Source organism: Caballeronia calidae (genome assembly GCF_900044055.2).
Taxonomy (GTDB): domain Bacteria; phylum Pseudomonadota; class Gammaproteobacteria; order Burkholderiales; family Burkholderiaceae; genus Caballeronia; species Caballeronia calidae.
The window spans coordinates 1-55797 of record NZ_FCOX02000018.1 but is presented as its reverse complement, the minus strand read 5'-3'; the positions used below and the strand labels follow the sequence as shown (position 1 = coordinate 55797).

At 64.1% G+C, this 55797-nt stretch carries 59 protein-coding genes, 2 tRNA genes and 1 pseudogene (1 of these 62 only partly in view); 33 read left to right on the top strand and 29 right to left on the bottom strand.

Annotation, left to right across the window (positions count from 1 at the left end; translation table 11 throughout):
* The 3 genes in view from AWB78_RS18190 to AWB78_RS18180 are tightly spaced (at most 52 nt apart) and all read left to right on the top strand, a layout consistent with a single transcriptional unit that may run on beyond the window.
* Positions 1-420, top strand: the 3' end of a protein-coding gene (locus AWB78_RS18190; protein WP_062606692.1) for an FAD-binding oxidoreductase. It extends 1035 nt beyond the left edge of the window; the window shows 420 of its 1455 coding nt (coding positions 1036-1455); the start codon falls outside the window, past its left edge; the stop codon is at positions 418-420.
* Positions 417-1220: a metallophosphoesterase gene (locus AWB78_RS18185; protein ID WP_062606690.1), complete on the top strand. Its 804-nt coding sequence runs from the start codon at positions 417-419 to the stop codon at positions 1218-1220. Before AWB78_RS18190 ends, AWB78_RS18185 begins: the two co-directional genes overlap by 4 nt.
* 52 nt (positions 1221-1272) lie before the next feature.
* The gene (locus AWB78_RS18180) at positions 1273-1983 is read left to right on the top strand and encodes an SOS response-associated peptidase (RefSeq protein WP_062606688.1); all 711 of its coding nucleotides are present in this window, start codon (positions 1273-1275) and stop codon (positions 1981-1983) included.
* A gap of 18 nt (positions 1984-2001) precedes the next feature.
* On the opposite strand, the gene AWB78_RS18175 is transcribed toward AWB78_RS18180, so the two are convergent.
* Both AWB78_RS18175 and AWB78_RS18170 read right to left on the bottom strand, forming a co-directional pair.
* Positions 2002-2190 carry a hypothetical protein gene (locus tag AWB78_RS18175; RefSeq protein ID WP_062606685.1) on the bottom strand — a complete coding sequence of 63 codons (189 nt, stop codon included), beginning with the start codon at positions 2188-2190 and terminating at the stop codon, positions 2002-2004.
* A gap of 125 nt (positions 2191-2315) precedes the next feature.
* Entirely contained in the window at positions 2316-3254 is a 939-nt protein-coding gene (locus AWB78_RS18170; RefSeq protein WP_062606683.1) for a LysR family transcriptional regulator, read from the bottom strand.
* A gap of 168 nt (positions 3255-3422) precedes the next feature.
* On the opposite strand from AWB78_RS18170, the gene AWB78_RS18165 reads away from it, so the two are divergent.
* From AWB78_RS18165 to AWB78_RS18150, 4 genes are read left to right on the top strand one after another with little or no spacing between them, the layout of a single operon-like run.
* On the top strand, positions 3423-4937 hold the full coding sequence (locus tag AWB78_RS18165; protein WP_062606681.1) for an efflux transporter outer membrane subunit: 1515 nt from the start codon (positions 3423-3425) through the stop codon (positions 4935-4937).
* 2 nt (positions 4938-4939) lie between these two features.
* Positions 4940-7132 carry an FUSC family protein gene (locus tag AWB78_RS18160; RefSeq protein WP_062606680.1) on the top strand — a complete coding sequence of 731 codons (2193 nt, stop codon included), beginning with the start codon at positions 4940-4942 and terminating at the stop codon, positions 7130-7132.
* Positions 7119-7322, top strand: coding sequence for a DUF1656 domain-containing protein (locus AWB78_RS18155; protein ID WP_062606678.1), 204 nt, complete (start codon positions 7119-7121; stop codon positions 7320-7322). The genes AWB78_RS18160 and AWB78_RS18155 overlap by 14 nt, the downstream gene beginning before the upstream one ends.
* 36 nt (positions 7323-7358) lie before the next feature.
* A complete protein-coding gene (locus AWB78_RS18150; RefSeq protein ID WP_062606675.1) occupies positions 7359-8222 on the top strand; it encodes an efflux RND transporter periplasmic adaptor subunit in 864 nt (287 codons plus the stop codon).
* Between the two features lie 78 nt (positions 8223-8300).
* Here AWB78_RS18150 and AWB78_RS18145 read toward each other — a convergent pair whose 3' ends face one another.
* The 13 genes from AWB78_RS18145 to AWB78_RS18085 all read right to left on the bottom strand — a co-directional run bounded on the left by AWB78_RS18145 (position 8301) and on the right by AWB78_RS18085 (position 22217).
* On the bottom strand, positions 8301-9068 hold the full coding sequence (locus AWB78_RS18145) for an ABC transporter substrate-binding protein (RefSeq protein WP_269768939.1): 768 nt from the start codon (positions 9066-9068) through the stop codon (positions 8301-8303).
* 254 nt (positions 9069-9322) lie between these two features.
* Positions 9323-10339, bottom strand: a complete 1017-nt coding sequence (astE, locus tag AWB78_RS18140) for a succinylglutamate desuccinylase (protein WP_062606673.1) — start codon at positions 10337-10339, stop codon at positions 9323-9325.
* Entirely contained in the window at positions 10323-11663 is a 1341-nt protein-coding gene (gene astB / locus AWB78_RS18135) for an N-succinylarginine dihydrolase (RefSeq protein ID WP_062606851.1), read from the bottom strand. Before astB ends, astE begins: the two co-directional genes overlap by 17 nt.
* A gap of 15 nt (positions 11664-11678) precedes the next feature.
* Positions 11679-13151, bottom strand: coding sequence for a succinylglutamate-semialdehyde dehydrogenase (astD, locus tag AWB78_RS18130; RefSeq protein ID WP_062606670.1), 1473 nt, complete (start codon positions 13149-13151; stop codon positions 11679-11681).
* Between the two features lie 12 nt (positions 13152-13163).
* Positions 13164-14195, bottom strand: a complete 1032-nt coding sequence (gene astA / locus AWB78_RS18125; protein ID WP_062606667.1) for an arginine N-succinyltransferase — start codon at positions 14193-14195, stop codon at positions 13164-13166.
* A complete protein-coding gene (gene aruF, locus AWB78_RS18120) occupies positions 14192-15244 on the bottom strand; it encodes an arginine/ornithine succinyltransferase subunit alpha (protein WP_062606665.1) in 1053 nt (350 codons plus the stop codon). Before aruF ends, astA begins: the two co-directional genes overlap by 4 nt.
* Positions 15245-15260: 16 nt before the next feature.
* The gene (locus AWB78_RS18115; RefSeq protein WP_062606663.1) at positions 15261-16487 is read right to left on the bottom strand and encodes an aspartate aminotransferase family protein; all 1227 of its coding nucleotides are present in this window, start codon (positions 16485-16487) and stop codon (positions 15261-15263) included.
* A 119-nt stretch (positions 16488-16606) separates the two neighbouring features.
* Positions 16607-17575 (bottom strand): GlxA family transcriptional regulator, encoded by a 969-nt coding sequence (locus AWB78_RS18110; RefSeq protein ID WP_232477742.1) that lies wholly within the window; start codon positions 17573-17575, stop codon positions 16607-16609.
* Positions 17576-17618: 43 nt separating this feature from the next.
* The gene (locus tag AWB78_RS18105) at positions 17619-18446 is read right to left on the bottom strand and encodes an ABC transporter ATP-binding protein (protein WP_062606659.1); all 828 of its coding nucleotides are present in this window, start codon (positions 18444-18446) and stop codon (positions 17619-17621) included.
* Positions 18447-18467: 21 nt separating this feature from the next.
* Positions 18468-19199, bottom strand: a complete 732-nt coding sequence (locus tag AWB78_RS18100; RefSeq protein ID WP_062606657.1) for an ABC transporter permease — start codon at positions 19197-19199, stop codon at positions 18468-18470.
* Between the two features lie 22 nt (positions 19200-19221).
* Complete coding sequence (locus tag AWB78_RS18095; protein ID WP_062606655.1) at positions 19222-19911, bottom strand: ABC transporter permease; 690 nt, start codon at positions 19909-19911, stop codon at positions 19222-19224.
* Positions 19912-20182: 271 nt separating this feature from the next.
* Positions 20183-20581, bottom strand: a complete 399-nt coding sequence (locus AWB78_RS18090) for a hypothetical protein (RefSeq protein WP_062606654.1) — start codon at positions 20579-20581, stop codon at positions 20183-20185.
* Between the two features lie 49 nt (positions 20582-20630).
* Complete coding sequence (locus AWB78_RS18085; protein ID WP_062606651.1) at positions 20631-22217, bottom strand: EAL domain-containing protein; 1587 nt, start codon at positions 22215-22217, stop codon at positions 20631-20633.
* A 274-nt stretch (positions 22218-22491) separates the two neighbouring features.
* On the opposite strand from AWB78_RS18085, the gene AWB78_RS18080 reads away from it, so the two are divergent.
* The 4 genes from AWB78_RS18080 to rpsU all read left to right on the top strand — a co-directional run bounded on the left by AWB78_RS18080 (position 22492) and on the right by rpsU (position 24397).
* Positions 22492-23061 carry a GNAT family N-acetyltransferase gene (locus AWB78_RS18080; RefSeq protein WP_062606649.1) on the top strand — a complete coding sequence of 190 codons (570 nt, stop codon included), beginning with the start codon at positions 22492-22494 and terminating at the stop codon, positions 23059-23061.
* Between the two features lie 33 nt (positions 23062-23094).
* Positions 23095-23688, top strand: a complete 594-nt coding sequence (locus AWB78_RS18075; RefSeq protein ID WP_062606647.1) for an IMPACT family protein — start codon at positions 23095-23097, stop codon at positions 23686-23688.
* Positions 23689-23711: 23 nt separating this feature from the next.
* On the top strand, positions 23712-24020 hold the full coding sequence (locus AWB78_RS18070) for a 2Fe-2S iron-sulfur cluster-binding protein (protein ID WP_062606849.1): 309 nt from the start codon (positions 23712-23714) through the stop codon (positions 24018-24020).
* A gap of 164 nt (positions 24021-24184) precedes the next feature.
* Complete coding sequence (gene rpsU, locus AWB78_RS18065; RefSeq protein ID WP_006999077.1) at positions 24185-24397, top strand: 30S ribosomal protein S21; 213 nt, start codon at positions 24185-24187, stop codon at positions 24395-24397.
* A 344-nt stretch (positions 24398-24741) separates the two neighbouring features.
* Here rpsU and AWB78_RS18060 read toward each other — a convergent pair.
* From AWB78_RS18060 to AWB78_RS18045, 4 genes are all read right to left on the bottom strand, one after another.
* Positions 24742-24818 (bottom strand) — tRNA-Met (locus AWB78_RS18060).
* Between the two features lie 38 nt (positions 24819-24856).
* Complete coding sequence (locus AWB78_RS18055; RefSeq protein WP_062606645.1) at positions 24857-26401, bottom strand: peptide MFS transporter; 1545 nt, start codon at positions 26399-26401, stop codon at positions 24857-24859.
* A gap of 553 nt (positions 26402-26954) precedes the next feature.
* Positions 26955-27587: a LysE family translocator gene (locus AWB78_RS18050; protein WP_062606643.1), complete on the bottom strand. Its 633-nt coding sequence runs from the start codon at positions 27585-27587 to the stop codon at positions 26955-26957.
* A 66-nt stretch (positions 27588-27653) separates the two neighbouring features.
* On the bottom strand, positions 27654-28778 hold the full coding sequence (locus AWB78_RS18045; RefSeq protein WP_062606641.1) for a porin: 1125 nt from the start codon (positions 28776-28778) through the stop codon (positions 27654-27656).
* Positions 28779-29026: 248 nt separating this feature from the next.
* On the opposite strand from AWB78_RS18045, the gene AWB78_RS18040 reads away from it, so the two are divergent.
* A complete protein-coding gene (locus AWB78_RS18040) occupies positions 29027-29776 on the top strand; it encodes an SDR family oxidoreductase (RefSeq protein WP_062606638.1) in 750 nt (249 codons plus the stop codon).
* A 39-nt stretch (positions 29777-29815) separates the two neighbouring features.
* Here the strand turns inward: AWB78_RS18040 and AWB78_RS18035 are convergent, their stop codons facing one another.
* A complete protein-coding gene (locus tag AWB78_RS18035; protein ID WP_062606636.1) occupies positions 29816-30496 on the bottom strand; it encodes a ribonuclease HI family protein in 681 nt (226 codons plus the stop codon).
* Positions 30497-30643: 147 nt separating this feature from the next.
* Between AWB78_RS18035 and AWB78_RS18030 the strand changes: the two genes are divergently transcribed.
* Positions 30644-31150 (top strand): PRC-barrel domain-containing protein, encoded by a 507-nt coding sequence (locus tag AWB78_RS18030; protein WP_062606634.1) that lies wholly within the window; start codon positions 30644-30646, stop codon positions 31148-31150.
* Between the two features lie 64 nt (positions 31151-31214).
* Here the strand turns inward: AWB78_RS18030 and AWB78_RS18025 are convergent, their stop codons facing one another.
* Positions 31215-31457, bottom strand: a complete 243-nt coding sequence (locus tag AWB78_RS18025) for a hypothetical protein (protein WP_062606632.1) — start codon at positions 31455-31457, stop codon at positions 31215-31217.
* Between the two features lie 85 nt (positions 31458-31542).
* On the opposite strand from AWB78_RS18025, the gene AWB78_RS18020 reads away from it, so the two are divergent.
* Positions 31543-31767: a response regulator gene (locus AWB78_RS18020; protein WP_062606846.1), complete on the top strand. Its 225-nt coding sequence runs from the start codon at positions 31543-31545 to the stop codon at positions 31765-31767.
* Between the two features lie 63 nt (positions 31768-31830).
* On the opposite strand, the gene AWB78_RS18015 is transcribed toward AWB78_RS18020, so the two are convergent.
* The gene (locus tag AWB78_RS18015) at positions 31831-32544 is read right to left on the bottom strand and encodes a DUF2968 domain-containing protein (protein WP_062606631.1); all 714 of its coding nucleotides are present in this window, start codon (positions 32542-32544) and stop codon (positions 31831-31833) included.
* 496 nt (positions 32545-33040) lie between these two features.
* Here AWB78_RS18015 and AWB78_RS46565 point away from each other — a divergent pair, with 496 nt between their 5' ends.
* Together AWB78_RS46565 and AWB78_RS18005 are read left to right on the top strand one after the other, a co-directional pair.
* Positions 33041-33424 (top strand): hypothetical protein, encoded by a 384-nt coding sequence (locus AWB78_RS46565; RefSeq protein WP_157697545.1) that lies wholly within the window; start codon positions 33041-33043, stop codon positions 33422-33424.
* 258 nt (positions 33425-33682) lie between these two features.
* Entirely contained in the window at positions 33683-33958 is a 276-nt protein-coding gene (locus AWB78_RS18005) for a hypothetical protein (protein WP_062606627.1), read from the top strand.
* A gap of 94 nt (positions 33959-34052) precedes the next feature.
* Here AWB78_RS18005 and AWB78_RS18000 read toward each other — a convergent pair whose 3' ends face one another.
* On the bottom strand, positions 34053-34367 hold the full coding sequence (locus AWB78_RS18000) for a hypothetical protein (protein ID WP_062606625.1): 315 nt from the start codon (positions 34365-34367) through the stop codon (positions 34053-34055).
* Positions 34368-34673: 306 nt separating this feature from the next.
* Between AWB78_RS18000 and AWB78_RS48340 the strand changes: the two genes are divergently transcribed.
* The 3 genes from AWB78_RS48340 to AWB78_RS17985 all read left to right on the top strand — a co-directional run bounded on the left by AWB78_RS48340 (position 34674) and on the right by AWB78_RS17985 (position 36106).
* A complete protein-coding gene (locus tag AWB78_RS48340) occupies positions 34674-35183 on the top strand; it encodes an esterase-like activity of phytase family protein (RefSeq protein ID WP_062606623.1) in 510 nt (169 codons plus the stop codon).
* Complete coding sequence (locus AWB78_RS48335; protein WP_062606620.1) at positions 35180-35422, top strand: hypothetical protein; 243 nt, start codon at positions 35180-35182, stop codon at positions 35420-35422. Before AWB78_RS48340 ends, AWB78_RS48335 begins: the two co-directional genes overlap by 4 nt.
* 126 nt (positions 35423-35548) lie before the next feature.
* Positions 35549-36106: a hypothetical protein gene (locus AWB78_RS17985; RefSeq protein ID WP_062606618.1), complete on the top strand. Its 558-nt coding sequence runs from the start codon at positions 35549-35551 to the stop codon at positions 36104-36106.
* 12 nt (positions 36107-36118) lie between these two features.
* Here the strand turns inward: AWB78_RS17985 and AWB78_RS17980 are convergent, their stop codons facing one another.
* Positions 36119-37705 carry an inorganic phosphate transporter gene (locus AWB78_RS17980; protein WP_062606616.1) on the bottom strand — a complete coding sequence of 529 codons (1587 nt, stop codon included), beginning with the start codon at positions 37703-37705 and terminating at the stop codon, positions 36119-36121.
* Between the two features lie 374 nt (positions 37706-38079).
* On the opposite strand from AWB78_RS17980, the gene AWB78_RS17975 reads away from it, so the two are divergent.
* From AWB78_RS17975 to AWB78_RS17970, 3 genes are all read left to right on the top strand, one after another.
* Positions 38080-38934 (top strand): CHAD domain-containing protein, encoded by an 855-nt coding sequence (locus AWB78_RS17975; protein WP_232477739.1) that lies wholly within the window; start codon positions 38080-38082, stop codon positions 38932-38934.
* Positions 38935-39082: 148 nt separating this feature from the next.
* Entirely contained in the window at positions 39083-39259 is a 177-nt protein-coding gene (locus AWB78_RS46560) for a hypothetical protein (protein WP_157697544.1), read from the top strand.
* A 241-nt stretch (positions 39260-39500) separates the two neighbouring features.
* The gene (locus tag AWB78_RS17970) at positions 39501-39758 is read left to right on the top strand and encodes a hypothetical protein (protein WP_062606614.1); all 258 of its coding nucleotides are present in this window, start codon (positions 39501-39503) and stop codon (positions 39756-39758) included.
* 708 nt (positions 39759-40466) lie between these two features.
* On the opposite strand, the gene AWB78_RS17965 is transcribed toward AWB78_RS17970, so the two are convergent.
* The 4 genes from AWB78_RS17965 to acs all read right to left on the bottom strand — a co-directional run bounded on the left by AWB78_RS17965 (position 40467) and on the right by acs (position 45022).
* A tRNA-Ser gene (locus tag AWB78_RS17965) sits at positions 40467-40556 on the bottom strand.
* 43 nt (positions 40557-40599) lie between these two features.
* Positions 40600-42624 (bottom strand): sodium:solute symporter family protein, encoded by a 2025-nt coding sequence (locus AWB78_RS17960; protein WP_062606612.1) that lies wholly within the window; start codon positions 42622-42624, stop codon positions 40600-40602.
* On the bottom strand, positions 42621-42962 hold the full coding sequence (locus AWB78_RS17955) for a DUF4212 domain-containing protein (protein ID WP_062606610.1): 342 nt from the start codon (positions 42960-42962) through the stop codon (positions 42621-42623). The genes AWB78_RS17960 and AWB78_RS17955 overlap by 4 nt, the downstream gene beginning before the upstream one ends.
* 77 nt (positions 42963-43039) lie before the next feature.
* Positions 43040-45022 carry an acetate--CoA ligase gene (gene acs, locus AWB78_RS17950; RefSeq protein ID WP_062606608.1) on the bottom strand — a complete coding sequence of 661 codons (1983 nt, stop codon included), beginning with the start codon at positions 45020-45022 and terminating at the stop codon, positions 43040-43042.
* 335 nt (positions 45023-45357) lie between these two features.
* Between acs and AWB78_RS17945 the strand changes: the two genes are divergently transcribed.
* The 9 genes from AWB78_RS17945 to AWB78_RS17905 all read left to right on the top strand — a co-directional run bounded on the left by AWB78_RS17945 (position 45358) and on the right by AWB78_RS17905 (position 52849).
* The gene (locus AWB78_RS17945; protein ID WP_062606605.1) at positions 45358-46257 is read left to right on the top strand and encodes a DMT family transporter; all 900 of its coding nucleotides are present in this window, start codon (positions 45358-45360) and stop codon (positions 46255-46257) included.
* A gap of 190 nt (positions 46258-46447) precedes the next feature.
* Positions 46448-47038, top strand: a complete 591-nt coding sequence (locus tag AWB78_RS17940; protein WP_062606843.1) for a TIGR00645 family protein — start codon at positions 46448-46450, stop codon at positions 47036-47038.
* A 50-nt stretch (positions 47039-47088) separates the two neighbouring features.
* Positions 47089-48612, top strand: a complete 1524-nt coding sequence (locus AWB78_RS17935; RefSeq protein WP_062606603.1) for a fumarate hydratase — start codon at positions 47089-47091, stop codon at positions 48610-48612.
* 203 nt (positions 48613-48815) lie between these two features.
* Positions 48816-49292, top strand: coding sequence for a bacterioferritin (gene bfr / locus AWB78_RS17930; RefSeq protein WP_014190999.1), 477 nt, complete (start codon positions 48816-48818; stop codon positions 49290-49292).
* 10 nt (positions 49293-49302) lie between these two features.
* The gene (gene murI / locus AWB78_RS17925) at positions 49303-50178 is read left to right on the top strand and encodes a glutamate racemase (RefSeq protein ID WP_062606601.1); all 876 of its coding nucleotides are present in this window, start codon (positions 49303-49305) and stop codon (positions 50176-50178) included.
* 176 nt (positions 50179-50354) lie between these two features.
* A complete protein-coding gene (locus AWB78_RS17920) occupies positions 50355-50591 on the top strand; it encodes a (2Fe-2S)-binding protein (protein WP_062606598.1) in 237 nt (78 codons plus the stop codon).
* 308 nt (positions 50592-50899) lie between these two features.
* Positions 50900-51631 (top strand): energy transducer TonB, encoded by a 732-nt coding sequence (locus AWB78_RS17915; protein WP_062606596.1) that lies wholly within the window; start codon positions 50900-50902, stop codon positions 51629-51631.
* A gap of 33 nt (positions 51632-51664) precedes the next feature.
* Complete coding sequence (locus AWB78_RS17910; protein ID WP_062606594.1) at positions 51665-52411, top strand: MotA/TolQ/ExbB proton channel family protein; 747 nt, start codon at positions 51665-51667, stop codon at positions 52409-52411.
* Between the two features lie 15 nt (positions 52412-52426).
* Positions 52427-52849 (top strand): ExbD/TolR family protein, encoded by a 423-nt coding sequence (locus AWB78_RS17905; RefSeq protein ID WP_062606591.1) that lies wholly within the window; start codon positions 52427-52429, stop codon positions 52847-52849.
* Between the two features lie 341 nt (positions 52850-53190).
* On the opposite strand, the gene AWB78_RS17900 is transcribed toward AWB78_RS17905, so the two are convergent.
* Positions 53191-54153, bottom strand: coding sequence for a LysR family transcriptional regulator (locus AWB78_RS17900; RefSeq protein WP_062606589.1), 963 nt, complete (start codon positions 54151-54153; stop codon positions 53191-53193).
* Positions 54154-54326: 173 nt separating this feature from the next.
* Here AWB78_RS17900 and AWB78_RS17895 point away from each other — a divergent pair, with 173 nt between their 5' ends.
* Together AWB78_RS17895 and AWB78_RS43555 are read left to right on the top strand one after the other, a co-directional pair.
* Positions 54327-55199: a pirin family protein gene (locus AWB78_RS17895; RefSeq protein ID WP_062606587.1), complete on the top strand. Its 873-nt coding sequence runs from the start codon at positions 54327-54329 to the stop codon at positions 55197-55199.
* 59 nt (positions 55200-55258) lie between these two features.
* Positions 55259-55797: pseudogene (locus tag AWB78_RS43555) on the top strand (transposase); the annotation flags it as partial.

The window sequence follows — 55797 nt, the reverse complement described above, 5'->3', positions numbered from 1 at the left end:
AACATCAAACATGACATCGCCGTGCCCATTTCGAGCATCGGCCGCTTCATCGACGAAACCGATGCGATCATCGCGAAGGCCGTGCCCGGCGCGCGCATGGTGACCTTCGGCCATCTCGGCGACGGCAATCTGCACTACAACGTGCAGGCGCCGGAAGGCGTCGATCAGAAACGCTTTCTCGACGATCATCAGACGCCGATCAATGCGCTCGTGTACGACCAGGTGGCTCGGCATCGCGGCAGCATCAGCGCCGAGCACGGCCTCGGCCAGTTGAAGGTCGATGAAGCGATGCACTACAAGTCGCCGGTGGAAGTGCGCCTCATGCAGGCGATCAAGGCCGCACTCGATCCGGACAACCTGATGAACCCCGGCAAGGTCGTGCGCTCGAACGCGGTCCCTGCCAAGGAGAACGCCGCATGAAGATTCGCGTGCTGTCGGACCTGCATCTCGAATGCGACGAGCCGCTGGCGATTCCCTATGCCGAGGCCGATCTCGTCGTGCTGGCGGGCGACATTCACAACCACGCCGAAGGCCTGCGCTGGGCGGCGGAGAATTTCGATGCCGACGTGCCCGTCATCTACGTGCCAGGCAACCACGAGTACTACGACGCCGAGTTCGGCGCGATGGAAGCGGCCATGCTCGACGCCGCGCGCAGCGTCGACAACGTGCACTATCTGAACAACGCGTCGCTGGTCGATCGCCGGGGCGCGTGGCGCGTGCTCGGCACCACGCTCTGGACCGATTTCGCGCTGTTCGGCTCGGGCGAAGCCGATATCGAGCGCGCCAAGGAAGCGTGCACGAAGGTCATGCTCGACTACAAGGGCCTCATTCAGCTCGCGTGGCCCGAGCCGGACGGCGAGCATCGCGAGTTCGCGCCCGAGGACTCGCTCGCGCTGCACGAGCAGGCGCGCGCGTGGCTCGAAGCCGAACTTGCGAAGCCGTTCGCGGGCCAGACGATCGTCGTCACGCATCACGCGCCGATGCGCGAAAGCCTCGCGCCGCGTTATGCGGAGGATCTCGTATCGGCGGGCTTCGTCAATCATTTGCCGGCACTCGCTCGCGCGCCCGCGTCGCTGTGGATACACGGGCATACGCATACGTCGTTCGATTACGTGGTGAACGGCACGCGTGTCGTGTGCAATCCCCGCGGCTACTTCAGCCGGCGCGAGCAACGGTGGGAAAATCCGGATTTCGCGTGGGACAAGGTCGTCGAAATCTGAGCAGCGACGAAAAAGAAGCACGGAACCGTGTTGGACCTAGCGGAGGAACGCCATGTGCGGCCGAATCAGCCAGTACCGACTGCCGATGCATTACGCGCAACGCCTGCATCTGAGAAATCCGTTCGTGCTCGTGGATGCCGCCGACAGGCGCCCCGGCTATAACCTCTCGCCCGGCACGCATCCGCTCGCCGTTTATCCCGACGAAACCATCCGCGCGGTGCACTGGGGCTATTGTCCGCCGTGGGCCATTCAGAAGAAGCTGCCGCAATGCATCAACGCGCGCGTCGAGACGGCGGCGACGAGCGCGTATTTCAAGCATCTGTGGAAGAAAGCGCGCATTCTCGTGCCGGCCGATGGCTGGTTCGAATGGCGTGTCGAGCCGCGTCCGGGCGATCCGGCCGCGAAGCCCTTCAAGCAACCCTACTTCATTCAGCGCGCGGACGGCGAGCCGATGTATCTCGCCGCGCTCACCAGCATCCTGCGCGACGAGGACGCTGCCGCGCCCGGCGCGGGCTTTGTCATCGTGACGGCCGCCGCCGACGAGGGCCTCGTCGATGTGCACGACCGCCGCCCGCTCGTGTTATCGCCCGCGGTTGCGCATCGCTGGCTCGATCCGGAGGCATCGCCCGACGATCTCGGGGCGCTCGTCAAGTCGGACGGCGTGCCGGCGTCGCACTTCGTGTGGCATCGCGTCTCGACCGATGTGAACCGCGCGACCAACGACGAGCCGCGGCTCATCGAGCCACTGGAAACGCTGCTATGAACGCTGTCGGAGGAAAGCTCAGCGGTCGTACGGATCGCGCATGCGGCGGGCGCGCGCGTCGCGATCGTCGTCGATGCGCACCGGCACGAGACGCCGCTTCGCGTCGCGTTCCGACTGGGCGCGCATGGCGTTGAAGAGATCGCGCGACGCCGGAACGGCGATCAGCACCAGGAGCACGGCGAGTGCAAGCAGGAGTGGCGTACTCATTTGACTTATCCCGGTAAAAAATGCGATTGAACAGTGCTGAAAATAGCAAGCTGCGGACAATTCATGAGTAAGCAAGTGTTGCGCCCCGACTTTTTTCGTAACGGAACGCGCACGCGCACACGTTTTCAGGTGACGACGAATTCCTTCAGCGATTCGGCGTCGGCGGCGAGCGTATCGGGCAGCGCCTCGCGCAAAAACTCCACCCATGTACGGATTTTCGCATCGAGATACTGGCGCGACGGATAGAGCGCGTACACGTTGAGCTCCTGCATCGTGTATTGCGGCAGCACGCGCACGAGCGTGCCCGCGCGCAGCCCCGGCAGCGCGGACGATGTCGGCAGCACGCCGATGCCCATGCTCTCGCGGATCGCCGCGACCATCGCCTCGGCGACATTCACCGTGAACGTCGACGGGCCGAGGCTCACCGTCTCCTGACCGTTCGGGCCGTCGAAGACCCAGCGGTCCGGCGGAAACACCGGCGTCATCAGATGCAGGCAGGTATGGCGCACGAGATCGGACAGCACGTGCGGCGCGCCGTGCTTCTCGATATACGCCGGCGACGCGCACGCGATGCTGAAGATCGAGCCGAGCCGCGCGGAGACGAGCCCGGAATCCGGCAGATCGGAGGCGAGCACGACGGACACGTCGTAGCCTTCGTCGAGCAGGTCCGGCACGCGCTGCGCGAGCGTCAGATCGACCTGCACCGACGGATGACGCTGTTGATAGCGCGAGATCATCGGCACGATGTAGTGCTGGCCGAAGCTCGTCATCGAATGGACCTTCAGCTTGCCGGACGGACGCGCGTGGGCGTCGCTCGCCTCGGCTTCGGCCTGATCGACATAGGCGAGGATCTGCTCGCAGCGCTGCAGATAGCGCTCGCCCGCCTCGGTGAGCGCGATACGCCGCGTCGTGCGATTCAGCAAGCGTGTGCGCAGATGCGCTTCGAGGTCCGACACGGCCCGCGAGGCGTAAGCCGTCGTCGTATTGAGATGCTGCGCGGCCGCGGTGAAGCTGCCCGCTTCGACGACCCGCACGAATACGCGCATGTTTTGGAGCGTGTCCATGGCGTTTTCCCGACTTCAAGAACTATGTGTGTAGAGAATTGTTGCACGATCGGCAACGACGATTATCACATCATCCGTAAGAATGCTTTGCATTCTTACCGGTTATTCGACAATCTTCGCAAAAATATAATCACTTCCTGGAATCTAATTCGAATATGGGAGTGAATCGTGCGAGGGCGAGTATTCAGTAAGACTGCTTCAGCCGCGGTTCTTACAGCAATATTAACAATTGCCGGGTGCGCCAGCACGGGCAAGATCGCGCCGCAGGATACGCTCAAGGATGCCGCCACGCTCGATGCCGGCAGCGCCATTCGCGCGGCCAATGCCGACGCGCAGTGGCCCGACGAGCAATGGTGGCGCGCCTATCGCGACCCGCAACTCGACGCCTGGATCGCGCGTGCGACCAGCGGCAACCCGACGCTTGCCATGGCCGCGGCGCGCGTGCGCGAAGCGCAGCAGCAGGCGGGCGTGGCGCGCTCCGAGCTTTTGCCGCACGTGAACGGCGCGATGAGCGTCTCGCGCAAGAACTGGCCCAACAACGATTTCTACGGCCCCGGCCCGTTCGCCGACACGACGACCTGGGACAACACCGCCGGCCTCACGCTCTCGTACACCCTCGACCTCTGGGGCCGCGACGACAACAACGCCGAGCGCGCGCTCGATGTCGCCCACGTGCGCGCCGCCGATGCCCGCGCCGCCCAGCTCGAGCTGGAAACGAATATCGTGCGCGCGTATATCGGCTTTTCGCAGTCGTTCGCGCTGCTCGATATCGCGCAAGACACGCTCCAGCAGCAGGAACGCATCGCGGATCTCGCGAGACGGCGCCTCAAGGGCGGCCTCGGCACGCAGCTCGAAGTGAGCCAGGCGGAAACGCCACTGCCCGAATACGAGCGTCAGGTCGATGTCTATAAGGAAGAGATCCAGCTCGCACGCCATCGACTGGCCGCGCTCGCGGGCGAAGGTCCGGGCGCGGGCGAAGCGCTGACGCGCCCGGAGTTGTCGCTCGCGACGCCGCTGCCCCTGCCCTCCGCGCTGCCGGCGGAACTCGTCGGTCATCGGCCGGATATCGTCGCGGCGCGCTGGATGGTGGCGGCAGAGGCGCGCGGCATCGATGTCGCGAAGGCCGGTTTCTATCCGAACATCAATCTCGCGGCCTCGCTCACGCAGGCTTTCGCGGGCGGCGCGCTGCTGAGCTTTCTGACCAGCAAGGCATCGGGCTACAGCTTCGGCCCGGCGATCTCGCTGCCGATCTTCGAAGGCGGCCGTCTGCGCGCGCAGCTCGGCGCGGCATCGGCGCAATACGATCAGGCCGTCGATCACTACAACGCGACGCTCGTCGCGGCGCTCAAGGACATCGCCGATCAGGTCGTGCGCGTGCATTCGCTCGACACGCAGCTCGAAGCGTCCGACCGCTCGGTCGCCGCCGCGCGCAAGAGCTACGATCTCGCGAACGAAGGCTACAGGCGCGGTCTCACCGATTATCTGAACGTGCTCATTGCGCAAGCGCAGTTGCTCAAGGCGCAGGACGGACAGGCGCGCGTGCGCGCGCAACGGCTCGCGTCTTACGCCACGCTCACGTCGGCGCTCGGCGGCGGCATCGACGATCCGTCGAACGGGCCGGAACAGACCGCGCTCGCGCCGTCGAAGCACATCGGGCCGTTCGCGAAAGCGAAGGGAGACTGAGCATGTCCACGCCCGCTACTTTCATCGAACGCCCGTCGCTCAGGCATGCCTTGCTCGACTGGGCGCGCACCGACGGCCTCGCGTGGGTCTACATCTTCAAGGCCGTGCTCGCGGCGCTTCTGTCGCTCTGGATCGCGATGCGCCTCGACATGCAGCAGCCGCGCACCGCGATGACCACCGTGTTCGTCGTGATGCAGCCGCAAAGCGGCATGGTGCTCGCGAAGAGCTTCTATCGTTTCTGCGGAACGATGGTCGGCCTCGTCGTGATGATGGTGTTCATCAGCCTGTTCTCGCAGCAGCCGGTGCTGTTCCTCTCGGCGACTGCCCTTTGGGTGGGCGTCTGCACGGCGGGCGCGGCGCGCAATCGCAACTTCCGTTCGTACGGCTTCGTGCTCGCGGGCTACACCGCCGCGCTGATCGGCATTCCGGCGGCGCAGCATCCGGACGGCGCGTATCTGTCCGCGCTCACGCGAGTCGGCGAAGTGACGCTCGGCATCGTGTGCTCCGGCGCGGTCAGCGCGCTCATCTTTCCGCAGCATGCGGGCGAGCAGGTTCGCACCACCGTGCGCCGCCGCTTCTCGCAGTTCGTCGATTACGTGTGCCGCGCGCTGTCGGGCAACATGGAGCGCGCGCAGATCGAGCGGACCAATCTCGCGTTCGTGTCGGACATCGTCGGCTTCGAGGCCGCGCGCAGTGTCGCCGTGTTCGAGAATCCCGAATCGCGCATGCGCGGCGGACGGCTCGCGCGTCTGAACAGCGAATTCATGAGCGCGTCGACGCGCTTTCACGCGCTGCATCAGTTGATGAACCGGCTGCGCGAGAATGCGTCGGCGACGACGATCGCCGCGCTCGAACCGTTCTTTCGCGAAGTGCCGCCGCTCTTTTCCGTATCGGGCGAGCCGGTGCGAAACGCCGCCGACGCCGCGCACGCCGCCGCGCAATTGCGCGAGTACAAGGCGGCGCTGCCGAAGCGCGTGCGCGCGGCGCGCATCGCGCTCGAGGCGAACCCCGACTTCGCGCAACTGGAGTTCGACACCGCGTCCGAACTACTCTACCGCTTCGTCGACGACATGCTCGCGTACGCCGAAACCTATGCGTCGCTGACATCGCCGTCGCACGAGCGCGAGCACTGGATCGCGCGCTACGTGCCGAAGACCAACATGCTCGCGGCGGCGATCTCCGGCTTGCGCGGCGCGGTCGTGATGTTCATTCTCTCCGCGTTCTGGATCGAGACGGCGTGGCCGAGCGGCGGCACGATGGTCCTCAACGCGGCGGCCGTGTGCGCGCTCGCGTCCTCTTCGCCGCGCCCGGCGCTGATGTCCGCGCAGATGGCGATCGGCACGACGCTCGCCGCGATCGCCGGCATGATCGTGGTGTTCGGCGTGTTTCCGCATATCGACGGCTTCGCGATGATGTGCGCCGCGCTCGCGCCCGCGCTCATGTTCGGCGCGTATCTGACCACGCGGCGCGCGCTCGCGGGCGTGGGCATCGGCTTTTGCATCTTCTTCTGCTTTCTCGCGGGGCCGGACAATCTCGTCCACTACGATCCGACCGGCTTCATGAACGATGCGCTCGCGCTCGTCCTGTCGATGATCGTCGCGACGATCGCCTTCGCCGTGCTGCTGCCCACCGATGCGCCGTGGCTGCGCAATCTGCTGCTCGGCGACTTGCGACGCGAAGTGGTGAGCGCGCGCCGCGGACGGCTCGCCAGTCTCACGACGCACTTCGAAAGCCGCACGCGCGATCTGCTCGCGCAGATCAACGCGCTCGCCGAAGGCCGGCCGGATCTGCAACGCGATGCGCTGCAATGGCTCTTCGCGGTGCTCGAGTTCGGCAATGCGGTCATCGACTTGCGGCGCGAGATCGCCGGGTTGCCGAACGAGCCGCACCATGCCGCGTCGATGCCGTGGCGGCGCTCGGTCGATGCGACGCTCGATGCCGTCGCGCGACTTTTCGATCGGCCGAAGGCACGGCGTTTCGACCTCGCGCTCGCATCGACGGAACGCGCGATCGCCGACACGCAAGCCCTGCTCGCGCGGCTCGATCCGCCGCGCGAGGAAAGGCATCGGCTGCAGCGCATCGCGAGTCATCTGCACTTCATTCGCACGGCGCTGCTCGATCACGAATCCCCGTTCGCGCAATGTGCGCCTGTGCGCAAACACACGCCCGAAGGAGCGCCCCATGCTGCCGCGTAACGTCGCGATCCTCGAAGCCTATGTGCCGACGATCCTCCTGCTCTTCATCGCGGGCGCGATGGTCACGTGGATCGTCGACCGCGTGCTCGCGATGACCGGCCTCTATCGCGTGGTCTGGCATCCGGCGCTGTTTCGCGCGAGCCTGCTCGTGTGCATCTGCGGCACGCTCGGGCTCGTCGCGTATCGCTGAACATCACATTCATTCAAGCTGAAAAAGAGTTGCATCATGATTCTCAGGAAAATCATCGGCCTGGTTTTGACGATCGCCATCTTCGCGGTCGCGCTCGTCATCGGGCGCGCGCTGTGGGTGCATTACATGGACGAGCCGTGGACGCGCGATGGCCGCGTACGCGCGGATGTCGTGAACGTGGCGCCGGACGTGTCGGGCGCGGTCGTGCAGTTGCCGGTGCGCGACAACCAGCTCGTGAAGAAAGGCGATCTGCTGATGGAGATCGATCCGTCGCACTATCGGATCGCGGTCGAGCAGGCGCAGGCGAACGTCGCGGCGCGCGCGGCCGAGCTGCGCATGCGCCGCGCGGATGCCGCGCGCCGCGCCGATATGGACAGTCAGGTCGTGTCGAAGGAAGCGCGCGAGAACGCGATGCAAACCGCATCGACCGCCGAAGCGCAGTTGCAGCAGGCGCAGGCCGCGCTCGATGCCGCGAAGCTCAATCTCGAACGCACGAAGGTGTACTCGCCCGTCGATGGCTATGTGACGAACCTGAACGTGTTCCGCGGCGATTATGCGACGGCGGGCGCGGCGAAGCTCGCGATCGTCGATAGTCACTCGTTCTGGGTGTATGGCTACTTCGAGGAAACGAAGCTGCCGCACGTGCGCATCGGCGACAAGGCATCGGTCCGCCTGATGAGCGGCGGCGAGTTGAAGGGGCACGTGGAGAGCATTTCGCGCGGCATCTATGACCGCGACAATCCGCAAAGCCGCGAACTGCTCGCGGATGTGAACCCGACGTTCAACTGGGTGCGGCTCGCGCAGCGCGTGCCGGTGCGCGTGCATATCGATGAGGTGCCGGATGGCGTGCTGCTGAGCGCGGGAACGACATGCACGGTGGTGATTGCGCCGTCGAGTTGAGCGACATGCCGCGCCTCATGGCAAAAAGCCCGCGACGGAATCGCTCCGCGCGGGCTTTTTCGCTTTCAGCACGCCGACTTACTTCAACACCACCTTCACATCGAAATACTTCGCCGCGAAGCGATCGATGGTCCCATCGGCCTTCAGCTCCTTCAGCGCGCGATTCATCGCTTCCTTCAGCGCCTTGTCGTTCTTGCGCACGCCGAAGCCCACGCCCGAGCCGAGCAATTTGTCATCCGACACAGCCGGCCCCGCGAACGCGAAGCCCGCGCCCTGCGGCTGCTTCAGAAAGCCCTTCGACGCCGCCTCGGCATCCTGGAACGCCGCATCCAGACGGCCCGACGCCAGATCCGCATAGACCTGGTCCTGCGCCTGATACGACTCCACATCGATGCCCGCGGGCGCCCACTTCGCCTTCGCGTATGTCTCCTGGATCGAGCCCTGCAGCACGCCGACGCGTTTGCCCTTCAGACCGTCGACGGTCGGCTGGATCGTGCTGCCCTTCTTCGCGACCAGTTGATTGGGGATCGTGTAGATCGGATCGGTGAAGTCGATGGCGAGCTTGCGCTTGTCGGTGATCGTCATGTCCGAGTTGATGCCGTCGAACTTGCGCGCCTGCAACGCGGGAATCAGGCCGTCGAACGAGTTCTCGACCCACACGCACTTCATCTTCAGCTTCGCGCACACCGCATTGCCGATGTCGATATCGAAGCCCTGCAGCTCGCCGGCCGGCGACTTCGACTCGAACGGCGCATACGACGCTTCCACGCCGAAGCGCAATTCCTTCATGTTATCGGCCGCTTGCGCGTTCAACGCCACGACGCCCATGGCGACGGTTGCGCCCAGCGCCGCGACCGCGGCGAGCTTGCGGCTGATCAGATGCGATTTCTTCAACTTCCATCTCCTTCCATTGCGGTTCGAATCCTGTGTATTGATGCCGCCTCGCGCAGCCGATGAAGCATCGCGGCACAAAAATCCACGTTCAAACCCGCACGCGTGGATTGATGCGTCGCATCAGACACGGGGCGCGATTGTAGCGCGCGTGAACCCGCAACGCGCCGGGCGAACGATGCAGCTGATCTGGCAAGCCGATGAGCGGTTCAATCGAGCGATGCGAGCGTCGCCTCGGTCGTGTCGACGACCATCAGGCCCGCGCGCAGTCCCGGCTTGACCTTGGGATTCGGAAACACGATGCGCTCCTCATCGTGCGACACGCGATAGCGATAATCGCCGTCGCGCGCGAGTTCGGTGCCCACGGAGAACGCGGTGAAATTCGGCACATCGCTCGCGACGTTCAACACAAACTGATCGCTGTGCTTGTCGATCTGCGCGACGACGGTGAACACGCGCAAGGGCGCATTTTCTCGTGCCGATTCGCCCGCGATCAGGCGACGCAACGCCGCATCCGATGCGGCAAAACGCGCGAGATCGTTCTGCCCGAACGGCCGCACCTTGCCGAGTTCGAGCGTGCACGCGAGCGCGCCCGCTTCCTGCGCCGTGAAGTGCGTGAACGTGTTGCCCTTCTCGCGATGCAACAGCACCGCCTGCAGACGCGCATCGCGCAGCCAGTCGAACATCGCGCGTGCGAGCGGCGCGCCCGTGTGCGGCAACAACGCGAACTGCTCGAACACCGAGGCGCGAATCGCCGTGTGCATGTCGATGTGCCATTTCGGATGCGCGGCGCCATCGAAGAAATCCAACGCGGCGTTTTCCAGTTCGATCGCGCGCGGCGCCTCGCGGCTCGTCTCGAAACGCGCGTGACGGCCGCTGAAGAGGCGATTCAGATCGTCGTCGATATAGCGCGCGCCTGCGCGCATCGCATCGACGTTGCCGAGAATCACGAGCATGCGCGCGGTGAGCGGCGCGCGGCCGCTGGCGATATCCGCGACCAGTGCGGACAACATTTCGATGGGCGCGGTTTCATCCCCATGCACGCCCGCCGATGCGAGCACGCTGTGCGTCGGCTGCGCCGTGGGTTCGAGCAGCAGCACGCCTGCGCCTCGCCATGTCCAGCGCACGCCCGATGCCGCGTTCCCCGAACCCGCCGCCGGACGCTCGCCCGCCAGCGTGAAAGCAAGAAAGTCTTCGAGCAAGGACGAATCAGCGCTGGAAGTCATAGACGGCACCGAGTCCGAGAAGAGTCGTCAGCTCGTCGAGCGCGGCGCGCGATTCCGCGAGCAGCTTCGGATCGGCGAGATCGGCAGGCGCAAGGCGGTCGCGATAGTGCCTGTCGATCCATGCATCGAGTTGCGCGAAGAGCGCATCGTTCATCCACACGCGCGGGTTGACCGCCGCGCGCTCGGCATCGTTGAGCACGACGCGCAGACGCAAACAGGCCGGACCGCCGCCGTTCTTCATGCTCTCGCGCAGATCGAAGACGAGCACTTCGTCGATCGGCGTCTTGCGCGACGCGAGCGAATCGAGATACGCCGCCACGCGCGGATTCTCGCGGCACTCCTGCGGCACGACGAGCACTTGCCGCCCGTCCGCGCTCGACAACAACTGGCTGTTGAAGAGATACGACGAGACCGCGTCTTCCACGCTCACTTCGCTCGCCGGCACTTCGAGCGCGGTGAACGGCGTGCCCTGCGCGTCGAGCTTCGCACGCAGTTCGTCGTAGACCTTGTGCTGATCGAGGAACGCGCGCTCGTGGCAAAAGAGCGTCGTGCGGTTGCCGACAGCGATCACGTCGTTGTGGAACACGCCGGCGTCGATCACATCAGGCGATTGCTGCGCGAACACGGTGGCATCGTCGGAAAGACCGTGCAGGCGCGCGACCGCGCGGCTCGCTTCGAGCGTCTGGCGCGCGGGATAACGCTGCGGCTGCGGGCCCTGGCCGTACTCGCTGCGTCCGTACACGAAGAACTCGACACCCTTCTCGCCGTACTCGCGTGCGAAACGCGTATGGTTCGCCGCGCCTTCGTCGCCGAGCGCGGGCGTGCCGGGCAATGCGTGATGAATGCGAAAGCGCGCTTCATCGGCGAAGATCGCGGCGAGCGAGCGGCGCGTTTCGCCATGCTCGATCGCGCGATGCAGCTTCGCGGCCAGATTCGCCGGCGTGAAGTGCACGCGGCCGTCTTCCGTATCCGCCGACGGGCTCACGGTCGCGGCATTCGCGGTCCACATCGCCGATGCGGAGCTCGCCGCCGCGAGCAACTCGGGCGCTTCGCGCGCGGCGCGGGCGATCACCGTGGCGTCGTCGCCGGAAAAGCCGACATCGCGCAACAGCCTGACCGACGGACGTTCGAGCGGCGGCAGCACGCCCTGCTGAAAACCGAGATCCGCGAGCTGCTTCATCTTGCGCAAGCCCTGCTTCGCGGCGGCCTTCGGATTGGCCACCGACTTCTCGTTGCTGCGCGACGCGACGTTGCCGAACGAGAGTCCCGCGTAGTTGTGCGTCGGGCCGACCAGCCCGTCGAAATTTGCTTCGGTTGCAAGCATGTTCATTCCCGCTCTTCAGAACGTAAGTCCCGGCGACACGCTCGCCGGCATCTGCAATTGCGCGCTTTCGACCGACGCCATCGCGTATGAGCAATAGTCCGCCGCGTAATACGCACTCGGCCGCTGATTGCCCGAACGCCCGATGCCGCCGAACGGCGCCGCCGACGATGCGCCATTGGTCGGCCGGTTCCAGTTGACGATGCCCGCGCGGATCGTGCGCTGGAAGTGCTTCCATGCGGCTTCGTCGTCGGCGAGAAGGCCGGCGGAAAGGCCGTAGGCGGTGTCGTTGGCGCGCTCGATGGCGTCATCTAACGTCTTGTAGCGCGTGACCTGCACCATCGGGCCGAAGTGCTCTTCATCGGGCACGTCGCGGGCGTTCGTCACGTCGAGAATCGCGGGCGACACGAAGCCGAGATTCGCCGCGCGCTGCGTCATTTCGAGCACCGGCCGCGCGCCGGTTTCGATGAGACGCGCCTGCGCATCGACGAGACGCGCAGCCGCGCGCGCCGAAATCACCGCGCCCATGTACGGCTGCGGTTCGTCGTCGAACTTGCCGAAGCGGATGTTCGCGCTCACGTCGGCAAAGCGCTGCATGAAGCGCTCGCCAAAGGCATCGTCGGGAACGAAGAGACGCCGCGCGCACGTGCAACGCTGCCCCGCCGACAGAAACGCCGACTGAATCGTGTGATGCACGGCGGCGTCGATGTCTTCCACGTTCGCGACGACGAGCGGATTGTTGCCGCCCATCTCCAGCGCGAGCACGATCTCGGGCCGTCCGCCGAACTGCTTGTGCAGCAGCGTGCCGGTGTCCGAACTGCCGGTGAAGAAAAGCCCGTCGATCTGCCGGTGATTCGCGAGCGCGACGCCGGTATCCTTTTCGCCCTGCACGAGATTGAGCACGCCCGCCGGCAAGCCCGCCTGAATCCACAACGCGACGGTCGCCGCCGCGACGCCCGGCGCAAGCTCGGACGGCTTGAACACGACCGCATTGCCCGCGATCAGGGCCGGCACGATATGCCCGTTCGGCAGATGCCCCGGAAAGTTATACGGCCCGAACACGGCGACGACGCCATGCGGACGATGCCGCAGCACCGCGACGCCATCGGCCATCGGCGCGCGCTTCTCGCCGGTGCGCTCGTGATACGCCTGCACGGAGATATCGACCTTCGCGGCCATCGACGCCACTTCGGTGCGCGCTTCCCACAAAGGTTTGCCGGTCTCGCGCCCGATCGCGTGGGCGAGCGCGTCCTTGTTCTCGTTGAGCAGCGCGGCGAAGCGCTTCGCGATCGCGACGCGTTCATCGAACGAAAGCGCGGACCACGAAGCAAACGCGCGCCGCGCCGACGACACCGCGCGATCCACGTCTTCCGCCGATGCGCTCCTGCCTTGCCATGCGGTTTCATCGGTGCCCGGATTGCGCGACGCGAACGCCGCGCCCTTGCCTTCCTGCCAAGCACCGCCGATGTACAAATGGTTCGAGATATCCATGTCGTGTCTCTTTTATTTCGCGCGCGGATAAGAGGTCAGCACGCGCACGTTGTCGCCTTCCTTCACGCGCAATGCAGCCGCTTCGTCTCGCGTCAGTAAAAAGAAGCCGTTTTCCATTGCGCCGTTCGTCGCGCCGCAACGGAAGTCTTCGAGCAGCGTGTTCGATACGAGGCTCTTCGCGCTGCCGTCCGTCTCAGGCCGATCGCCGATCTTCACGCTCGCGATCACGCTCTCGCGCACCGTGCGCAAGTCCGCGATGTGGCATTCGAGCACCGGGCCCGCATCGAAAATATCGACGTGATTCTCGTAACGCAGCCCTTCCGCTTCGAGCATCTTGCGCGCGGGCGCCGTGTCCTTGTGCGTGACGCCGACCGCGTGTTGCGCGGAATCGGGCAACAGGTCGAGATACACCGGATAGCGCGGCATCAGCTCGGCGACGAACGACTTCTTGCCGTGCGAACTGAGGTAATCCGCTTCGTTGAAATCGATCTGATAGAAGTGCGAGCCGACCGCGTTCCAGAAAGGCGACTCGCCGTTCTCGTCGAAATGGCCGCGCAACTCCGCGCACAATCGCTGCGGAAAGCGATCCGTGAACTGTGCGATGAACATGAAGCGCGAACGCGACAGCAAGCCGCCCACGCCGGCCGTGCGATAGCGCGGGCTCAGGAAAAGCGAGCACACTTCCGCATAGCCCGTCAGATCATGCGCGATATTGAGCAGCGACATGCGCGTCCACACGCCCATGTCCTGGCTCGCATGCACGACCGTCGACACGCGATAGTTGTAGAACGGCTGCTCGAGCCCGACTTCCGTTTCGATGCCGCATACGCCCGCGACATCGCCGGTCGCGGTGTCTTCCATCACGAAGAAATAGCCCGCTTCGAAGGCTTGCGCGTCGCCCGCCAGCGTGCGGCGCGCGCGTTCGACGCGTCCCGCGAGCGCGCCGCGATCGGGCTTGAACGTGGTGAGGCCCGGCCCCGTTTCCTGAGCGAGCGCGACGAGCGCGCCGACATCGCCCGGTTGCGTGCAACGCACGACGATCATTGCAATTCTCCCGATGCCTGATGCAACGGCACGCAACGCACCGTGTCCTTGTCGTCAACGCCGAGCGCCTCGCGGGCGGCAGGGTTGAGCGCGGCGCCGTCGGCGCGTGTTCCCGCCAGATCCGTCACGATGCAGCGGAACTCGTGCGCCCCGCCCGCCGCGACGAGATACGGCGCACCGCCCGATGCCGCCGCATTCACCACCTGCACCGCGCGCAACTCGCCCGAACCGGCCGACGCGCTCTTGTCGACGGCGATCGTGAGCACCGGCCCCGCATCGAAGATATCGACGAAGCGGTCCGGCTCGAAGCCTTCTTCCAGATGGATGTCGTAGGCGAGCAGCGTGCTTTCGTTCGGCTCGCCGAGCACGCGCTGCGCTTCGCCCGGCAGCAGCGGCACGTAGAGCGGATAGCTCGGCATCACTTCCGCGATGAACGTGCGGCTGCGTCCGCCCGATTCCGATTCCACCTGCTCGAAGTCGCGGCCGAAGAACTTGCGGCCGACTGCGTCCCAGAACGGCGAGGCGCCGGCATCGTCGGTGACGCCGAGCATCAGCGAGAAGACTTCGCTGGAGAAGCGCTTGCGGTTCGCGGCGATGTAGATCATGCGCGCGCGCGACAGCAGATGCGCGGCCGCTTCGCCATTGCCCGTGCGCAAGGACGGATCGATATAGAAGCCCGTCAGGCGGCTCATGCCGGTGAGCTCGTGCGACATCGTGAGCGCATGGATCTTGCGATTCACCTTGAGCTCGCGCGACGCGTGGATCAGCGCATCGTTGCGAAACGCGTAGAACGGCTCGGAATACCCTGCCGACGCGACGATGCTCGACGTGCCGAGCAGCCGGCCCGTCTGCGAATCTTCGAGCACGAAGAGATAGAACTCCTCGCCGGGGAATTCGACTTCGGCGCGAAACGAGTCTTCCGAGAGCGCGACGCGCATTTCCAGCGCGCGCCGGTCGCGCGGCAGCGAGTGCAGCACGGGCTGCGCGGCGCGCGCCATGCGTTCGAGCTCGTCGAGATCGGAGAGTCTTGCGGGACGAACGAAAAGCATCGTCGGTTCCTGTTCGTTACTTGACGGCTGCCACGCCGACGACCTGCTCGATCGCCTTTTCGATGCGCGCGAAGCCTTCGTCGAGATCGGCTATCGGCATGATGAGCGACGGCGCGAAGCGCAGCACGTTCGGCCCCGCGATCAGCATGATGACGCCGTCTGCCGCGGCCGCATTGAGCACGTCCTTCGCGCGGTCCTTGTAGGTGTCGTTCAGTTCCGCGCCGATCAGCAGGCCGCGTCCGCGAATCTCCTTGAACAGGCCGAAGCGCTGGTTGATGCGTTCGAGATGCGCCTTGATCGCGCGGCTGCGCTCGTTCACGCCTTCGAGCACTTGCGGATCGCTGATCAGTTCGACGACCTTCTCCGCGATCGATGCGCCCAGCGGATTGCCGCCGTAGGTCGTGCCGTGCACGCCGACCTTGAAGTGCGCGGCGATCTCGTTCGTCGTGAGCATCGCGCCGATCGGGAAGCCGTTGCCGAGCGCCTTCGCGCTCGTGAGGATGTCGGGCGTCACGCCGTACTGCATGTACGCGTAGAACGTGCCCGTGCGGCCGACGCCGGTCTGCACTTCGTCGAAGATCAGCAGGGCATCGTGCTTGTCGCACGCTTCGCGCAGGCCCTGGAGGAACGCGGGATCGGCGGGCAGCACGCCGCCTTCGCCCTGCACCGGCTCGACGATCACCGCGCAGGTCTTCGTGCCGATCGCTTCGAGCGCCTTCGGCAAATCGTTGTACGGCAGATGACGGATGCCCTGCGGCTGCGGGCCGAAGCCTTCCGCATACTTCGGCTGGCCGCCGACGCTCACCGTGAAGAAGGTGCGCCCATGAAACGACTGCGTGAACGAGATGATCTCGATCTTGTCTTCGCCGTGATTGTCGATTGCGTAGCGGCGCGCGAGCTTCAAGGCCGCTTCGTTCGCCTCGGCGCCGGAGTTCGCGAAGAACGCGCGATCGGCGAAGGTCAGATCCGTCAGTCGTTTCGCGAGGCGCAACACCGGCGCGTTCGTGTAGCCGTTGCCGATGTGCCAGAGCTTGTCGCCCTGCTCGTGCAGCACCTTGAGCAGTTCCGGATGGCCGTGGCCGAGCGCCGTCACCGCGATGCCGCCGGCGAAATCGACATAATCGCGCCCGTCGGTATCCCATACGCGCGAGCCGCGGCCCCGGTCGGGCACGAAATTGGCCGGTGCGAAGACCGGGACCATTACCTCGTCGAATGTACCGCGATTCACATTGATGTCGGTCATGAGCGACTCCTCGTCAGGTTCGTGCAGCGGTTTCGTGTAATAGGTTCGATATTAGGCAATCGCCCGCGTTCCGTCTTGCGCGTTCGCGACATGCTTCGATGGGGTTTTTGCGACGTTACTCACGCGCCGGGCGGCTCGATCAGCGCGCCGCCGCGCGGCTCGTCGATGGCGCCGCCGCGCTGCTTCTCGATCCAGTTGCGGCGCTCCTCGCGCGGCGTCACGCCGAAGCGGTCGCGGTACGCATTGGAAAAGTGCGCCGCCGACGAAAACCCGCACGCGAGGCTGATCTGCACCACCGATTTGCTCGTGCGCTGCAACTGCGTGCGCGCCTTGGTCAGGCGCAGATTGAGGTAATACTTCGACGGCATCGCGCCGAGATATTGCCGAAAGAGCCGCTCCAGCTGCCGGCGCGAAATGCCGACGAGATTCGCGATCTCATCGGTGGCGAGCGGGTCTTCGATGTTCGCTTCCATCAGTTGAAGCGCATCGTTCAGACGCGGATGGCGCTCGCCCGGCGCGGTGACGAACGGAATGCGCTGACGCTCCGTGCCCGCGCGCAATACACCGATGCCGAGCGAATCCGCGATGCGCTCCGCGAGATCCGGGCCGTGATCGCGCGCGATCATCGCGAGCATGAAATCGATGCTCGCCTGCCCGCCGGAACAGGTGGCGCGGTCGCGATCGATTTCGAAGATCTGCTGGCTGACGATCGCGCGCTCGAACTGCTCGGTGAATTGCTGATACGTTTCCCAGTTCACCGCGACGCGATATTGCGAAAGCTGACCGGCCATCGCGAGCCACCACACGCCGTGATGAATGCCGCTGACGAGCGGCGTGCGCGGCGCGACGCGCGCGAGACTCGCGAGAAAAAGCCGATAGTCCGCGAACTGCTGATAGCGCTCCGACACGACGATCAGCCAGTCGCAGCGCACGGCATCGTTGAACGCGCAATCGGCGGGAAGCTGCGCGCCGCCCGAGAGCGGCACCGGACGGCCGTCCCAGGAACAGATGCGCCATTCGTAGAGACGATGTCCGTCGATCTCGTTGGCGAGCGCAAGACTGTCGATGATCGGCCCGATGCCGCTCATCGACACCGGCGGCAATGCGACGATCGCAACCTGCCGCGTCACGTTATTTCAGGCTGCCCGAAAGAAACTGACGCAGACGCTCGCTCTTCGGCGCGGTCAGCACGTCCGAAGGCGCGCCTTCTTCTTCCGTGCGCCCCTGATGCAGGAACATCACGTGATTCGACACGTTGCGCGCGAAGCCCATCTCGTGCGTGACGACGATCATCGTGCGGCCTTCTTCGGCGAGACGCTGCATCACCTTCAGCACTTCGCCGACGAGTTCGGGATCGAGCGCGGACGTGGGTTCGTCGAAGAGCATGACGTCGGGATGCATCGCGAGCGCGCGCGCAATCGCGACGCGTTGCTGCTGCCCGCCCGACAGATGCGACGGATACTGCTTCTCGACGCGCGGCGGCAGGCCCACTTTCTCCAGATACTCGCGCGCGCGGTCTTCCGCTTCCTTCTTCGACACGCCGAGCACATGAATGGGCGCTTCCATCACGTTCTCGATGGCCGTCATGTGCGACCAGAGGTTGAAGTGCTGGAAGACCATCGCGAGCTTGGTGCGCACGCGCTGCAATTGCTTCTGATCCGCGACTTCGAGACTGCCGGATTTATCGGTTTTCGTGCGTACGGCTTCACCGTCGACGATGATCTGCCCGGCGTTCGGCCGCTCGAGAAAGTTGATGCAGCGCAGGAACGTGCTCTTGCCCGAGCCGCTCGCGCCGATGATGCTGATCACGTCGCCCGCCTTCGCGGCGAGCGAGACGCCCTTCAGCACTTCGTTGTCGCCGTAGCGCTTGTGAATGTCCTCGGCGACGAGCTTGGTCGCGACGTCTTTGGCGGTGGGCTCCAACGCTTTCTCCTCGGGTGATGACACAGTCTCTTCCATGGGTTCGAATTCTACCGCTCGTCAATGGCGTACCGTGCGCGCCGCGCTCGCCGGCCGCAGGTAGGCGAGCCAGCGCCGCTCCGCGCGCCGGAAGGCCGCGACGAGCGCGAACGAGATCGCCACGTACAGCAGCGCCGCGATGCCGAACGATTCGAACGACTGATAGGTCGCCGAGTTGGCGTCGCGCGCGACCTTCAGGATATCCGGCACAGTGGCCGTAAAGGCGACGGTCGTCGCGTGCAGCATCAGGATCACTTCGTTGCTGTACAAAGGCAAGGCGCGGCGCAGCGCGGACGGCAGGATCACGCGGCGGTACATCGTGAACGTGCTCATGCCGTAGGCGCGCGCGGCTTCCACTTCGCCGTGGGGCGTCGCGCGGATCGCGCCGGCGAAGATTTCGGTCGTGTAGGCGCAGGTGTTCAGCGCGAAGGCGAGGATCGCGCAGTTGAAGCCGCTCTTGAAAAACGCTTCCAGCAGCGATTGCGTACGCACGAATTCGAGGCTGTACATGCCCGTGTAAAGCAAGAGCAGTTGCACATAGAGCGGCGTGCCGCGGAACACGTAGGTGTAGAGGCGCACGGGCGTCGACAGCCAGCGGTTGCGCGACACGCGCGCGCAGGCGAGCGGGACCGCCGCGCAGAAGCCGAGCACGATCGATACCGCGAGCAGCCACAACGTGACGACGAGGCCCGATGCGCGCATGCCGTCGGAGTACAGGAAAGGGCGCCAGTATTCGGCGAGGATCTGGATCATGGCTTTCGCTCGCTAGCAGAGGTCAGAGTTCGGCATGCCGCACGCCGATCGAATAGCGCTTTTCGAGCGCCATCAGCACGAGATTCGACGCGCTGGTGATCGCGAGATAGATGAGCGCCGCGATCAGGATGAAGAAGAACATGTTGAACGTGCTCTTGCCCGCGTCCTGCGCGGCCTTCACGACATCGGCGAGACCGATGATCGACACGAGCGCCGTCGCCTTCACGAGCACCTGCCAGTTATTGCCGATGCCCGGCAGCGCGAAACGCATCATCTGCGGAAAGAGAATGCGGCCGAACACGCGCATCCCGCTCATGCCGTAGGCGCTGCCCGCTTCGAGCTGTCCGCGCGGCACGGCGAGAAACGCGCCGCGAAACGTCTCGGTGAAATACGCGCCGTAGATGAAGCCGAGCGTGAGCACGCCGGCCGTGAACGGATCGATGTCGAACTGATCCCAGCCGAATGCGTCGGTCAGATTGTTGACCGCGATCTGGATGCTGTAGAAGAGCAGCAGCATCAGCACGAGATCGGGCACCGAGCGGATGAGCGTCGTGTACGCGGTCGCGATGCCGCGCAACGCCGCGTGTCGAGAGAGTTTTGCCGATGCGCCCGCCAGGCCGAGCAGCACCGATACCGCGAGAGACAGCACCGCGAGCGCGAGCGTCTCTTTGGCACCCGCCCAAAGGAGCGGACCGAAGCCGTGCAAAATCAAGAGGCGCCTCCATCGTCTTTCGTTGAAAGAAGCGGAGCGCGCGGGTCAACGCCGCTCCGTCGATTGGCGGCGATACTCGCAAGCGAAAATCAATCGCTCAATTGTGACGAAGCGTGCTTGTTGCGATGCAGCATGCAACACTGACGAGCGCCGGCGCGGGCGGACGCCCGCCGTGCAACGCTGCCCGCGCGCGACACGCAGGAAAACCCGCATGCGCGCGCCGGGCGAAACTTGCGCTTTTCAGGTCGCATTTTCGATAGACCGTGGCGGCCTACTTTCCCGCGGCGCCGCGCACGAACTGCGCGACCTGCCCGTTCGCCACGGCGATGTCCGGGCTGTCCTGCAGCAAGGGCAGGAACTGCTCCGCGAAGGCGGGATCGCGCGTGCCGGCGCTGAACATGTCGACGACGGCCTGCGCGTGCCCGATGCGGTCATCGGCGGTGGCTTCGTCGTCGTCGAGGACGTCGTCGATGGCGGCGATCAGCGTCGAGAACGGCGTGAGCCAGCGATACGCCGAGCCGTTGATCACGATCTGCAGAAACTCGCCCGGCGACGTCGGCCCGAACTCCGCCTCGTGCCGCGCACGCAGATGCGCGAGCACGCTGCGATGAAGCGCGAGCAGCGGATGCCGCACGTCGCGCAGGAAAACGGTGGCTGTCTGGTCGTTCATGGTCGTGCCTCGTCTGGAAACATCGTAAATGAGGACGATTCGGTGTCGATCAAGCGCCGCGCGTCTTGCCCGCATAACGGATGAATTCGGCCGCCGAAAGCGGCGCGGAAAAGAGCCAGCCCTGCCCGAACTGCGCGCCGCGCGCCTGCAGATACGCCGCCTGCTCCTCGCGCTCGATGCCCTCGGCGATCACCTGAACGTCGAGCGTCGCGGCCATGTCGATGATATGCGACGCGACGCTGCTCGACGCCGCATCCTGCCCGACGGTATCGACGAATGACTTGTCGATCTTCAGGCCGTCGATGCGGAACGTCTGAAGATGCGACAGGCTCGAGTAGCCGGTGCCGAAGTCGTCGAGATAGACGGCGTGGCCCGCTTCGCGAAACGCGCTGATGACTTCCTTCGCGGCATCGGCATCGAGAAAGCTGCGCTCCGTCGCCTCGATGCGGATCTGTTCCGGCCGCACGCCCTGGCGCGCGACCGCGGGGCCGAGCACGTCGAGAAAACGGTGGGTCGTCAGATCGGGCGCGGACAGATTCACCGACACGTAGTACTCCGGGTAGCGCTTAAGAAAGTCGCCGAGTTCGAGCAGAATGGTGTCGAGAACCTGATCGGTGATCGCCTGGATCAGTCCGCGATGCTCCGCCAGCGGGATGAAATGATCGGGCCGCACGATGCGGTCGTGATACTTCCAGCGCACGAGCGCCTCCGCGCCGACGCAGCGGCGCGTGCCGAGATCGACGATCGGCTGATACGCGACGATGAACTGATGGCGCCGCACGGCATCGCTCAGCTGGCCGCGCGCAGACAGCCGGCGCACGAAGAAGAACGCCGCCCAGCTCGCGAGCACGAGCCCCGCCGCGAGACCGCCGAGCAGCCAGCCCCACGGCAGCGTGCGCAGGCGCTGGCGCACCGACTGATGCGGCGCGCTCACGACGACCGCGAGCGGCATCGACGCGGAACGCCGCACGACGTACGGCGAACAGTCGCGCACCGGCGGCGCGGTTCGATAGACGGCGAGGATGGCGGCGGTGTCGGTGGCGGGCGTGGTCGCGATCACGCGGCTCACGTCCGTGTTGATGACGGCGACGCCGCTCGCGGGGTCGCCGGGCGCGTCGAGGCTGTCGAGGTAGAGCGAAGGATCGGCGGCGACATAGAAACCGTCGCGGCCCATTACCAGCGAATCCTTGGCGCCAGGCAGACGCGAGAGGCCGTACCAGGCCATCTCGCCGTCGCGCGAGCGCCAGTCGGGCGCCGGCAGCGTGAGACTGTCGGGCGGCCCGGCCGACACCGCGCCGAGCAGCGACGAGCATTGCCAGCGTCCGTCGTGATCGTAGGCGCCGGCGTCGCGCACCTGCCCGTGCGTGAGCGCGATGCGCCGCAACTCCTGCAGATACGGCGCCGAGCAAGGCGCCGCGGCCACCTTGCCGATTTCCCCGAGCGCGCCCGACAGACGCCGCGTGACGTCCTCGGCGCGATAGAGCGCAGCCTCGGCGAAGGTGTTCAGGCGCTCTGCTTCCTCATGCCGCTGACTGCGCTGTGCGAACAAAAAGCCGATCCCCGCCGGCGCCAGCGCCGCAATCACCACGATAACGATCAGAAGCGCCGCCAGCGCCCCACGTTGAATTTTGTTCATTGCCTGTTATGGTCCGCGGCGCGAGACCTTTCGCGCGCGCGTTTTTTCTCCCTGCTCGACGCCGCCGGCCCTGTTTCAAAGCCGCACTCGCGCAGTCTCGGACAAACGACTTAGTGTAGGGGGCGCGCATCCCCCGATTCAACGATTTCTTTGCCCGAAAACTCACCCTTTTGGTGGGCTTCCGCACGGCCCGGGTTTCCTTTTTTTGCCGTTGACGCGCCGTGAGAAAATCGCCGCTTCACTATCGCGTTTTCTTCTGCCGGATCGACGAACCATGGTCTCACTCAACACCGCCCGTCCGTTCGTGCCGTTCGTGCGCGATGCCGCGCCCGCCGACTTCGACTCGATCGCGCACATCTATTCGCATTACGTAAGGAACGCGCTCGCGACGTTCGAGGAAGTCGCGCCTTCCATCGACGACATGCGCGCGCGCCACGCGGCGATCGTCGCGGCGGGCTTGCCCTATCTCGTCGCCGAACTCGATGGCGTCGTGGCGGGCTACGCGTATGCGTCGACCTATCGGCCGCGCTCGGCCTACCGGCATACGATCGAGGACTCGGTCTATGTCGCCGATGGCAACGGCGGGCGCGGCATCGGTCTCGCGCTGCTCGCCGCGCTCATCGACCGATGCGAGCGCGGGCCGTGGCGGCAGATGATCGCGGTGATTGGCAACAGCGGCAACGCGGGTTCCATCGCGCTGCATGCGCGGCTCGGCTTCGAGCATGTCGGCGTGCTGCGCGATGTCGGCTTCAAGCACGGCCGATGGGTCGATACCGTGCTGATGCAGCGCGCGCTGAACGGTGCATCGAACGTCGCGGACGGTTCCGTCGCGCTGAACGGCTAAGATTCAGCATTTGCATTTCACGCGGTCCACGCCTTGCCCACCTATACCCTCGCCTCTTCCGTCAGCACCGAAATCGACATCCGCAAGAGCCGCTTCATCGCGCTCGCGATCCCCGTCGCGGACCGCGACGAAGCCATGCGCGAACTCGAGCGCCTGCGCGCGGAGCATCCGGGCGCGACGCACGTCTGCTGGGCGCTGCTCGCGGGCGGGCAGTCCGGCATGTCGGACGACGGCGAGCCGTCCGGCACCGCCGGGCGCCCGATTCTCGAAGTGCTGCGGCATCACGAGGTCGATGGCGTGCTGGCCGCGGTCGTGCGCTATTACGGCGGCATCAAGCTCGGCGCGGGCGGGCTCGTGCGCGCCTACACCGATGCGATCGCCAGCGCGATGCAACTGGCCGAGCGCGTCGAGCGCATCGAGCGCGGCTTGCTGCACATCGAAGTCGACTATGCCGACGAGGCACGCGTGCGGCGCTGGATCGAGCAGAACGACGCCGAACTCGTGCAGAGCGAATACGGCATGACCGTGCGGCTCGTGGTGCGGATGGCCGCCGCGGCGCGCGAGCCGGCTGCCGTCGAACTTCGCGATCTCACCAACGGCCGCGCGGGCGTCGAGGTTCAGGCGTGACGGACGAGCCGCGCGCCTTCGCGATGGTCATCGAACCAAACGGCCACTTTGTCGCGGTGAAGGACGGCGAGACATTGCTCGAAGCCGCGTTGCGGGCAGGTTTGACGCTGCCGCGATCGTGCCGCAACGGAACCTGCCGCGCGTGCATGTGCCGGCTCGTCGATGGCGAGATCGCCTATCGCATCGAATGGCCGGGCCTCACCGCGGAGGAAAAGGCCGAAGGCTGGATTTTGCCGTGCGTCGCGCTCGCGCGATCGGACGTGACGATCGACCAGCCGGACGCGCGCGAAGCCGCGCCCGATCCGCGTCCCGCGCGTCCGCGCGGCTTCTGAGCGCGGGTATTTCGGGATTGTCGTCTCGATTCAACGACCTACGATGTGAATCCCGAGTCCGCATGTATATGCTTTCGTACAAAGTACGTGCAGGGTGACTCTCAAAAAGTGTACAATTGCGCTTTGCCCCAAATTCTGGCAGGGCCAGATCAACCGAGATTTCAATGACTAAAGTACTGTTGAAAGAGAACGAGCCTTTCGACGTCGCCATGCGTCGTTTTCGCCGTACCGTCGAACGCACGGGCCTGATTCAAGAGCTCAAGTCGCGCATGGCTTATGAAAAGCCGACCACCGAGCGCAAGCGCAAGAAAGCTGCTGCTGTCGCTCGTCTGCGCAAGCAGATCCGTCGCGCGCAACTGCCGAAGAAATTCTATTGATCGACGCGGGGCGTTCCGCCCTCGTCTGTCCGGATAGAACCGGCATCGCAGCCTGAATCGGCCGGGTCGCGGTTTCGCGCGTAGGTCGCGTGAAAGCTCGCGGAGAAGCGCACACACGGATGTGCCCCGATCGATGAAGGTTGGCAAGATCGCAAAAAGCCTGCATGAGTGAACGCTCATGCAGGCTTTTCGTGCTTATGGGAGCGTTCGGGGATGATGTGATGCTGCCGATTCGGCAGTATCGGCGGCACAGGCCGAACCGAGCTCGATGCTGCCAGACGCGCAAGAAGAAGACGCACAAAAGCAAAGAGCCCGGCTGAACCGGGCTCTTTGCTTGATGAAACTGGTTGCGGGGGTAGGATTTGAACCTACGACCTTCGGGTTATGAGCCCGACGAGCTGCCAGACTGCTCCACCCCGCGTCTGAGAAAGAAATTATAGACCGAAGTATTCTGCAAAGTCAAACGTTCTTTGCGCCCAATGTCGTCGCCGGCTGCATGCGCTCCGCCGCGCCGGTTCGAACCGCCTCCTCCACCGCGCGCTGATGCGCACGCGACAGCTTGCCGAGCAGCGGCAACAGCGCCACGGCGACCGCCGCACCGCCCGCGGCGAGCCAGCCGAGTCCGAAGAAAAGCTGCGTGTAAAGCGGCAGCGACTGCAGCGGCTCCAGATTGCCGGACGGCATGCGCGCGAAATTCGCGACGACACTGCCGAGATACTGCGATACGCCCGTCGCGACGAAATACGCGCCCATCATGAATCCGCTCATGCGAGCCGGAACATAGCGCGCGATCATCGCGAGGCCGAGGCCCGACACGAGCAACTCGCCGAGCGAATAGAGGCCGTAGCCCGCGACCATGAACCACGACGACACACGCCCTTCCACGGCATAACGTCCGCTCAGCCCGAACACGAAGAAGCCCACCGCCACCACGACGAAGCCCAGCGCGTACTTCGCCGCCACGGGAATATCGCGGCCGCGGCGCGCCTGTCGCGCGTAGACGAACGCGAGAATCGGGCTCAGCAGCATGATCCAGATCGGATTGAGCGCCTGGAACTGCGCCGCGCTCCACGTGAACAGCTCGACGCCGCCGATCGAGAACGACGGATCGACGTTGCGTAGCGCGAACAGCGTGAGCGAGGTCGACATCTGCTGATAGAAGACGAAGAACAGGATCACCTGAAGCGTCAGGATCAGTGCGGCGACGAGGCCCGCGCGCTCGCTGCGGTCGCACTTCGTGAGCATGTAGCCGAAGATCGCGAGGATCGCGACGCCCGCCGCGTACACGCACGCGACCGCCACCGTCTTGTGCTGCAGGATGTACATGGTCGCTGCCGCCAGCGCCACGCTGCCCGCCGCGACCGCGAACGCGCGGTTCCAGCGGATCGGTTCATCGTCCGGGGCGGAACCGACGTGCGCGAGCGTCTTGCGCATCAGTGCGAAGTTGAGGAGACCGAGCACCATGCCGCCGCAACAGACGGCGAACGCGGTATGCCAGCCCCAGTGGTCCTTGATCCACGGCGTCGCCAGCATCGACAAGGTCGAGCCGATGTTCACCGCCATGTAATAGATGGTGAACGCGCTGTCGATGCGCGCATCGTCGCCCTCGTAGATGCGGCGCACGAGATTCGCCGCGTTCGACTTGAAGAGCCCGTTGCCGACCACGATCACGCCGAGCGATGCATACATGAAGCCGAGCGTGTCGAACGGCAGCGCGAGCATCAGATACCCGAGCGCGAGCACGATCGCGCCCGCGGTCATCGTGCGGCGCGCGCCGAGCACCTTGTCGCCGATCCAGCCGCCGATCGACGGCGCGGAGAACACGAGCGCCGTGAACGCACCCCAGGTCAGGTTGGCGTGATCGTCGGCGAAACCGATTTTATCGATCATGAACAGCACGAGCAGCGCGGCCATGCCGTAATAGCCGAAGCGCTCCCACATTTCGATCAGGAAGACGGTCGAGAACGAGCGCGTCTGCGAGGGGCCGGACGATTGATTCAGCATCGGAAAGGATCCTTCAAACAGCGGTAAGCGAATCGGCAAACTGCAACGCGCCGATTACACGCGATGAAAATACGAGCGAGTCACTCGAAATTCTCCGCACAATGATCATATGAATATACGGCGATTATCCGTGGCAAAACGCCTGATTATCGCAAATTGCAGCGACACGCCTGTTGACACGCAACAAATTGCGGCGACGGGTTCTGCAGGCGGCGGGCGGGATCAGTGAATGGGCGAGAGACAGGCGCGCGACGCAATGTCAGCGGGCGTGCGGGGAATTGAGCTTTCATCGGGCTTCCGTTTACCGTGATCGGCTTCTCGCGTGTGGCGTGAATTCGATCGTTGCGGATTTACATGCACAGAAGGATCGCTTCCATGCGTGTCAGTTGATTTAAGCAAATCGCAAGCTTATTGCGACTTGCGGGTGACGCATTTTGTTGTAATTTGTGATTCGGGTCACTCGGGGATAGCCCTGAAGACTTAATGCGCCGTTATTCCCAATAACTCAACGTAATAATGCGTGCGATTAACGCGATACCGAAAACGCGGGAATTCAGCTTGCCGGACGACGCACGAAAGCCAGCATCACGCCGAAGCCGATCATGAGCGCGCCGCTCACGCGATTGAACCAGGTGAAGCCGCGCGCGCCGCGCGACAGTGAGCCGAGACGTGCGCCCAGCGCGGCGTAGATGACGATCGCCACCAGTTCGAGCAGCAGGAATGTCGCGCCGAGGATCGCGAAGCTCGTCGCGTACGCGCCGCGATCGACGAACTGCGGGAAGAACGCGGTGAACACGAGTATCGCCTTGGGATTGCCGGCGGCGACCCAGAACTCCTGCTTGGTGAGCCGCGCGAGACTCACGGGGCCGCGCGGCGCGCCCTCGTCTTTCACGACGATCGACGGCCCCGAGCGGATCAGCTTCACGCCGATCCAGACGAGATAGGCGGCGCCCGCGAGCTTGATCGCCGTGAAAAGCGTCTGCGACGCGAGCAGCAGCGCGCCGAGCCCGAGGCCCGCGATGGCGATCATGATCGCAAACGCGACGAGCCGTCCGAACGACGCCAGCACCGATGCGCGCACGCCGTCGCGCGCGCCGTTCGACAGCGACAGCATGTTGTTCGGCCCGAAAGCCATGTTGATGGCGAAACACGCCGGCAGAAAAAGCGAGAAAGTCTGGAGCGACATCGGACACCTGCAGACCAGCGGAAGCGAGACCGCTAAGTTAGCACGCGCGCCACGCGTTCAGAAGCGTCAGAAGCGATGCCGGATGCCCGTGCTCAGCATCAGCTGATTGCGGCCGCTCGACGGATCGTTCGTGTTGATCACCGCCGGCGCGCCCGACGAAGCGCGCTGATAAATCGACTCCAGATAGACATCCGTGCGCTTGGACAGCAGATAGTCGACCTGGAGCGCGCCTTCGTGCCAGTGCGCGCCGCCGCCGTTGGTATAGACATACATGCCCGACAACTGGATGGCCGGCGTCAGCTTGTAAATGCCGTTGATCTCGTAGTTGTTGAGCGCGAGCGACGGCAGCAGGTCACCCGTGTCGGCATCGGTCACGCCGGAGTTGATCGAGCGGGAGAACGCGCCGCCCAGCGTGAATTCGCCGATCTCGTAGCTCATGCCGACGCCGAACGTGTTCTGCCGCTCCACGTTCGCGTTGACGACGGTATTCGCCGAGCCGGGCAGCGCGAGCGAGTCGTAGGCGCCGCCCGTCGTGTTGCCGCGCCCGTTGTTGTGCAGATACGCCGCGCCCGCGTTGAAGGCGCCCGCCGAATAACTGGCGCCGACGCTGTACGCGCGGTTGTTCGCGAACGCGCCCGCCTGATTGGAAAAGGCGTAAAGGCCGCCGAAGCTCAAGCCGCCGTAGTTCCCGCTCGTGTACTTGACGGAGTTCGACGCAAGAAACGAGTTGTTGGCGTTGTCGTTGTCGAGCAGGTGCGCGAACGCGGTGCCGCCCGTGTTGCCGGTCAGCGTGAAGGTCTGGAAATAGTCGTGGATCGAATCGTACTGACGGCCGAAGGTGACGGTGCCGAGCGTATCGGTGCCGATGCCGACGTACATCGGATGATCGTTGAGGCCTTCGCCCGTCGCGACCGAGAGGCCGCGCTCGAGCCGGAAGATCGCGCGCGCGCCGCCGCCCAGATCCTCGGAGCCTTGCAGGCCCCAGTAACTCCCGTCGATCGTGCCGGAAGTCAGGCGATATTGCGCATGCCCGCCCACATTGTTTACATAGGCGACGCCCGTATCCAGCTCGCCGTAGAGCTGCACCGAGCTTTGCGCCCACGCCGCGCCAGGCAGGCCGATGAACGTCGCGCACACCGCCATCGAAATCGCCAGCGAACGCGCGGCGGGATGACCCGCTTCGGAGATCATGGACGCGGCTCGTGGCGCTTTCGGGCGAAGGGGCATGGAAATCTCCGGCGGTTCTCAATTCGAAAAAGATTGTCAGTTGTGTGACGGAGCTTGTCAGTCAAAAAAACGCCGCCGCCCGCTTATGTGTCCAGGAACCAACGAACTTTTGATTTTCACGTTTCTCCGTCTTGCCGGATCGGCGCTCTTGAGCGTAGCCGACGCGCGAACACGCTTGTCGCTAGAATCGAGGCGCCATCAACCATCCGATCATGCCCATGTCTCTTTCGACCCGAGCCATTCTCACCGGCCATACCCGCGGGCTCGGCGCCGCGCTCGCGCAGCTTCTGCTCGCGCAAGGCGTCGAAGTGCTCGCGATCTCACGCACGCGCAACGACGAACTCGCCGCGCGCCATCCCGGCCAACTGCATGAGGTCGACCTGGATCTCGCCGATCTGACGGCAGTCAGCGAATGGCTGTCGGGCGACGCCCTGTCCCGCTTCGTCTCGGGCGCGGGACGCGTGCTGCTCATCAATAACGCGGGGATGCTCGCGCCGGTCGGCGCCCTCGCGGATCAGGAACCGGCCGCCGTCGCGCGCGCGGTCAGCGTGAATGTAGCGGCGCCGATGATGCTCGCGGCGGCCGTCGTGCAGGCGAGCGCGCAGGCGGCGGACACGCGCATCGTTCATATCTCGAGCGGCGCGGCGCGCAATGCCTATCCCGGCTGGAGCGTCTACTGCGCGACCAAGGCGGCGCTCGATCACCACGCGCGCGCGGTCGCGCTCGACAGCAATCGCGCGCTGCGCATCTGCAGCGTCGCGCCCGGCGTCGTGGACACCGACATGCAGGCGGAAATCCGCGGCACGAATCTCGAGCGCTTTCCGATGCGCGAACGCTTCGACGCGCTCAAGCGCGACGGCCAGCTCGCGACGCCCGGGCAGTCGGCGCGCAAGGTGATCGATTATCTGTTGAGCGATGCGTTCGGCGAAATGCCGACGGCGGACGTGCGCGAATTGAAGTGAGTATCGAAGCAGCCGGCTGATGACTCGTTCAGGCCGGCTTCATGCCGCCTTGCCCGACGCGCCCGCCGGATCGAGCGCCTGGCGCGAAAGCGCGTCCGCGCGGCCATTGCGGGCACGTGGAATCCACTGTAGCCGCACATCGCCGATCTGCGCCATGAGCGCGCGAGCGCGCGCCGCGTGATGCGCGAGCGAGCGGATGCCCGCGCCGTCCGGCGCACTCACGTCGTCGATCACGACGCGACTGTCGCCGTAGATCACGGCATCCGCGGCGCCTTCCCGCAGCGCCGCTTCGAGCACCGCGATGAGCGCGAGATATTCCGCCGCGCTGCTGTCGCCCGTGCCTGCGGCGACGCTGATCTCGAAGGTTTCTCCGGCCGGTCCGATCACCACGCCGCCCATGCCCAGCCGCCCGGGATTCGGCAATGCGGAACCGTCGAACCAGCCGCGCCATCCGCTCGTCTCGGCCTCGGTCGTTCGCGCCTTCGCACGGCTCGCCCGCTCGGCGCGTCGCATCTCGCGCGAGCGCTGCGCATCGGCGTTGCGGGTTTGCGCGGCGCGGCGCGCATCGACGAAATCGCGCAAGGATTGCTCGCCCGCCGCCTTCTCCAACGTCCTGACGAGCGCCGCGTGCTCGGCGATCGCAGCGCCCTTCGCGAGCCTGCGGCTCAGCATGCGCTCCTTCTTGTACGCGACGGCGAGCAATTCCTCGAAAGCGATCATGGGCAGCGGGCGGATTGAACGAGCTCCGAGCTTAACAGACGCCGATGAGACGCCCGTGACGCCTCATGGGTACGGCCGTTGCTGATGCGAATGCGCGCAGGGGGACGCCTTTACGCATCCATACAACCGGTCGAAAAGGAGCGGATCATGAGTCAATCGATGGAGCCGTCGTCGGGCGGCGCGAAGATCGTCGGCAAGGGCGCGGCAACGGCCGCGGGCCCCGGCCCCGATGTGATGGCCGCGAGCACACTCGACGGCAATTCGGTGATAAGCAGCGACGGACACGACGTCGGCTCGCTGAAGGAAATCATGCTGGACGTGACGAGCGGGCACATCGCGTATGCGGTGCTGTCGAGCGGCGGCTTTCTCGGTATCGGCGACAAGCTGCTAGCCGTGCCCTGGAGCGCGCTCACACTCGACACCGACAACCGCTGCTTCCGGATCGATGCGACCGGAGAGCAAGTGCGCAACTCGCCGGGATTCGACAAGGACGCGTGGCCGTCGATGGCCGACCGCGTCTGGGCGAGCACCGTGCATCAGCACTATGGGCGCGAGCCATACTGGTCCAACGATCGCGCGAGCAACCTCGGCGCGACCGGCGCGATTCCGCCCGGCGGCGTGGACGCGCCCGAATCAGGCGGCGTAAAGCTGTAACGAATGGATATCGCCGCCGAACGGCGGCCAGGATGTCGCCGGGCGCCGGGCGCGGGGCGCCCGGTCAATCGAGCGGACGCTCTCCGACCTGAATGTCGACACCTTCGGTCTCGTCCATCAGCGCGCGGAGAACGTCGCCCGCGAAGTCTTCGATGGCGAAGTGCCATTCGAGCGAGCCGACCGGAAAGTCGTTCGGATTGCACTTGCCCTGCGCGCGGCGAATCGCACCGACCGAGAGGCTCAGCGCGCGTGCGTGCTGAAAGTGCGGATCGTTCGAGTCGAGGAACGGGAATTGATCTTTATCCATGACACCTTTAACGGTCCCGGCCAACGAAACTTTAGGCCTGCTTCGAGCACGCAATCGTTTGCCTGTGATCGAGCGTGACGACACCATGCAACCCTATCGAAATCTTGCCGGCAATTCGGGCGTCGAAGCATTCGACATCCTGCGCGACGGCATCAAGGTGCGCTTCGTCAACGGCGGGACATACTTGTATGACTATCGCGTGCCGGGTCGCACGCGTGTCGAGGAAATGAAGCGGCTCGCCCACGCCGGACGCGGGCTCAGCACCTACATATCGAAGTTCAGCGCGGAGTATGCCGAACGAATCGACTAGCCGCGCGAAGGGGCGATTTTACGCGATATGGCGGGACTTTCTTCGTATGATTCCCGCAGTGTCTTATCGTGACCGCATAGGCGGCAGGTGCGGCACCTTGTCATTGACAGTTGCGTTCAACTGATGAAGTTGACGCTGCAGCTTGCTCAGTTGCGCCTGGGCCGCCGCGCGCTGCCCTTCCAGCTGCGCCAGCTCCTTTCGAATTTCCTGCTGCTTCAACGCGACTCGCTGATCCTGCCCGCCGCCCCGCTGCAGGTCGACACGCACACGCTCGATGTGTGCCTCCGACTCCGCGATGAGACGCGCGAACTGCTCGTTCTGCGCTTCGAGATGCGCGCGCCGCATCTCGGCGTCCGCGAGACGCATCGCATGTTCGACGAAATGGCGAAAGGCCGGCTCGGCCGACTCTATGTCGCCCGCCTTGAGCACGCGCCAGACGGCATCCTCGTGATACAGCACCGCGTAATAAGTCAGTTCGCGCGGATAAAACAGCAGGCTCGCGGAATAGGCAAAGCTCCGAAACGTGCGAAACGTCGTGAGCGAGTCCTGCTGAACGAGCCATTCGACTTCGGTGATCTGCGTGGCCTGTAACGCCTGCATGCCCGATTGCGGCGTCGGAACGGCGGCCGGCCGCAGCGGCGTCACCCGGGTGGAAGACGATGGAGTTGCAATGCCGTCGTCCGCGGGCACGTCTTCGGCAACGATGTCCGGCGCGGCAAAACGGATTGGACCGTTGGCCCTCTGGCGCGCGAGAAACGATGGCGCATTGTCAAGCAAGCTACCTCTTCTGCTCAGGAGGCTTTTCACGATGGCTCCCTGGCTAATTCCTTTTTTCAAGGATCAGCCGTCATGATGATGAACGAAAAATCCGAACTGCCACACGCGTTATTCGCATTTCGTGAATGCAGTCAGGGATTGCTCCGCATAACGAACAATTCCGCATTGTCGCGGATCGAATAAGCTGGTGATTCAAGTATAGGCGAGACGTTCTGCGTTTCAAACGAAGCGCCAAAAACGTTCGATATGTCTTCCGGATTTTCCGACTAAATCGACGTAAAAATCACGCGGCGCGAAATTGAAAACGCCAGGTGAAATTATCTGAATGTCACGAGTGACGATAAACCGCCTGCGTTCCGCTTATTCTCATTTTCCCGAACCGGGCGGAACGCGCCTGCGACATCAACGCGACCATGCGCATGAGCCTGATTCCCTGAATGCCGCACGCCAGCCCCGGCGTGTTGGACACGCGCGACTCCAGGCTGATCACGAGTCCGTGAAGGTTCGCGAGGCGCGCAGGCAGCGCGTGCGAAACCTGCATGCTGACCGTCATCTGCATCGGGACACGCAACTCGTCGGCCGTGGCTCGCTCATCCGCGAAAAAATCGAAAAGCAAGGCCGGCGCGTCGATGTGCCGCTCACCCGTGCTGCGATTCTGAAAGAAGTCATAAACCGATTCGAGATGCGCAATTCCCGCCTGCTCGACACGCCGCGCAATAGCCGCACAGCGCTGCAATCTCCAGTTTTCGGACTGACTGACCGTCGCAATCAAATCGGCGATACGCGCGCGCAATTCCGCTTCACGGCATGCAATCAACGCGCGCACCATTTTGGCTTCCTCGCCCGATTGTTCCGACAAGCGATCGCGCCATTCCAATAAATCGTTCAGTGAAATCGACATGACATACTCCGTGGCATTCAGCCTGTCGAACCGGATTCGGGCGGTTCAGGATAATCTGGATCGCGACTCACCAGAGACCCGCTCCTCTGATCGCCGGATGGATATGCTATCCGTTTGCGGTCGTTTTGCCGTCGTTTCGACCGTAAATAAGGCCAGTCCTATGAGCTCCGGCGCGGCACGTTCGATGCTGACCAGCCAGCAAGCGGCGCGCGTCGCGTCGCTCTCAAGGAGACGGACATGAGAACCACCACCGTGATCGCTGGCGCGCTCCTCGCGCTCGCCAGCACCGCCGCGTTTTCACAGGAAATCTCGCGCGATCAGTTGATGCAGCGCCAGCAGCAGATGCAACCGGGCAAGAACGAGCCCGTTCCGGCCCCGCGCACGGGTGACTCGTCGCAAGGCGGCGTGCAGTCCGGCACGTCGGGCAGCGGCACGCTGATGCAGCAGCGTGAGCAAGGCATGTCGACGGCGCCGTCGCAAGGTTCGCAATCGACGGGCACGATCAAACAATGACGGGCGCGCGCCTGCGTCGGAAGAGCGCCGGCCATGTGCCGGCGTTCTCGTTTCGGAAAACAGCGCCCCTACAAGTAACGGTTCGTTTCCTTAGTCATACAAACGTCACCAGACGATCGTAATCATGCGCGGGGACAATTCGAAGCGGACGGGAAGCGAAATGAAGCTCGGGCGACAGCATCGCAGCCACCTTAAGGCGCGGGCGTCGTTTTGCTCTTCTCTCTCGGTTCCGCAATAGAAGAAGTCTCTCGCGGCCAGCCATGACGGCGATCCGAACGCCGCGTATCAGACGTTCTTCGGGCTGGGCGTCGACCGCGTGTTCACCGATTTCGCCAACGTCGACATCGCGGCCCGCGCGGCGTATCTGAAAGAACTCGGCCACCAGGCTTTGCATCGCTTCGTCGACCACGGGAGACGTTCATCGTTCGCCCTCGCTCATGTGCCTTGTCCTTTGCGTTATCCGCCCTGACGCTCGCGTGCACGTGGGCGTGGGCGAGCTCGATCTCATCGCGATCGGCCAGTCGCCCCGAACGCGGTCTCGTATAACAAAGCCATCGACGACACCGCGTCGTACATCCACCGCTTTCAGACGCTGATCCTGCGCCTCGAAGCCGGCGGCAGGAACCCTACACGCTCGATCCGAAGCTCGTCGACACGACGCTGTTCCGCGCGCGCACCGCTCGTCTACGGCGAAGGCGCGGCGGCGAAGTCGGCAATGGCGCGCCCGCGCTCAACGCATCGAGTCACATGCACTACCGGCCGCTCGGACAATTTCACGCAGGCCCAACCATCGACTTATCCGCGCGACGCGCGCTTCGATCCTGAGAGCATCTGCGTAGCGCGCGACGGCGCGAGCGTCTTCATCTCCGATGAATACGGCCCCTGCATCTATCGCTTCGACCGGCGCACGGGCGAGCGCATCGCGGTGTATCGCGTGCCGGCGTCGTTCGCGGTGACGACGCTTTCTCCGGACGGCAACGACGAAATCGGCCAGGACGCATCGGGCCGCGTCGCGAACAAGGGCATGGAAGGCCTCGCGATCTCGCCGGACATCGCCAACGCGCAGGACGTGAGCCAGACGAGCAGCGAAAGCGGCCTCGCGCCGTACGCGCTCGCGAAGCAGCCGTTTCTCGATATCGTCAAGGCGCTGTGGACCACGGCATCGCGCCGAACGACATCCCCGCGAAGATCGAAAGCCTCGCGTTCGGTCCGGACGTGCGCATGAACAGCGCGCTCAAGCACACGCTTTTCATGGCGAACGGCAACGACTTCATCGACACCGTGAAGGACACGAAGCACCCGGTCGGCATCGACAATCCGAAACAGTACTTCGTGTTCGCGATCGAAAAGGCTTGCCGCTTGGACCATGCCGACCATCACGAACATGACGATCACGGTCAATGCCATGTAGCGCGGATGCTTCACGCGCTTGTCCACAGTTTCAGTGGACAAGCGTGTAGATAACTCGAGGGCCGTGCGCCTATCCCGTTGAAGCGCAAAGCGTTTCGAGAGGCGACCACGGATCGTGCCGCACGGCCCGCGTACTCATAAACCGTATATACTGTTTTTCAACAGGACAGGAGAGAACGGATGAGCACACCTCGAGTCAAGGCGCCGACGAAGAAGGCGTTCCATTTCCCGACCGGCGCCGCGGACAAGACGCCGCCGCCGGCGAAGCCCGACGGCAAGGCCGGCAAGAAGATGCAGGCCAGCACGACCGCGACCGCGAAGAAGACCAAAGCGAGCGCGACAGCCCCGGCCACGGCGCCGAAGAGCGCGAAGCAGCAAGCCGCGAAAGCGCCGACGGCGAAGCAATCCACGAAGACGCCCGCAATCGAAGCTGCCGCCGCGAAACAGGCCGCGAAACAAGCCGCGAATCAGGTCGCGAAGAGCGAGCCGAAGCCCGACACGAAAGCGAAGCGCGTGAAGAAGGAAAAGGTCGTGCGCGACAGCTTCACGATGCCCAAGTCGGACTACGCGAAGATCGCTACGCTGAAGAAAAAATGCTTGAAAAACGGCGTGCGCGTGAAGAAGAGCGAACTGCTGCGCGCCGCGCTTTCACTGCTCGACGCCGCCACGGAAAAGCGCCTCGTCGAAGCGATCAAGGCGCTCGAAACGGTCAAGACCGGCCGCCCGGCGAACGCCTGAACGTCACTAGGCTCAGAAGAAGTTTCGGAAGGCCCAGTACAACGCGGCGGCCAGCGCGATCGACGCGGGCAGCGTCAGCACCCACGCGAGCACGAGGCTGCGGACCGTGTTCCATTGCAGCCCCGATCCGTTGGCCGCCATCGTTCCGGCGACGCCCGAAGACAGCACGTGCGTCGTCGAGACCGGCAGGCCGTAGAGGTCGGCGGCGCCGATGGTCAGCATCGCGACCATTTCGGCCGAAGCGCCCTGCCCGTACGTCAGATGCTGCTTGCCGATCTTCTCGCCCACGGTCACGACGATCCGCTTCCAACCGACCATCGTGCCGAGGCCTAGCGCGATCGCCACCGCAACCTTCACCCACGTCGGGATGAACTTCGTCGCATGATCGAGCTGCTTCTTGTAGTTGTCGATCACCGCGCGGTCCGCTGGCGCGAAGACGGGCGTGTTCGCCTTCTCCATCAGGCGAATCGCCTCGGAAACGAGGTACATGTTGTTGCGCACGTTATCGACCATGTTCTGCGGCACCGCCGCGAGCGATCCCGACGAGCCGACCTGATTCGCAATGATGTCGGTGAGCTGCTTCACCGCGGGCAAGGTTGCCGTGGAAAGCTGGCGCGTGCGCACATAGGATTGCGTGTCCTCGCGCGCATCGACGGAAGGCGGCGCGCCGTTCAGGTATTTCGCGAAGGTCGCGGATGCCTCGTGCGCCACGGCGACGAAGTTCTGCGTCTCGGCCGGGCTCACCGCCTTGTTGAGCGCGTAGGCCGTCGGCACCGTGCCGATCAGGATCAGCATGATGAGACCCATGCCCTTCTGCCCATCGTTGGAACCGTGCGCGAACGACACGCCCGTGCACGTCAGAATCAGGAGCGCGCGAATCCAGAAAGGCGGCGGATGATTCTTCTTGGGCTCCTTGTAGAGCGCCGGCACGCGCACGAGCGCCTTCAGCAGAAGCAGGAGGAGCGCCGCGCAAATGAAGCCGACGATCGGCGAAAACAGCAACGCCTTGCCGACACCCGCCGCCTGCGACCAGTCGACGCCGCTCGTGCCGTTCGGCCCGCGCAATAGCTGATTCATCAAGCCCACGCCGATGATCGAGCCGATCAGCGTATGCGAGCTCGACGACGGCAGCCCGAAGTACCACGTAGCGAGATTCCAGATGATCGCGGCGATGAGCAGTGCGAAGACCATCGCGAAGCCCGCGCTGCTGCCGACCTGCAGGATCAGCTCGACGGGCAGCAGTTGCAGGATGCCGAACGCGACCGCGCCGCTCGATACCAGCACGCCGAGAAAATTCCACGCGCCCGACCAGACCACCGCGACATTCGGCGTGAGCGAGTGCGTGTATATGACCGTGGCGACCGCGTTCGCGGTGTCGTGAAAGCCGTTGACGAACTCGAATCCGAGCGCGATCAGAAGCGCGATGCCGAGCAGGAAATAAGGAAAGGCGGAACTCAGCCGGACGGATTGGAGATCGGACGCGAGATGCATCCCGACATAACCGACGCCGCCGATGAGTATGAGAAGGAAAACGAGGAGGCTGGTGCGGCGGGCGCGTTCGGACGCGCCGCCTTGCTGAGGAAATGCGATGTCCGGCATGCTCGCCTCGCGCGTTTACCGTAGCGGTGCCAAGCATACGTTCCGCCAGCGCGGCGAATTGTGAATCTTTTGTGTCAACAATTCATGTAAAGCTTTCACCGCGCGCAGCAAAGTCGTCCGATATCGGCGCGAGAACGATTTCATTGCGGATTCCGCTGCGCTGTCATACCGCTGACATTCTGCATCTCTATGTTTTCCGCCCAGCACGCCCATTGGACTGCCGGCGGGACCACCGGCGCACGGCCACGAACGCCAACAAAACGAAATGCCGCGCGACACAAGTGCATACCGAGACGATGACACTGAACTTCGACCCAGCGCCAGCACGATTGAGCCTCAGCCGTTCGCTCAGTTCCCGCCCTGCCGCCGCGCGCGTGTCCGATCCCTTTTCGCTTCGCGATCAACCCGTCGCGGATGCTTTCGTCATGCTGACGGCGCCGCTCGCGAGCGAAGCATTCCGGCAGACCGAGCTGATGGCCGGTCGTGCCGACGCCGCGTTGCTCGATCGATTGCGCTCGACGCTTCGGCGTCTGCGCGCCCTATGGTGGGCGTTCGAGCCGCTGCTCGACGAGAAGGAAGCGCGCGTGGTACGCAAGCGCTTCAAACGTCTCGCGGATATCGCCGGAGAGCCGCATGAATTCGACGCCGCCTGCGATCTGCTCGCGCGCGCGCACGAGAACTGCGCGCGCGTCGGGCCGGTCGTGCGGACGCTGCGGCAGGAGCGGCGCGAAGCATCGGCGATGACTTGCGTGACACTGCGCAAGGCGCACGTCGACGTGCTGTTGCGTCGCGCGCTCGCGGATGCGCGGCGGCGCCTCGAGGCGCGTGCCGAGGATCGAACGCTGGAGGAATTCGCCCGTCAGCGCGTCACACTCGCCGATGATCTGCTCAGCAAGCGGGAACATCGCGCAGCCAGGATGAAGCGTGTCGATGCGAAGACCTTGCGCAGCATCGAGGAAGCGGCGACGAAACTGCAGTGCCTGCTGGAGCTGTTCGCGCCGGTTCTCGAGCGCGGGCATCGGCACACGATGCCGCAGTTGCTCGCGGCGCAAGCGGCGCTCGTGCGGTTCCATGACGTGCTGGCAAGCGCGGCTGTCGTACGGCGCGTCGCGCCGGCGTTGAACGACAAGCAAGCCATCGACGAAGCGGTCCGCTGGCTGAACCGCGCGGCACGCAACGAATCGCGCGCGGCGCTCGAACGGTTGCGCGCGTTGCCTCATTGCCTCTGACGCGCGCGGGAAAGCGCCCTCCTTTCATCCATCTCCTTGCGGCGGTTTCGCTCCCCGCGTTATGTGCCCGCCGTCATCCGGGTTCCGCGCGCGGCGAAGCATCGGCATCCTGAATGCCTTCCATCACCGACATCGGAAGGAGCACGTCATGTACTTCGGGACACTCGTCGCGCAGGCGCGAACGGATCAGGAAAACGCCACCTGGCGGCGCGACATGGATGCATCGCCCGTCGCGACGGAGAGTCGCTGGCATACGTTCTGGCACGGGCTTGCGCGACTCGTCGGTCGAACGCAACAGCCGCTGACCGCGGGCAATCAGAAGTAAAGGTTCGTCGCACGTCGAGGCATTCGGATTCGTCTGAGCCGTTTCTACCGATAAAACCTGCTTCAATGCAGGCCTTTTTTGCGTCTCGCAATGAGCTCGTCGGATGCGAACACGCGACGCTGTTGGGACGTGCGCGCAGTGTTCATGCAGACGCCACGTTCACTGAACGTGGACGCGCTGAATTGTTCGAAGTAGCGCGCGCGTCGCCGCGAGCACGAATTTCAATCCAACCGTAACAAACATGCGAACAGCCAGCGTTCTATTGATCCCGATCGCCATCGCGTTTCTCGTTACCGCGTTTCCCGCCAGCGCGAAATACTCCGAGCAGTGGATGACAAACTCGGAAATAACGCACGCGCAGTCATCGGCTGCCACGGCGCGGTCAGACAATTCGGCCCGAAAGGCGCCGCTGCAGGCTGCAGCCACGACCGCCGACGACGACCCCATTGCGGCGTTCGCCCACGATCAGAAATCGCAGCACAAAGCGGCCCGGCACTGAGAGGCTCTTTGACTAGCGTGTGAAATATCGTGGACATCACGAATATTCTGATTTCTTTCCTTCTGCATCGACTATTCTTCTTACCGTCGTAAGAGGTGGGTTGCATGGTCACTGCGCCCTGCCATGTGCGCGATTTCATCGTGCATTATCAGAGGCACAGTCATACCGTGGCGCCCACTGCTCTTACGACACACTGAATCAATCGCGAGCGGTTTGAATGCGTCCCTCCGTCTATGTCATACAGTCGGGCGGGCCGCTGCGAGGCGGCTAAAGATCGACGAATCGTGGGAGATCTGATTGGACGTCTTGAATGAACCTGCCCAGCAACGCTGCGGGCAAAAAATCCATAACCTTGCGCGCGGTTTCCACCGGGACGTGAGGTCTCGAGAAAATATCAACGCTCCGTATGATCGCAGTGTTGCGGATGGGCCGATTGATGACGAATCAATCGTTACTTGCCACGGCGAACACCCATCCGCGTTCAGCGACGAACCGGAACGTGGACCAAAATAAATAGCGTGCGCAATAACGCTTTACAGTCGATGAAATATTCACGCTCGACGGATTTCGAGCGCAGACTTCGATGTCGCGGTAAGGCGGTGGGGAGATTCGCTGCGGAGGTGCTGCGATTAGCGTGCGATTCAGAAACGAATATGGCTGATTGAATCGCAGCGATGAAATATGAGCGCTTGATGCTCAAAATTATTCTGGCGGAGAGAGGGGGATTCGAACCCCCGATAGGTTTTACCCTATACACGCTTTCCAGGCGTGCGACTTAAACCACTCATCCATCTCTCCGGAAGACGGCGATTATACCAAGTTCCCGCGCCTGCGCCAGCCCCTACGGGTGACGAATGTAATCGACGAGCGCGCGCGTGTACGCATCCGGCTTGCGATCGAAAAGGCTCACCGCGATCGCCACCGCAAATCCGGCCGGCACGCCGAACACGCCCGAGCTGATCGGCTCGATGCCGAACCAGCGCGGCCCCGCGAAGCCCGTCAGTTGCACGAAGAACGGATACGTCGACACGATGTAGTACACGCACACGACGAGCCCCGCGATCATCCCCGCGACGACGCCGCGCTGCGTCGTGCGCTTCCAGAACACGCCGAGCACGAGCGCCGGAAAGAGACTCGACGCCGCGAGCGAGAACGCCGCGCCCACGAGAAACAGAATATTCCCCGCATTGAGCGACGCCACATACGACGCGAGCAAGGCCACACCGAGCAGCAAGATCTTGGAGATGGTCACGCGCCGCTGGCTCGTCGCGCGGCGGTCGACCATGCAGTAATAGACATCGTGCGACAGCGCATTGGCGATCGTGAGCAGCAGCCCGTCCGCCGTCGAAAGCGCCGCCGCCAGCGCGCCCGCCGCGATCAGCCCGGAGATGACATACGGCAGTCCCGCGATCTCCGGCGCCGCGAGCACGACCATGTCCGGCTGCATCTGGATGCCGGACCAGCGCACGATGCCGTCGCCGTTCACATCGCTGATGCGGATCAGATACGGCTCCACGCGCCGCCATTGCGTGACCCATTGCGGCAGATCCGCGAAGCGATGCCCGACGAGCCCCGTCAATATCTCGTGCTTGATCAGCACCGCGAGCACCGGCACCGTCAGATAGAAAAGCGCGACGAAGAACAGCGTCCAGCCGACCGAACGCCGCGCCGACGACACCGACGTCGTCGTGTTATAGCGCGTGAGAATGTGCGGCAGGCTCGCCGTGCCGATCGACAGACACAGAAGCAGCGACAGAAAGTTGATCTGATGCACGCGCGGACTCTCGTCCCCTGCCGAGCCCGGCGCGAACGCCTCGGTCATCGGCACGGGCGCCGCGACGCGCTCGGTCAGCGCGTCGCGTTCGCGCGACCACTTGACCTGCGCGTCGGCGGCATCGCGCGGGAAGGCGGCGAGCTCGCGTTCACGCTCGTTGATCTCACGCAGCGGCCCATTGTGCCGCCGCAGTTCCGCGATCTCGGCGACGAGGCGCGCATGTTCGGCGTGGAACGACTGCGGCAGCGCATCGATGCGCTGCTGCATCTGCACGGCCTGACGCTGATAATCGGCGCGCACGTGCGCTTCGTCCGGCGAGATGGCGACCGCGCGCTCGAGCGCTTCGACGCGCTCCATCACGCGCCCGTAGTTGAATTGCGGAAACCAGCCGAGCCCTTCGCGGTGCGCGATCATCGACACGGGAATCAGCATCGCGCTGATCAGAATGATGTATTGCGCAACCTGCGTCCATGTGACCGCGCGCATGCCGCCGAGAAACGAGCACACGAGAATGCCCGCGAGCCCGCAGAAGATGCCGATAGAAAACTCGATGCCGATGAAGCGCGATGCGATCAGGCCGATGCCCTGAATCTGCGCGACCAGATACACGAACGAGCAGAGAATCGCCGCGATCGCCGCGAGCGCGCGCACCAGGTTGCTGGAGAAGCGCGTGCCGAGAAAATCGGGGATGGTGTAGCGCGCGAGCTTACGAACATACGGCGCGAGCAGAAACGCGACGAGGCAGTAGCCGCCTGTCCAGCCCATCACATAGGCGAGGCCGTCGTAGCCGCTCGCGTAGATCGACCCGGCAAGACCGATGAACGATGCCGCCGAAAGCCAGTCGGCGGCGGTCGCCATGCCGTTGAACGCGGACGGCACGCGCCGCCCTGCCACGTAGTACTCGACGAGATCGGACGTGCGCGACAGGAGCCCGATCACCGCGTACACCGCGATCGGCACGAACAGGAACACATAGCCGATCCACATGCCCGGCCCTGTCGTGCGCTCGATGCGCTCCATCAGAAAGATGAACAGCAGGAAGCCGAGCGTGTAGAGCGCGTAGGAAAGGATCAGCCGGTTGGTGAGCTTCATGACGCGCCGCCCTGCTCCGTCCTGGCGGCCCGAGCGAGACGCGCATCGGCGATCTGCATCAGCACGATATAGACGAGGATCAGCGCGACGTAGACGAGTATCGCGCCCTGCGCGCCGAAGTAGAACGGCAGCGGAAAGCCCGCGACGCGCACATGCTCGAAGCGTTGCGCGAAAAGCGGCAGGCCGAAGGAAACGACGAAGCCGATGGCCATCAGCACGGCGATCAGCGCGACGTTGAAGCGCCAGTACGCGCGATGCGCGCGCGCCATCGCCGCCGAGACGGGCGGCGGTGTGGCAGGCGTCGGATTGGAGGTATCGGCGGGAGGCTGCGTGACCATGCGGTTATTTACCAAAACCGCACAGCATCGGCAATTAGGATCGACCGCTGCTCGCCGGGCAGCGGTCGAAGCGAAGGTCAGCGGGCTTCGCCGAGCTGATCGAGAATCGCCGGATTTTCCAGCGTGGAGACGTCCTGCGTGATCTCTTCGCCCTTCGCGAGCGAACGCAACAGACGGCGCATGATCTTGCCGGAACGCGTCTTCGGCAGGTTCTCGCCGAAGCGGATGTCCTTCGGCTTCGCGATCGGGCCGATTTCCTTGCCGACCCAGTTGCGCAGTTCGATGGCGATCTGCTTCGCTTCATCGCCCTCGGGACGCGGCCGCTTCAGCACGACGAACGCGACCACGGCTTCACCCGTCGTGTCGTCCGGACGGCCGACGACCGCCGCTTCCGCGACCATCGGATTCGCGACCAGCGCCGATTCGATCTCCATCGTGCCGAGACGGTGACCGGAGACGTTCAGCACGTCGTCGATGCGGCCCATGATCGTGAAGTAGCCGGTTTCCTTGTCGCGCACCGCGCCATCGCCGGCGAGATAGAGCTTGCCGCCGAGCTCTTCGGGGAAGTAGCTCGTCTGATAGCGCTTCGGGTCGCCCCAGACATTGCGCAGCATCGACGGCCACGGACGCTTCACGACCAGGATGCCGCCCTGCCCGTTCGGCACGTCCTGGCCGGTTTCATCGACGACCGCGGCCATGATGCCCGGCAGCGGCAGCGTGCACGAACCCGGCACGAGCGGCGTCGCGCCCGGCAGCGGCGTGATCATGTGGCCGCCGGTTTCCGTCTGCCACCACGTATCGACGATCGGGCACTGACCCTTGCCGACGTTCTCGTGATACCACATCCACGCTTCGGGATTGATCGGCTCGCCGACCGTGCCGAGAATACGCAGCGAGGACAGATCGAAGCTCTTCGGATGCACCTTCGCGTCCGCCTCCGATGCCTTGATGAGCGAGCGGATGGCCGTGGGCGCCGTGTAGAAGATCGTGACCTTGTGGCGCGCGATCATCTCCCAGAAGCGGCCCGCGTGCGGATAGGTCGGCACGCCCTCGAACATGACCTGCGTCGCGCCGATGGCGAGCGGACCGTACGCGATGTAGCTGTGTCCGGTGATCCAGCCGATGTCCGCCGTGCACCAGAAGATGTCGCCCGGCTTCATGTCGAAGGTCCACTTCATCGTCTGCGCGGCCCACAGCAGCGTGCCCGCGGTGCTGTGCTGCACGCCCTTCGGCTTGCCCGTCGAGCCTGACGTGTAGAGGATGAAGAGCGGATGCTCCGCGCCCACCCACTCCGGCTCGCACTTGTTCGATTCGTTCTCGACGATCTCGTGCAGCCACAGGTCGCGGCCTTCGGTCCACGCGACCTTGCCGCCGGTACGCTTGTACACGATCACGTCCTTCACCTTCTCGCAGCCGCCCGCCGCCAACGCTTCGTCGGCGATGCTCTTGAGCGGCAGCGCCTTGCCGCCGCGCATCTGCTCGTCGGCGGTGATGAGCGCGACCGCGCCGACATCGACCAAACGTTCATTGAGCGACTTCGACGAGAAGCCGCCGAACACGACCGAATGCGTCGCGCCGATTCGCACGCACGCCTGCATCGCGACGACGCCTTCCACCGACATCGGCAGATAGATCACGACGCGGTCGCCCTTCTTGACGCCGCGCTTCTTGAGCGCGTTGGCCAGACGGCAGACGCGATCGAGCAGATCCTGATAGGTGACGTTGGTGACGGTGCCGTCGTCGGCTTCGAAGATGATCGCGTTGTCGTTGCCGCGGCCCGCTTCCACATGACGGTCGAGACAGTTGTACGACGCGTTGAGCTCGCCGTCCTCGAACCACGTGTAGAACGGCGCCTTCGATTCGTCCAGCACCTTGGTGAACGGCTTGTGCCAGGAGAGCGTCTCGCGCGCGACGCCCGCCCAGAACCCTTCGTAATCACGCTCCGCTTCCGCTACAAGCGCCTTGTAGGCGTCCATGCCGGAGATTGCCGCACCCGCGGTAGCCTTGGCTGACGGCGGGAACACACGTTTTTCCTGAAGAACCGATTCGATCGCAGACATCGACAACCTCTCCTGATGGTGATTCCAAAATCCGGCGGCGCGCGCATCGCTGAATGGGCTGCGCGCGCCGCATGTTTATGAGGTTCGAAAAACGGAAAGCGCGCGGCGTTTCCGGCTCCGACCTTGTCTCCATTTGTACCGTACCGAGCCGGCACGGAAGAATGTCACGGCACATTCGTCTGCCAGCGACATCCTGCATCAATTTCAAGATAAGCCGCCCAACTTACCCGCTTCTTACGTGGCCCGGCGAGCGGGCACGGGGTATACACGGAGTCCGCGCGGCTTCTACAATGCGTCCCCACAATCGTAACTGAACTCGCCGCGCGGTATCCAGCTTGAATCGCTACGCCCTTCTTCTCATCGCAGCCATGCTGCTCGTCGGGAGCAACGTCGGCATCGGCAAGTCGATCGTCGCCTCCGTTCCCGTTCCGCTCTTTGCCCTGCTGCGCTTCGTGATCGCGCTCGCGGTGCTCTGGCCGCTCTTGCGCTGGTCGAAGATGAAGCGCGTCGCGCGCGGCGAATGGGTCAATCTCTTCCTGCAGGCGTTCTTCGGCACCTTCGGCTTCACGCTCCTGATGCTCAACGGCGTCGCGCGCACGAGCGCGGTCGCGGCGGGCGTCATCACGAGCACCATTCCGGCGGTCGTCGCGCTCTTCGCGTGGCTCTTCCTCAAAGAGAAGCCGGGCGGGCGCGCATTCGCGTCGATCGGGCTCGCGATCGCGGGCGTGCTCGTCATCAACGTCGCGCACGCGGGCGGCACCGGCGCGGGCTCGTTCAGCGGCAACCTGATGGTGCTCGGCGCCGTGTGCTGCGAATCGCTATATGTGATCCTCTCGCGCCGTCTCACGCAGACGCTGCCCGCGATCGACATCTGCGCCTACACGCACGCGATCGGCCTTCTGCTGATGTTGCCGCTCGGCGCGACATCGCTCGCGGGCTTCGACTGGACGAGCGTCGCGTGGGACACATGGGCGCTCGTCGTCTGGTATGGACTCTCGGCCAGCATCTTCTCGTTCTGGCTGTGGATGAAAGGCATCCGCCACGTCGACGGCAGTCTCGCCGGCGTCTTCTGCGCCGTGCTGCCGGTCGCGGCGGCGCTTTACGGCATCGCGTTCCTCGACGAGCGGCCGACGCTCGCGCACGGCATCGCGCTCGCGTGCGTCGTCGCGGGAATCGGGCTCGCGAGCGTCGGGACGCGCGGCGCCGGCGCCGTATCGCGTGAGACGGGCGCTTAGGACCGTCCCGCCGTTTCATCAGCGCATTCTGAAAGGTTTCGGCAAGTCCGTATGGCGACGCGCTACAATAGCGGGCTTCCCGACACCGCCAATGCGCCTGCACGCGCCCCGGCCGGCGCATCGCACGTTTGGCTCGTCATATTCGTCCGTCATCATTTCCGGCCCGACCGCACCGACTCAAAAGCCGCCCATGTCCGCTCCCAAGCATGCTTCCACCTCGCCCTCTCAGCCCGGCACGATGAAAGCGCTGCCGAAAATCATCTTCATGAGCCGCTGGCTGCAGGTGCCGCTGTATCTCGGCCTGATCGTCGCGCAAGCCGTCTATGTCGTGCTGTTCCTGAAGGAAGTGTGGCACCTCGTCTCGCACGCGATGACGCTCGACGAGATCAACATCATGCTCGTCGTGCTCGGTCTGATCGACGTGGTGATGATCTCGAACCTGCTGATCATGGTGATCGTCGGCGGGTATGAAACCTTCGTGTCGAGACTCGGCGTCGAGGGCCATCCCGACGAGCCCGAGTGGCTCGATCACGTCAACGCGGGCGTGCTGAAGGTGAAGCTCTCGATGGCGCTCATCAGCATCTCGTCGATCCATCTGCTGAAAACCTTCATCAACCCCGACCAGCACACCTTCCACACCGTGCTGTGGCAGGTGATCATCCACGTCGCGTTCCTCCTGTCCGCGCTGATCATGGCCTATGTCGACCGGCTGACCACGCACACGCATCCGCGACATTTCCACGACGAATCCTTTTCGCCGCCCAGAAACGCAATCGAGTGAAGCGTCGCCCAGAACGCGTACACATAATTTCGTCCCCCAGAGCTCAAGCCATGACCGTCATCAAGCAGGAAGACCTGATTCAGAGCATCGCTGATTCGCTGCAGTACATCAGCTACTACCATCCGCTCGACTATATCCAGGCGCTCGGCCGCGCCTACGAGCTGGAAGAGAGCCCCGCCGCGAAGGACGCAATCGCGCAGATCCTGACCAACAGCCGCATGTGCGCCGAAGGCAAGCGGCCGATCTGCCAGGACACGGGCATCGTCACGGTGTTCGTGAAGGTCGGCATGGACGTGCGCTGGGACGGTGCGACGATGTCGGTCACCGACATGATCAACGAAGGCGTGCGCCGCGGTTACCTGAACCCGGACAACGTGCTGCGCGCGTCGATCGTGAGCCCGCCCGAAGGCGGCCGCAAGAACACGAAGGACAACACGCCGGCCGTGATCCACTACGAGATCGTGCCGGGCGACAAGGTCGACGTGCAGGTCGCGGCCAAGGGCGGCGGCTCGGAGAACAAGTCGAAGTTCGCGATGCTGAATCCGTCGGATTCGATCGTCGACTGGGTGCTCAAGACCGTCCCGACGATGGGCGCGGGCTGGTGCCCGCCGGGGATGCTCGGCATCGGCATCGGCGGCACGGCTGAAAAGGCGATGGTCATGGCGAAGGAATCGCTGATGGACCCGATCGACATTCAGGACATCATCGCGCGCGGTCCGCAGGACTGGATCGAAGAGCTGCGCGTCGAGCTGCACGAGAAGGTGAACGCGCTCGGCATCGGCGCGCAAGGTCTCGGCGGCCTCGCGACCGTGCTCGACGTGAAGATCATGGCAGCCCCGACGCACGCGGCATCGAAGCCGATCGCGATCATCCCGAACTGCGCGGCCACGCGCCACGCGCATTTCACGCTCGACGGCTCCGGCGCCGCGAAGCTCGACGCGCCGCCGCTCGACGCCTGGCCGAAGGTCACGTGGCAGCCGAACACGGAAACGAGCAAGCGCATCGACCTGAACACGCTGACGCCGGAAGAAGTGGCGTCGTGGACGCCGGGCCAGACGCTCCTGCTGTCGGGCAAGATGCTGACGGGCCGCGACGCCGCGCACAAGCGCATCGCCGACATGCTCGCCAAGGGCGAAAAGCTGCCGGTCGATTTCACGAACCGCGTGATCTACTACGTCGGACCGGTCGATCCGGTGCGCGACGAAGCCGTCGGCCCGGCAGGCCCGACCACGGCCACGCGCATGGACAAGTTCACCGAGATGATGCTCGCGCAGACCGGCCTGATCTCGATGATCGGCAAGGCCGAGCGCGGCCCGGTCGCGATCGAGGCGATCAGGAATCACAAGGCCGCGTATCTGATGGCGGTCGGCGGCGCGGCGTATCTCGTGTCGAAGGCGATCCGCGAAGCGAAGGTGCTCGCATTCGAAGACCTCGGCATGGAAGCTATTTACGAGTTCGACGTGCAGGACATGCCGGTGACGGTGGCAGTCGATTCGAGCGGCACGTCCGTTCACAAGACGGGCCCGGCCGAATGGCAGGCAAAAATCGGAAAGATCCCTGTCGCGACGGCTTGAACCCGAGCTAAAGACGGTTTATACCTTCTGTGAATGACAGAGCCGGGCGTTTCGCCCGGCTCTTTTCTTTACATTGGGCGGTCCCGATAAAGATTTTCATTCTCAGTTTCGTCGGAAACTAAAAATTTCTACTCAACCTTGGCATTGTCGCGCTCAAGGTTTATCTTTGTTCAAGTGCCCCACGTTACAAAAAAGGAACAACCATGCAAGGCGACGCGAAAGTCATCGAATTTCTGAACGCCCAGCTGAAGAATGAGCTGACCGCGATCAATCAATACTTCCTGCACGCCCGGATGTATCAGCACTGGGGCCTGGAAAAGCTCAACAAGCACGAGTACGACGAATCCATCGGCGAAATGAAGCACGCCGACTGGCTGATTCAGCGCGTGTTCATGCTCGACGGCCTGCCGAACCTTCAGGATCTGCACAAGCTGCTGATCGGCGAAGAAACCAAGGAAATTCTCGAGTGCGACCTGAAGCTCGAGCAGATTTCCCAGTCGACCTGCAAGGAAGCCATCGCGTACTGCGAGTCGGTGCGTGACTTCGTTTCGCGCGAAATCTTCGAAAAGATTCTGCACGACACCGAAGAGCACATCGACTGGCTGGAAACGCAGCTGGATCTGATCGACAAGGTCGGCATCCAGAACTACCAGCAGACCATGATGGGCGATCACGAGTAACCGGTCGTCCGTGGCGGTGCCTTCCCTCAATCCGAACGAGCGCGCTCCGTCCGATTCGGGCGCGCCGGTCGGCATTTTCGATTCCGGCCTCGGCGGTCTGTCGGTGTTGCGCGCCGTACGCGCGACGCTGCCGCACGAGCGCCTGATCTATGTCGCCGATTCGCTTCACGCGCCCTACGGCGAGCGCGATGATGATTTCATCGTCGACCGCACCATGGCGATCGGCGAATGGCTCGTCGGGCAAGGCGCGAAGGCGCTGGTCGTCGCGTGCAATACGGCCACCGCGCAATCGATCGCCTTCGTGCGCGAGCGCCTGCCTATTCCGCTCGTCGGCGTCGAGCCGGGGGTCAAGCCGGCGGCGGCGGTGTCGAAGTCGCGCGTGGTCGGCGTGCTCGCCACGGCCGTGACGCTGCGCAGCGCGCGATTCCAGTCGCTGCTCGACCGCTACGCGGGCGATTGCCGCTTCATCTGTCAGGCGGGACACGGTCTGGTTCAGGCCGTGGAGCGCTGCGACACGTCGTCGCCGGCGCTGCTGGCCTTGCTCGAAAGCTATATCGCGCCGATGCTCGACGCCGGCGCCGACACCCTCGTGCTCGGCTGCACGCACTATCCTTTTCTCGATCGCGCGATCCGCGAGATCGCAGGCGAGCGCTTGCATATCGTCGATACCAGCGTCGCGATTGCGCGTCAGCTCGACCGCCTGCTCGACGCCCACGCGCTCCGGAATGTCACCGCGCCGGCGGACACCCTGCCGCGCTTTTTCTCCACCGCCGACGGCGAATCCCAGCGCCAGCTCGCCGCGTCCCTGCTCCAGCTCGATGCCAAGGTCGAGCACGTCGACATCCCTTCGCGCCGCACGCGCCTCGCTGAACCCGACATCGTCTGAGGGTTTCTCTCGCGCTGCATCAATTTCCGAGCGCGCTTTTCCCCGCCAGACAAGGGCTTCTAGCAATAAACCCGCTAACTTGCTCACTCTGTTACAAAAAACACGGTGGCCCGCTTGCCAACTCGCTCATGACGAATGATAATAATTCGCATTAACGCTAGCTATCGCGAACGATCATGATTGTCTGTGTCTGCAAATCAGTGTCTGACCGAAAGATCCGAGCCGCCATCGCCGAGGGAATGGACTCCTTCGACGAACTTCAATTCGAGCTCGGCGTAGCGATGTGCTGCGGCAAGTGCGAGGCGAGCGTTCGCGACGTCATGGCGGAAAGCGGCGTGTGCGCGTCGCGCTGCGGCGTCGAGCAGCGTGACATGGTGGCGCCGCTCACGTTCTACGAGCGCCAGGCCGCCTGATGCATCCGCGCGGCCGCCGTGCCGCGCTCAACCGACGGCGTCCGCGTCGTTCGGTCTCACCGCCTCTGCAAGCCAGGTTACCTTCGAGCATCCGGTCACTTTAGCCAGCCGCGCAACTCTTTTACCCCTGGAGGGAAAGATGGAATTGCTGATCGGCTTCGTGGCCACCCTGTTTATCTCCCTGCTTATTTTCCGAAAATGACGTCGTCAGGTTTCTTCCGCGCCGCGCCTGTGCAGTCGATGGATCTCGAGTTGGAAGGCAGCGCTTTCAGCAAAAACGCACGCAGCACCGCAAGCAGCCAATAACAATGCAGTCCCCGACCCTTTCTCCCGCAGCACTCCCGACAGCCCCGGCATCGAACACCAATCCGCGCGTGATCGCAGCGTGCGCCGCTGTCGTCGCGATTCACGCCGCGCTGCTGGGCGCCGCTCTGACGATGCGCAACGAACCGCTGCCGCGCCCGATCGAATCCAAGTCGATTACCGCGCAGCTCATCAGCGAGACGCCGCAGCCAGCTCCGCAACCCGTTGCAGTCGAAACGCCGCCGCCGCCCAGGCCGGTGCCGCAGCCGGTCCCGAAGCCACAGCCCAAACCGAAGGTCAAGCCGAAGATCGAGCCTAAACCCACGCCGATGCCGGTGACCGAAGCGCCGTCGCAGATCGCCGCGCCCGCGCCGGAACCGACGCCGCCCGCCCCCGCGCAACCCGCGCCGGCGCCTGCTGCGCCGGCCATCGGCAAGCCGAGCATGGATCTCGCCGCACCGAAAAACGTCGCGCATCTGAGCTGCAACATCGCGCAGCCGGATTATCCGGCAATGTCCAAGCGCCGCGGCGAAACGGGCACGGCCATCGTCAGACTGACGGTCGGTCTCGCGGGCAAGATCGAAAACGTCACGCTGCAAAAGAGCAGCGGCTCGTCGCGGCTCGACGACGCGGCGCTCGACGCGGTGCGAGGCAGCGCGTGCAGCCCCTACAAGGAAAATGGCGAAGCGATTCGCGCGACCGCCACGGTGCCCTTTGTTTTCAGTCTGAACGACTGACCGGTTTAATCAGATACAAGGAAGAAACGAGAAATGCAAAACTACGGGATAGCCCACGTCTGGGCGCAAGGCGACTTCGTGACGCGGGGCATCGCGCTCGCGCTCGTCATCATGTCGGTGCTTTCGTGGACGGTGATCGTCGTGAAGGCGTGGAACGTCGTGCGCCTGAAGCGTCTGACCAAGAACGCCGAACAGGCCTTCTGGCACTCCGACGACTTCAACGACGGCATCAAGAAGCTCGGCAGCCAGTCGTCGAGCCCGGCGGACAACCCGTTTCTCGCACTCGCGCTCGCCGGCCAGGAAGCGGCGGACCATCATCATCAGACGCAGCCGCATCTGCACGACCGCATGGACGTATCCGACTGGATCACGCGCTGCCTCAAGGACGTGATGGACGAAGGCGTCGGCCGCATGCAGGCGGGTCTCGCGATCCTCGCGTCGATCGGCTCCACGTCGCCGTTCGTCGGCCTGTTCGGCACCGTCTGGGGCATCTATCACGCGCTGCTGACCATCGGCGCGACGGGCCAGACCTCGATCGATCAGGTCGCGGGCCCGGTCGGCGAATCGCTGATCATGACCGCGTTCGGCCTCTTCGTCGCGATTCCGGCGGTGCTCGGCTACAACGCCCTCACCCGCGCGAACAAGAGCATCGTCACGAAGCTGAACCGCTTCGCGCACGGCCTGCACGCGTTCTTCGTAACGGGCTCGAAGCTCTCGTCGACCAAGCGCGCGACCAGCGCCTCGACCGACAGCCTGCGTCTCGCGACGCGCGCGTCGTAAGCCGGGGGTCGCATCATGGCCATGAGCCCATTCGCCGGAGATGAAGACGACGGCATGATGAGCGAGATCAACATGACGCCGCTCGTCGACGTCATGCTGGTTCTGCTGATCATCTTCCTCGTCACGATTCCAGCCATGCATCACGCGGTGAAGATCGACCTGCCGCACGCCAGCAGCGCGCCGCAGGACGAAAAGCCCGCGCACGTGAACATCGCGATCAAGGCCGACGGCACGACGCTGTGGGACGATCAGCCGGTCGACGAAGCGACGCTCGACGCGCGCATCGCGCAAGCCGCGCAACAGACGCCGCAGCCGGAGATCCATCTGCGTGCGGATCGCCAGGTGGCCTACGAGAAGGTCGCCGATCTGATGTCGGCGGCGCAGTCGGGCGGACTGACGAAGATCGGCTTCGTCACCGAACCGAAGAGCGGCAAGTAAGCAAGGAAGCGCCGCGCGCTCTGCCGGACCCAAAAGTAAAAGGCCTTCATCGTCAGATGAAGGCCTTTTTTTGTGCGCACTCAGCGCATTCGGGCGAGGCGGTCACTTTGGGTTCGAATAGCCAGAACCGGAAGTTCCGTCGCATGCAGCAGCCGTGGTCGACACGGACAGTGCAATCAACCCTATCAGGCTAACTATCAGAGCAGCCGTCAGTTTTCGCATAAGGAGCTCCTTAGCGAAGGAGACTTCAATATACCGCCGCGAATTTTGACGATCAATTGAATCTGTCCATCGCAAGCGCGCGCTTCAATGTCAGAAATCAATGACAAACGGCGATGCGGTCAAACTGTTTCGCGTTCCGCGCTTTCATGAACAGGACATTCTCCGGGAAAGCGCTCGCCGCTACCGATCGACTCGACGAGAAAATCCACGAATGCGCGCACTGCAGGGACCATGCCCTGACGCGACAGAAAAACCGCATAGAGCTGCGGCGACGGAAACGTCCAGCCCGGCATGACGGGCGACAGCTGGCCCGTGCGCAACGGCGCGCCGTACATCATCTCGGGCAGCGCCGCGATGCCGACGCCGCGCATCACGGCCTCGCGGATCATCGACAGGTCCGCGGTGACGAGACGCGGCTCGTGCTCGAACTCGTGGCGCGTGCCGTCCGGCGCGATCAGCCGATAGACGTGACGGCCATCGGCGGAAGGCATGTCGATCGTGTCGTACTGGGCGAGTTCGGCGGGCGTCATCGGTGGCGCATTGGACTTGAGCAGCGACGGCGCCGCGACGAGCATCTGCTCCGTGCGCCACAGCGGCCGCGCGACGACGTTCGAGCTCGCCGGCGGCTCCGAGCGCACGCGCAGCGCGACATCGATCGCGTCCTCGAACAGATCGACGACGCGGTTCGTCACGCGCATCACGACGCGCACTTCCGGATAGCGATGCATGAAGTCCGGCATCACCGCGGAGAGAAACGTCTGCGCGATCGTGACCGGCACGCTCACGCGCACCGTGCCGCGCGGCGAATCGCGCAGGCTTTGCACGACGTTGACGGCCGCCTGGGCTTCGGCGAGCATCGCCTGACAATGCTGGTAGAAAAGCTGGCCCGCCTCGGTCAGCGCGAGCTTGCGCGTCGAGCGCTGCAGGAGGCGCACGCCGAGCGACGCCTCGAGCTCCGACACGCGCCGCGACAGCCGCGACTTCGAGATGCCGAGCACGCGCTCCGCCGCGGAAAATCCGCCGTGCTCGACGACGTGCGAGAAATACATCAGATCGTTCAGGTCATGCGAGTCGGCTTTCATGGTCGCTCGGTGAGACTCGGAAGTATGCGCACGTGTCCGTGCGGTTCGTTATCGCCAGCGGGACAATCCATTGCGCCGCGACGTCTTTTACCGCGAAATGCGGCCCATATAATAGCTCTGTGTTTCAGATTTATCGCTATTCCCTTATTTCCGTATTCACGACGCGAGGCAACATGTCCACCAGCCGCAGCATCGAGCGCATCATTCCGGCGACCCGCACCGTTGAAGGCGGCGGGTTCGTCGTGCATCGTCCGTTTCCGACTCGTCTTCTGATGGATTTCGATCCGTTCCTTCTCCTCGACGAGATGGGCCCCGCCGACTACGCGCCCGGCGAGGCGAAAGGCGCGCCCGATCACCCGCATCGCGGCTTCGAGACCGTGACGTACATGCTCGAAGGCGAATTCGGCCACAAGGATTCGGCGGGCCACTCCGGCACGCTGCGTCCCGGCGACGTGCAATGGATGACCGCCGGCGCGGGTGTCGTGCACAGCGAAATGCCCGCCGAGGAGTTCACGCGCCAGGGCGGCCGCGTGCACGGCCTGCAACTGTGGGTGAACCTGCCGCAGCGTGACAAGATGATCGCGCCGCACTATCAGGAGATTCCGTCGGCGCAGATTCCCGTTGCGACGAGCGAGGACGGCAAGGTCAGCGTGAAGGTCATCGCGGGCGAGGCGCTCGGCGTGAAGGCCGCGATCGAGACGCGCACGCCGATCCTGTATCAGCACTTCTCGCTGAAGCCGGGCGCGAAGATCGAGCTGGCCGTGCCGCGCGATTACCGCGTGTTCGCGTATCCGCTTTCGGGCACCGCGCTCTACGGCCCGCAAAGCCAGCCCGTGCGCGCGCAGCAGATGGTGATCTTCCGCGACGACAGCGACATCATCGCGCTCGCCGCCGGCGATGAGGCCGTCGAACTGCTGCTGATCGGCGGCGTGCCGCTGAAGGAGCCGGTCGTGCGCTACGGTCCGTTCGTGATGAACACCGAGGAAGAGATCCGCCAGGCCGTCATCGACTATCAGGCGGGCCGCATGGGCGCGATCACGCACTAGGAGCGTGCGCGGCAGAAATCTGATGTCATCCGGCCGAGCGGAGAAGACGTTGTTAGCAGATGCCAACAAGTTATCTCCCATACGAGCCGCAGCAGCAGATGTTGCTGCCCCACGCGCTGCAAGACTGGCTGCCGGAAGGGCACCTGGCTTATTACATCAGCGACACGGTGGATTCGCTCGACCTGTCAAGCTTCCATGCGCGGTATGCGGGCGGCGGCCCGCGCAATCAACCCTTTCATCCGGCGATGATGGTGAAGGTGCTCGTCTACGGCTATGCGACCGGGGTGTTTTCGTCGCGCAAGCTGGCCAGGAAGCTGCATGAAGATATCGCGTTCCGGGTCCTCGCCGCGGGCAACTATCCGGCGCATCGCACGCTTTGCGACTTTCGCGCCTTTCACTTGAAGGAACTGTCGTAGCTGTGTGTGCAAGTGGTGAAGCTGGCGAAGGAATGCGGACTGGTCAAGCTCGGGACGATTGCCGTTGACGGCACGAAGATCAAGGCCAATGCGTCGCGTCATAAGGCGATGAGTTACGAGCGGATGAAGAAAGCCGAGCTGGAACTCAAAGAACAGATCGATGCGCTGCTGGCCAAGGCGAA

Bases quoted from the DNA above. Each gene is read 5' to 3' on its own strand.
- AWB78_RS18185 (WP_062606690.1), top strand. From the start codon at position 417: ATGAAGATTCGCGTGCTGTCGGACCTGCATCTCGAATGCGACGAGCCG.
- AWB78_RS18180 (WP_062606688.1), top strand. From the start codon at position 1,273: ATGTGCGGCCGAATCAGCCAGTACCGACTGCCGATGCATTACGCGCAA.
- AWB78_RS18175 (WP_062606685.1), bottom strand. From the start codon at position 2,190: ATGAGTACGCCACTCCTGCTTGCACTCGCCGTGCTCCTGGTGCTGATC.
- AWB78_RS18170 (WP_062606683.1), bottom strand. From the start codon at position 3,254: ATGGACACGCTCCAAAACATGCGCGTATTCGTGCGGGTCGTCGAAGCG.
- AWB78_RS18160 (WP_062606680.1), top strand. From the start codon at position 4,940: ATGTCCACGCCCGCTACTTTCATCGAACGCCCGTCGCTCAGGCATGCC.
- AWB78_RS18155 (WP_062606678.1), top strand. From the start codon at position 7,119: ATGCTGCCGCGTAACGTCGCGATCCTCGAAGCCTATGTGCCGACGATC.
- AWB78_RS18150 (WP_062606675.1), top strand. From the start codon at position 7,359: ATGATTCTCAGGAAAATCATCGGCCTGGTTTTGACGATCGCCATCTTC.
- astE (WP_062606673.1), bottom strand. From the start codon at position 10,339: ATGACTTCCAGCGCTGATTCGTCCTTGCTCGAAGACTTTCTTGCTTTC.
- astB (WP_062606851.1), bottom strand. From the start codon at position 11,663: ATGCTTGCAACCGAAGCAAATTTCGACGGGCTGGTCGGCCCGACGCAC.
- astD (WP_062606670.1), bottom strand. From the start codon at position 13,151: ATGGATATCTCGAACCATTTGTACATCGGCGGTGCTTGGCAGGAAGGC.
- astA (WP_062606667.1), bottom strand. From the start codon at position 14,195: ATGATCGTCGTGCGTTGCACGCAACCGGGCGATGTCGGCGCGCTCGTC.
- aruF (WP_062606665.1), bottom strand. From the start codon at position 15,244: ATGCTTTTCGTTCGTCCCGCAAGACTCTCCGATCTCGACGAGCTCGAA.
- AWB78_RS18115 (WP_062606663.1), bottom strand. From the start codon at position 16,487: ATGACCGACATCAATGTGAATCGCGGTACATTCGACGAGGTAATGGTC.
- AWB78_RS18110 (WP_232477742.1), bottom strand. From the start codon at position 17,575: ATGAGCGGCATCGGGCCGATCATCGACAGTCTTGCGCTCGCCAACGAG.
- AWB78_RS18105 (WP_062606659.1), bottom strand. From the start codon at position 18,446: ATGGAAGAGACTGTGTCATCACCCGAGGAGAAAGCGTTGGAGCCCACC.
- AWB78_RS18100 (WP_062606657.1), bottom strand. From the start codon at position 19,199: ATGATCCAGATCCTCGCCGAATACTGGCGCCCTTTCCTGTACTCCGAC.
- AWB78_RS18090 (WP_062606654.1), bottom strand. From the start codon at position 20,581: ATGAACGACCAGACAGCCACCGTTTTCCTGCGCGACGTGCGGCATCCG.
- AWB78_RS18085 (WP_062606651.1), bottom strand. From the start codon at position 22,217: ATGAACAAAATTCAACGTGGGGCGCTGGCGGCGCTTCTGATCGTTATC.
- AWB78_RS18080 (WP_062606649.1), top strand. From the start codon at position 22,492: ATGGTCTCACTCAACACCGCCCGTCCGTTCGTGCCGTTCGTGCGCGAT.
- AWB78_RS18070 (WP_062606849.1), top strand. From the start codon at position 23,712: ATGGTCATCGAACCAAACGGCCACTTTGTCGCGGTGAAGGACGGCGAG.
- rpsU (WP_006999077.1), top strand. From the start codon at position 24,185: ATGACTAAAGTACTGTTGAAAGAGAACGAGCCTTTCGACGTCGCCATG.
- AWB78_RS18055 (WP_062606645.1), bottom strand. From the start codon at position 26,401: ATGCTGAATCAATCGTCCGGCCCCTCGCAGACGCGCTCGTTCTCGACC.
- AWB78_RS18050 (WP_062606643.1), bottom strand. From the start codon at position 27,587: ATGTCGCTCCAGACTTTCTCGCTTTTTCTGCCGGCGTGTTTCGCCATC.
- AWB78_RS18045 (WP_062606641.1), bottom strand. From the start codon at position 28,778: ATGATCTCCGAAGCGGGTCATCCCGCCGCGCGTTCGCTGGCGATTTCG.
- AWB78_RS18040 (WP_062606638.1), top strand. From the start codon at position 29,027: ATGCCCATGTCTCTTTCGACCCGAGCCATTCTCACCGGCCATACCCGC.
- AWB78_RS18035 (WP_062606636.1), bottom strand. From the start codon at position 30,496: ATGATCGCTTTCGAGGAATTGCTCGCCGTCGCGTACAAGAAGGAGCGC.
- AWB78_RS18030 (WP_062606634.1), top strand. From the start codon at position 30,644: ATGAGTCAATCGATGGAGCCGTCGTCGGGCGGCGCGAAGATCGTCGGC.
- AWB78_RS18025 (WP_062606632.1), bottom strand. From the start codon at position 31,457: ATGGATAAAGATCAATTCCCGTTCCTCGACTCGAACGATCCGCACTTT.
- AWB78_RS18020 (WP_062606846.1), top strand. From the start codon at position 31,543: ATGCAACCCTATCGAAATCTTGCCGGCAATTCGGGCGTCGAAGCATTC.
- AWB78_RS18005 (WP_062606627.1), top strand. From the start codon at position 33,683: ATGAGAACCACCACCGTGATCGCTGGCGCGCTCCTCGCGCTCGCCAGC.
- AWB78_RS48340 (WP_062606623.1), top strand. From the start codon at position 34,674: ATGGCGCGCCCGCGCTCAACGCATCGAGTCACATGCACTACCGGCCGC.
- AWB78_RS48335 (WP_062606620.1), top strand. From the start codon at position 35,180: ATGAACAGCGCGCTCAAGCACACGCTTTTCATGGCGAACGGCAACGAC.
- AWB78_RS17985 (WP_062606618.1), top strand. From the start codon at position 35,549: ATGAGCACACCTCGAGTCAAGGCGCCGACGAAGAAGGCGTTCCATTTC.
- AWB78_RS17980 (WP_062606616.1), bottom strand. From the start codon at position 37,705: ATGCCGGACATCGCATTTCCTCAGCAAGGCGGCGCGTCCGAACGCGCC.
- AWB78_RS46560 (WP_157697544.1), top strand. From the start codon at position 39,083: ATGTACTTCGGGACACTCGTCGCGCAGGCGCGAACGGATCAGGAAAAC.
- AWB78_RS17970 (WP_062606614.1), top strand. From the start codon at position 39,501: ATGCGAACAGCCAGCGTTCTATTGATCCCGATCGCCATCGCGTTTCTC.
- AWB78_RS17960 (WP_062606612.1), bottom strand. From the start codon at position 42,624: ATGAAGCTCACCAACCGGCTGATCCTTTCCTACGCGCTCTACACGCTC.
- AWB78_RS17955 (WP_062606610.1), bottom strand. From the start codon at position 42,962: ATGGTCACGCAGCCTCCCGCCGATACCTCCAATCCGACGCCTGCCACA.
- acs (WP_062606608.1), bottom strand. From the start codon at position 45,022: ATGTCTGCGATCGAATCGGTTCTTCAGGAAAAACGTGTGTTCCCGCCG.
- AWB78_RS17940 (WP_062606843.1), top strand. From the start codon at position 46,448: ATGTCCGCTCCCAAGCATGCTTCCACCTCGCCCTCTCAGCCCGGCACG.
- AWB78_RS17935 (WP_062606603.1), top strand. From the start codon at position 47,089: ATGACCGTCATCAAGCAGGAAGACCTGATTCAGAGCATCGCTGATTCG.
- bfr (WP_014190999.1), top strand. From the start codon at position 48,816: ATGCAAGGCGACGCGAAAGTCATCGAATTTCTGAACGCCCAGCTGAAG.
- AWB78_RS17920 (WP_062606598.1), top strand. From the start codon at position 50,355: ATGATTGTCTGTGTCTGCAAATCAGTGTCTGACCGAAAGATCCGAGCC.
- AWB78_RS17915 (WP_062606596.1), top strand. From the start codon at position 50,900: ATGCAGTCCCCGACCCTTTCTCCCGCAGCACTCCCGACAGCCCCGGCA.
- AWB78_RS17910 (WP_062606594.1), top strand. From the start codon at position 51,665: ATGCAAAACTACGGGATAGCCCACGTCTGGGCGCAAGGCGACTTCGTG.
- AWB78_RS17905 (WP_062606591.1), top strand. From the start codon at position 52,427: ATGGCCATGAGCCCATTCGCCGGAGATGAAGACGACGGCATGATGAGC.
- AWB78_RS17900 (WP_062606589.1), bottom strand. From the start codon at position 54,153: ATGAAAGCCGACTCGCATGACCTGAACGATCTGATGTATTTCTCGCAC.
- AWB78_RS17895 (WP_062606587.1), top strand. From the start codon at position 54,327: ATGTCCACCAGCCGCAGCATCGAGCGCATCATTCCGGCGACCCGCACC.